Origin of the sequence: Saccharothrix sp. NPDC042600, from assembly GCF_040647305.1 — a bacterium.
GTDB classification, from domain to species: Bacteria; Actinomycetota; Actinomycetes; order Mycobacteriales; family Pseudonocardiaceae; genus Actinosynnema; species Actinosynnema mutabilis.
On record NZ_JBEZBW010000016.1, the window covers coordinates 1 to 54,794 of the forward strand.

Here is a 54,794-nt window from a genome sequence, read left to right on the forward strand (position 1 = left end):
GGGGCGGCCTGCTCGGCGGCGCGGCGGGGTGCGGCGTGCTCGGCGGGCAGGTCCGGGCGGGCGCGGCGGCCGGTCGTTTCCGGACCGAAGTGGCTCGGCGCGTCCTCCGGGGTGGGCCTGCGGCGGCGGCCGGTGTCCTCGGGGCGGGTCGGGGTGGCGGGAGCGAGGTCGTCCGGGAGGGTCCGGCGGCCGGTCGGCTCGGGTGCGACCCGCCGTCCGGTCTGCGGCGGCTCGGGCACCGCCCGCCGGCCGGTCACCCCGGCCTCGGGCACCGCCCGCCTGCCTGCCTCCGGCTCCGGCACGGCGCGGCGGCCGGTCGGTTCGTGCTCGGGTACCGCGCGGCGGCCGGTCGGTTCGTGCTCGGGTACCGCGCGGCGGCCGGTCGGTTCGTGCTCGGGCACCGCGCGCCTGCCCGTCGGTTCGGGCTGGGGTGCCGCGCGGCGGCCGGTGACGTCGGGCGCGACTGCCGCGCGCCGGCCGGTCACCTCGGGCTCGGGCATCGCGCGCCGGCCGGTGGACTCGGCCTCGGGCGCCGCCCGCCTGCCGGTCGACTCCGGTCTGCGGCCGTCGGTCGGCGGCACGGGGCGCGGGATGTTGGTGCGGCTGTGCTGCTCCAGCAGTTCGGAGACGCTCAGCCCCCCGCTGCCCTCCATCGACCGCCGTCGGCGGCCGGTCGGCTGGTCGTCGGGAACGGGCTGGTCACCACGAGGTCCGGGGCCGCCACGGCGGGGCTCGTCGGGCACCCGGTCTCCCTTCAGCAACAGCGGTCAATACGGGGTCGTCATCACGAGTTGACGACATCAAGGACACATTGGTTGCACCAACGGCGTGTCACTTGCCTTGGCGATACTACGGATGACCGCCAGTCCTGACGACCACTCCCGGTGATACAGGGGTCGTGGGTAGTCAGTTGCGCTCAGCAGGCTACGCCCGAACGGGTGAGCTGCCGCAAAGACTCAGTAACCGGCAACCCTCGGTTCGGCGATCCCGCGCCGCCCCGCCGCGGCCCCGGCCAGGCGCACCCGACCGCCCTCCCGGTAGGCGACCGCGTTCCGTCCTGACTGCTTGGCGGTGTAGAGCAGGCTGTCCGCCCGCAGCAGCTGTTGCTCCGGAGCGACCGGCGGACGTGTCGACGGGTCCCCCGCGGGAGGCTCATAAGCCAACCCGATGCTGACGGTCACTCGCAAACCGGGGGCCAGCGAAGCCCAGGCGTGACGCTCGACACGCATGCGCGCCGACTCCGCGATCTCCACGCCGGCGGCGGCGTCCACGCCCGGCAGCACGAGCACGAACTCCTCACCGCCGTACCGGGCGCAGAACCCGTCCTCGGGCAGCTCCTCCTGCAGCAGTTCGACCACGCGCTGCAACACCCGATCACCCAGAAGGTGACCAAATGTGTCATTCACCTGCTTGAACCAGTCGAGGTCGATCAACGCGATGGCGAGCCCGTCGGCGGTGGCCCGGTCCGTGACCATGCCGAGCAGGCGCTCGTCCAGGTACCGCCGGTTGTAGCTGTCGGTGAGGCTGTCTCTCAGGCTCTGCTCGCGGGCCTCCGCGTGCTCGCGGCGCAGCCGGTCCACCTCGCGGCGCAGTTGCTCGGGGACGTGCGGCTGCTCGTCCTGGTCGGCGTAGACCAGGTCGAACGCCGACCGCAGGTGCTGGTACGCCTGCCGCCACTGGCCGCGGGAGGCGAGCAGCGCGGCGATCGACTCGTGCAACTGCACCAGCCCGGTACCCTCCGAGGCGGCCCGGTCCTCCTCGGACCTGCCGTCGCTGTCGAAGTCGGCGACTTCGGGTCGCAGTGCGGTCATCGCGCTCACCTCCCTACTTGCCAAGGTGTCGTCTGTTGCAACGCGGTGCTTGAGCCGGCGGGACGCGTCACTGGAGGAATTCCCTCTACCGGTTGACCGTGCACTGCTCCGAACTGGTGACGTTCGGTGATCAACTACCCGGAACGTGTGCCCAGCGTGGTCACGCGGCGCAGGGCGCGAAGCCGTACGCCTTGCCGTTGAGCAGGACGATGTGCTGGGAGCCGATCTGGCTGCCGATCTCGGTGCCCTCCTGGAACGCGGTGAGCGTCACGGCGACCACCAGCACGACCCCGCGCGGGTGCTCGTCCTCGCCCGGCGGCGTCCAGTCGGGGTCCAGGCGCAGCGTGGACATGGTCGGCTGCACCTTGATGGTGCCCTTCGGCAACTCGCAGTCCTCGTCGCGGAAGTCCGGGTGCTGGGTGTCGGCGAGCAGTTCGTGCTGCTCGGACACGCCGCGCCCGGCGGCCTCGTTGAGCGCGGCGAAGTAGCTGGTCACCAGTTCGCGTTCCACGTCGGTGACGCGCAGCGGTCGGGGCGTCCCGGCCACGGTCGAGCCGCAGGCGGCCAGCAGCAGCGCGCAGGCGGCGAACAAGGCGGCCCGCGACGCCCGGTCACCCACCGGAGTGCATGTCTTCCGCTGCGGGGACCATGCCGTCCTCGGGGTCGTCCAGCCACCCCTCGGGCAGCACGACCTTCGCCGGCGACCCCTGCCGGCCGCGCGGACCCTCGGCGTCGAGCGTCACGGCGGTCGGGTCGAGCCGGCCGAGCAGGTCGTCCAGCTCGGCGGTGGTGGACACCATCGCGAGGCTGCGCCGCAGGTCCGCGCCGACCGGGAACCCCTTGAGGTACCAGGCCATGTGCTTGCGCAGGTCGCGGATGCCCTTGTCCTCGCCCAGGTGCGCGGCGAGCAGGCGGCCGTGGCGGGCGATGATCTCGGCGACCTTGCCCAGCCCGGGGGTGGCGGGGACCGGTTCGCCGTTCATCGCGGCCTGGAGCTCGCCGAACAGCCACGGGCGGCCCAGGCAGCCGCGGCCGACCACAACGCCGTCGCAGCCGGTCTTGGCGACCATGTCCAGGGCGTCCTGGGCGCTGAAGATGTCACCGTTGCCCAGGACGGGGATGCTGGTCACGGCCTCCTTGAGGCGCGCGATGGCGGTCCAGTCGGCCTGGCCGGAGTACCGCTGGGCGGCGGTCCGGGCGTGCAGCGCGACCGCTTGCGCGCCCTCGTCCTCGGCGATGCGGCCCGCGTCCAGGAACGTGTGGTGGTCGTCGTCGATGCCGATGCGGAACTTCACGGTGACCGGCACCCCGGCCGGCTCGGCGGCCCGCACCGCGGCCCGCACGATCTCCCGGAACAACCGCCGCTTGTACGGCAGCGCCGCCCCGCCGCCCTTGCGGGTGACCTTGGGCACCGGGCAGCCGAAGTTCATGTCGATGTGGTCCGCCCGGTCCTCACCGACGATGATCTTCGCGGCCTCGCTCATGGACGCCGGGTCCACCCCGTAGAGCTGCAACGACCGCGGGTGCTCGGCGGCCCCGAACGTGATCATCTCCATCGTCTTGGAGTCGCGTTCGACGATGGCGCGGGCCGTGATCATCTCGCAGACGTACAGCGACGTGGGGCTGCCGAACTCGCGGCAGAGCTGCCGGAACGCCACGTTGGTGATGCCGGCCATCGGCGCGAGCACGACGGCCGGATCGACCGCGTACGGGCCGATCCGGAGGTCTGTCGAGGTCTGGAGTGCGGTGGACATCCAGGCCATTGTCACCCAGCGGCGGGAGTGGCGGACGCCATACGCCCCGAATCCCGCACGTCGGCCCGGTCACGCCCGGTGACCCGGCTCAGGTCAGGGCACGCCTCAGGTGGTCGGCGGTCTCCTCGTCGAACGCCACCAGTTCGATGCGTTCCACCGACGTCGTCGCCGACCTCAGCGCCGCCACCGCCACCCGTGCCGCCTCGGCGGGCGGGTAGCCGTACACGCCCGTCGCGATCGCCGGGAACGCGATGGAGCGCACCCCCAGGCCGTCGGCGACCTCCAGGCAGCGCCGGTAGCAGGACGCCAGCACCTCTTCCTCGCCGAAGTCGCCGCCCTCCCACACCGGACCGACCGTGTGGATCACGTGGCGCACCGGCGGGTCCAGGTCGAAGGCGGGCGTGGCGACGGCGTCGCCCGGCTCGCACGGAGCGACCGCCGCACCGGCGCGGGCCAGCCTCGGCCCCGCCGCGCGGTGGATCGCCCCGTCCACCCCGCCGCCGCCCATCAGCGACTCGTTCGCCGCGGTCACGATCGCGTCCACCCGCGCTCGCGTGATGTCACCCACCACCACCTCGATCATGCACCGAGCGTGGCACGGTTCCCCGATCGGGCGGTGCTCGTTCCTCCCTGAGCGCAATCACAGCTCCAACCCCCAGTCGTTGCACCGCATGAAGCTCCCCGGCGGGTACTCGAACGACACCTCCCCGATCAGCGTGAACCCCACCTTCCGGCACACGGCGTTGGACGCCGCGTTGCCCACCGACGGGAACGCGTGCACCCACCGCGGCCCGCCGGCCGCCCGCACGCGCTCCACGACCGCCGCCGCGGCCGCCGCGGCCACTCCGCGCCCCTGGCACTCCGGCACGACGCTCCACCCCACCTCGTGGACCGTCGTCCCCCGCCACTCCTTCAGCCAGAACCCCGCCGCCCCCGCCGGGACCCCGTCGAGCACCACCCGGAACATGCCCGAACCCGGCGCCAGGTAGCGCCGGTGCCGGTCGGCCACGCGCTCGTCGGACTCCGGCCCGCCGAGGTGGGCCGTCATCTCCGGCGCGTTGAGCCGGTGCAGCAGGCCGAGGTCCTCTTCCGACCAGGCCTCCAGGTGGACGGTCATGGCGCAAGGGTGCCGGCGGGGTACGACAATCCCGCGATCGCCGCAGGTCAGGGCGCTTTCACAGAGGTTGGCCAAGCGCCCGCCGGACGATCGCTGTCCACGCTTCCGCGCACGTTCCCGCTGCGTTCACCACCCGCCCCTAGCGTCGATCCCCGGACCGGAACCGGTCTATACCTGTTACCAAGGAGGCAGGGTGCGAGGGAAACTCGCGTTGGCTCTGGCGCTGGCGGCCGCCGTGGTCGCGATCCCCACCGCGGACGCCGCTCCGAAGACGCCGAAGGTGCTGGTCATCGGCCTCGATGGAGCCCGGTACGACAAACTGCTCGCCGCCGACACCCCGAACGTCCACGCGCTCGCCCAGCGCGGCTACTCGTCGCGCAGCGCCCTCTACGGCACGGGCATGGCGCCCACCGTCAGCGGTCCGGGCTGGTCGACCATCCTGACCGGCGTCTGGCCGGACCGGCACAAGGTCAAGGACAACTCGTTCGCCGGCAACGCCCTGAGCGGCTTCCCGAGCTGGCTGGCCCGCGCCAACACCGCCAAGCCCGCGCTCGACACGTACGCCGCCGTCGACTGGAAGCCCATCTCCGACCACGTCCTGCGCACCGGTCAGGACCGCAAGTTCGTCCTCGACGGTGACGCGCTCGGCTACGAGGGCTCCGACGAGAAGGTCGCCGCCGACGCCGAGAAGCACCTCGCCCAGAACGCCGCCGACGCGTCGTTCGTCTACTTCGGCAAGACCGACATCGCGGGCCACAACCACGGCGCGGACTCCGCGCAGTACCAGGCGTCCCTGCGCGCGGACGACGCCCACATCGGCCGCTTGCTGCGTGCCGTGGAGAGCCGTCCCGACTACGCCAACGAGGACTGGCTCATCCTGCTCACCACCGACCACGGCCACACCCCGACCGGCGGCCACGGCGGTGACAGCCCCGAGGAGCGCATGACGTTCGTGATCGCGGCGGGCGGCGGCGTCCCGCTGGGCACCCCGGCCGTGCAGCCGAAGATCGTGGACGTCGCGGCCACGGCCCTGCGGCACCTGGGCGTCACCGCGTCCCTCGACGGCCACGCCCTGGGCGCCGCGCCCGCCGACCCGTTCGAGTCGGTGACCCTCAAGCCGCGCCAGGACGAGACGGGCGTGCCCGCGTCGGTCCTGGGGTGGACGCACGACGCCCCGGCGGGCTGGAGCGTCCGCACCACCGCGCCGCAGGGTGTCGCGGAGTGGCAGGGCTGGTCGTTCACCACGGACGACTTCTGGACGCGCACCGCGCCCGGCCAGCACCGCGAGGCCAACGTGCGGGCGCGCGGCGTGTTCGCCGTGGCCGACCCGGACGAGTGGGACGACAAGGGCGCGCCGTCCACGTTGGGGCGGTTCGACTCGACGCTGTCCTCGCCGGGGTACGACGTGGCGGGCGCGTCCTCGGTGACGGTGAAGTTCGGCTCCCACTACCGCCATGAGGACCCGCAGCGCGCATCGGTGACCGTGGCGTTCGACGGTGGCGCGGAGCGCACGGTGCTGTCTTACGGCTCCGGGACCGCCGATGTGATCGCCGGGACCGTGTCGCTGAACGTTGCCGTGCCGAGCGGTGCGCAGCGCATGGTCGTGTCGTGGCGCCTTTATGACGCCGGGAACAACTGGTACTGGGCCGTGGACGCGCCGAGCGTCACCCGCTAGCCGAGGTCGCGGCGGAGCAGGTCCTCTTCGGTCTCCGCCCGGACCAGGACGCGCGTCGTGCCGTCCCGCACGCCGACCAGTGCGGGGCGGCACACCTGGTTGTAGTTCGAGGCGAGCGAGTGGTGGTACGCGCCGGTGACCGGGACCGCGATCACGTCACCCGGGTGAACGTCCCTCGGGAGGTCCACGTCGCCGATGACGTCACCGGCCTCGCAGTGCCGGCCGACGAGCGTCACCCGCGTCGCCGGGCTGCCGTCGCGGAGGAGTCGTGGCTGGTAGCGAGCGCCGTAGAGGGCCGGGCGGGCGTTGTCGCTCATGCCACCGTCGACCGCCACGAACGGGTGCTTCACGGAAGTCACCCGGTAGAGGGTGATCCCGGCCTTGGCGACGATCGAGCGGCCGGGTTCGACGATCAGCCGGGGCGGCTCGACGCGGTGCCGGGCGCACTCGTAGCGGATGGCGCGGGTGACGCGGTCGGCGTACCCGACGAGGTCGAAGTCCGTTTCGCCGCTCGTGTAAGCCACCCCGAAGCCGCCGCCCAGGTCGAGTTCGCGGATCGGGCGACCGAGCCGGGCGATCAGTGCGACCATGCGGCGGGCGGCCTGCTCGTAGGTGGCGACGTGCCGGATCTGCGAGCCGATGTGGCAGTGCAGGCCGACCAGTTCGAGGTCCGGGCGCCCGTCGAGAACCTCCAGCGCTCGCCCGAGGTCGTGCTCGCTCAACCCGAACTTCTGCCCGGTGTCGCCGGTGGCGAGCGCGGGGTGCGTGTCGGCGGCGATCCCCGGCAGGACGCGCAGCAACACCTTGGCGTCGGCGATCCGCTCCAACTCGTCCACGGAATCGACCACGATCCGTCCGACCCCGTGTGCCGCCTTGAGGTCTTCGGGCGTCTTGGCGTTGCCGTGGAAAAGGATCTTGTCGTCCGGCACCCCGGCGGCCCGCGCCACGGCCAGCTCCCCGGCGGAACAGACGTCCAACCACAAGCCTTCTTCGTGAACCCACCGCAGAACCGCTTTGCAGGAAAGAGCTTTGCTCGCGTAGGCCACTCGAACCCCGCCCAACACCTCCCGAACCCGCCGGCACCGCCGACGCACTTCGTTCTCGTCGATCACGTAGGTGGGCGTGCCGAACGTGGCGGCGATCCACCGCAACAGCCGATCGTCCACCGAAGGCCACAGCCGTGGATCGGGCGCGGGGTGCAGTGAGTGGGCCAACGTGGGCAAGATGTCGGAAAGCGTCATACGGCAAGCAGACCGCCACCCGCCGGGTCGAGCCCGCCCCGGCGACGCCCCTTTGACACGATCCCGACGAATCCTGCCGCCCCCTTGACACCCCGATGACCCACACCACAACCCGGTGATCGACCGCCCGGGTGAACGTGGCTGATCACCGGCTCGCCGGCTGTTTCAATGGCTTGTGGTCCTGGTCCAGACGTCGGTGTCCGCGGAGGCTTGGTACGCGTCCGGCACGTTCTGGTCGATCGCCGCGGTGGTGGTCGCGGTGGTGGCGATCGTGGTGGGAGCGTGGGCGGCCTTCCGCTCGACCAGCCCGCGCCGTGTGCTGCACGTGGTGCTGGACTCGGTGGTGCCCCTGCGCGCCGCTCCGGGATGGGGCTACCCGATCGAGGTGCGCCTGCCCGACCGGGTGCTGGTCGATCCCCACGTCGTCGAGATCGGCCTGATCAGCCACGGCTCGCGGGACGTCCCGCAGGCGGCGTTCGACGGCCGCCCACTGGAGATCGACCTCCACACGCCGGTGATCGCCCTCCTCGACCAACAGGTCAAAGCCGGCCGCAACGGAGTCCCCAGACCGACCGTCATGATCAGCCCGACCGGCCTGCACATCGGCCCGGCCTTGCTGACCCGCGAGCACACGCTGCTCTACACCCTCCTGGTCGACGGCAGACCGCGCCTGAACGCATGGTCCCCGGTGGCCGACATGAACCTCCGCCACGACCCGTTGCCCAGCACCCTGCGACTGGTCCGCCTGATCCCGGTAGCGCTCCTCAACGTGTCCGCGATCGCCGGCCTGGTCGCCGCCGCACTGGCGCCGTGGTCGGTGTGGACGCGCGTGACGGTGGCCGCCATCTGCCTGGCGGCATCCACGATCACCGCCACACTGGCCGTCCCGGCACTACGCGCGTTGGCCGACCCGGACACCACCCGCCTGGCCTCCCTCCGAAACCCGACAGCCAAAGACCTGCGCCGCATCGCACCGCACCTGCCCGAGAGGTTCGACTGAATCGACCGTGGCTGCCAGGGATTCGAACCTCGGAAGAGGTTCACGCGAAGGGCGACCATCCGAGGTCGGCAGTGGACGTCTGCCCCTGCGCGGTCACTGACCCGGTATACGTGAAAGTCGAACCGAAGCACACCGACCAAGAGTTGGCCGCAACTCCTGACGGCGGACACGACCAAGTACCCAAGAGGGCATAAGAGCCGTTGTACAGCGTGTACATCGAGGCGGTGGCCTCAGTGACGTAGAGACCGGATCCGTTGTTGCGCACAATCACTGCCGTCTGTACGGATGCGCCACTGTGCGAACGAACGGCGCACACCTGGGCGGACACGCTCGCGGCGATCGTCGTGCTGCTTGAGCAGCGCCAGGTGCTGGTGCTGGAGGTGATGGGATTGGTGTTGCCGTAGGCGCGCCAGACACCGGCGTCAGCTACGGCGGAGCCCGCCCCTGCGAGACCGAGTCCGAGCACGGTGGCGACCATCGTGGTCAGCCCGGCGATCTTTCGCGTAATTCGCATGACCGTCCTTCCGAATGCATCTCCAACAGCGGAAATTGCCTCGGTCAAGATAGCAGAGGGTGTCGAATGTGTCAGCAACGTTGATCTGTGCGAACGAGCCGTGAAACCGGACCGACAATCATGCAAACAACAGGTTCTTCGGCGTCTCAGCAATTCCGCGTTCCCGCGATGCTCCTGGAGCGGCGGGCGAAGACCACAACCCGAAGGCCCACCTTTCCCAGCACGAGGGGCACGATCCGGGAGGCCGCGAACGCGCGGAACCGGGCCTGAGCGAGGGCTTCGATCTTGGGCGGAGCCCGGATACCCGGTCCCGGTTGGGGTTTGGTGGGCCGCCAGGGACTCGAACCCTGAACCCGAAGATTAAAAGTCTCCTGCTCTGCCAATTGAGCTAGCGGCCCGGGGGACAGCTTACCGAGGTCCTCGTGCGTGGTGGGGTGGGTGGGTGGGTCCGGGGTGTGGGTGGGGTCACTTGCGCACTACCTTGGGGGGATGCGGGTGGCCACGTGGAACGTCAACTCGGTCAAGCAGCGGGTGCCTCGGTTGTTGCCCTGGTTGGAGCAGCGGCGGCCCGATGTGGTGTGCCTGCAGGAGACCAAGCTCGCCGATGACGCCTTCGCCGAGTTGCTCGCCGAACCGCTGGCCGGGCTCGGGTACGAGTTCGCCGCGCACGGGGAAGGGCGGTGGAACGGGGTCGCCGTGTTGTCCCGGGTCGGGTTGGCCGACGTCGTCGCCGGGATGGCGGACGGGCCCGGGTTCCCGCAGCCGGAGGCTCGGGTGGTGGCCGCCACCTGCGGGGGTGTGCGGGTCTTCTCCGTCTACGTGCCCAACGGCCGTGAGCCCGACTCCGACCACTACCGCTACAAGCTGGAGTGGCTGGCCGCCCTGCGGGACGTGGTGCGTCGGTCCGGGGACCAGGTGATGGTCTGCGGCGACGTCAACATCGCGCCTGCGGACGAGGACGTGTTCGACCCCGCCGCCTACGTGGGGCACACCCACGTCACCGGCCCCGAACGCGAAGCGCTGCAGCAGCTCGAAGCGCTGGGGCTCAAGGACGTTGTGCGCGACCGGTGGCCCGGCCACCGCGTCTTCACCTACTGGGACTACCGGGCCGGCATGTTCCACCAGGACCTCGGCATGCGCATCGACCTCGTCCTCGCCTCCGAACCGGTCGCCGCCCGCACGAAGGCCGCCTGGGTGGACCGCCACGCCCGCAAGGGCACCGGGCCCAGCGACCACGCCCCGGTCATCGTGGACCTCGACACGGCGCCCGACGGGGACATCGGACCCGTCGTCCCGCCGCCCTCCGCGCCCCGGAAGACCAAGAAGCTCCCGCAGGCCAAGTAGCTTCAAAGGAACTTGGACTAGCCGGCCAGTTCGTCGGGTTCCAGGTCCGCGCTCCACGACGGAGCCGGGGCCAGGGCCAGGGCGACCCGCAGGGCCGTGTCGCGGACGGGCACGAGACGGCGGACCCGGGCCAGGCGGTTGAGCAGCAGGGAGCGCTTCACCAGGCGTTGCGTGGTCCGTCGCCGAACGCGGTCGTACTCGCGCAGGCCCGACGTGACGTCACCCGCGGCCAACGCCGTCGCCAGCGCCAGGCCGTCGATGATCGCCTGGCACGCCCCCTGCCCCAGGTCGGGCGTCATGGCGTGCGCCGCGTCGCCGATCAGCGCCACCCGGTCGCGCACGTACGTCCGCAGCGGCGGCAGGTAGTCGAGGCTGTGCCGCAGCACGTCGCGGCTCTCGGCGAGCACCCTCGGGATCGGGTCGTGCCACGCCGAGAACGCCGTCAGGTCACCGTCCGGCGCGGTCAGCGCGTACCAGTTCGTGCGGCCGTCGGCCTGGGGCGTCAGGCCGAACTTCACCCCGCGGCCCCACGTCTCGCCGCCCGCCGGCACCGCGAAGTCGACCGTCCCGCGCCACCCGACCGCGCCCGACGGCCTCGGTTCGACGCCGAACAACGACCGCCGCACCCCGCTGCCGATGCCGTCCGCCCCCACCACCAGGTCGTGGTCGCACTCCCGCCACGTCACGGCCGCGCCGAACCGGACCACCCCGGTCGGCAGGGCGTCCGCGAGCACCCCGAGCAGCGCCGGCCGGGTGAGCAGGTGCACGTCCGCGCCCAACCGGCCCAGCACGGTCCCGTCGGGCCGGCGCACGGTCCCCTCCGGCTGCCGGCGCCCCGCCCGCCGGGCCCGGTCGCCGACGCCGAGCCGGTCCAGCGCCGCCATCGCGTCCCGCCAGATCCCCAGCCCCGTCCCGGTCGCCGGCAGGCCGTCGGCCCGCTCGAACACGGTCACGTCCCAGCCCGCCCGGCGCAGCCCGATGGCCGCGGCCAGGCCGCCCACCCCTGCGCCGATCACCGCTGCTCTCATGCCGGCGACCGTACTACAGATGTAGTCCCGCTGACTACGGGTGTAGTGTCACGGCCCGTGACGAGACGGCAGCAGGTGCTGGACGCGGCCATCCGCGTGCTCGGCACCGCCGGTCCCCGCGCCCTCACCCACCGCGCCGTCGACGCCGAGGCCGGCCTGGCGGAGGGGTCCACCTCCAACCTCTTCCGCACCCGGGACGCGCTGGTCAGCGGGGTCGTCGAACGCCTCCTCGACCGCGAACGGGAGCTGTGGCAGGCCCTGTCCGGCGACGTCTCCACGCCGGAGAAGCTCGCCGACGCCCTCGGCCGCGTGGTCGAGGAACTGGCCGCCGAACGCGTCCTCACCCTCGCCCGGCACGCCGTCTTCGTGGACGCCGCGGTGCGCCCCGAGCTGGGCAGGCGGATCGCCGAGGCGCACCAGCGGATCGCCGAGTGGGCCGTGCCGATCATCGGCGCGGTCGGCTCGAAGGACCCCGCCGCCGACCTCGCGCTCCTGCTCGCCACGGTCGACGGCCTGCTCACCAACCAGTTGGCCAACCCGCGACCGGACTTCCGGCCCGCCCGCGCCTTCCACGTGGTGCTGCGCGGCATCGTGGCCTGACAGCGGGTCCCCGCAGCGACACCCCGCCCGCGAGCCGACATCATGTGCCGCGTGGACCTGACGCGGGCGTTCCTGGCCGACGAGAGCCTGCACGGGGTGATGGCGGACCTCGACCTGCCACCCGCCCTCGACGCCGTGTACGGCCACCGCCTGGCGCCCCGCCCGTTCTTGCTGGACCGCGCGGAAGCCGACCGCGTGACCGAGGACGTGCGCCGCTTCCACGACCTCCTGCTCTCGTTGCCGCGCAGGCTGTTCGGCGGCAGCCTGACCCGGTGCGCCGAAGCCCTGGGCGTGCCACCGGAAGAAGCCGCGCTCATGACCGCCGACCCGCCCCCGTTCCACGGCCGGGCCGACCTCTACCGGACGACCGACGGCTTCAAGCTGCTGGAGTTCAACTCCGGCAGCCAACTCGGCGGCACCGACCTCGGCGACATCGCCCGCGCCATCAAGGAAAGCCCGACCCTGCGGGACTTCGCGCGCGACCTGGACTACGTGCACCCCGTCGAGGAACTCCTGCGCGCCACAGGTCCCGGCACGACCGCGTTCCTGGAAGCGGGCGGCATGCTCGCCAAGTACGCCAAGGGTTTCGCGTCGCTCCAGGAGTCCTGCCGGCGACTGGGCCGGGAAATCCTGTTGGGAGAGCTGGAAGACCTCACCGAACGCAACGGCTACCTGTACCTGAACGGGACGAAGCTGGACGTGGTCGTCCGCTTCTTCAACCCGGAACAAGCCGTCGGCAAAGCGGAAACTTTCCTCAAGGGCACGAAGAGCCGGGTGTTCACACCGTTGTCGAGCTACCTCTACGGCTACAAGTCCACGCTGGCCCTGCTTTCCACCGCCGACCTCGACGGGGACGAACAGGCCCTGGTGGACCGGATCCTGCCGTGGACCCGCAAACTGGAGGACGTCGATCGGGACCACGTCCGGGCGAACCGCGCGAACCTCCTCCTCAAGGCGTCGGGCGAATTCGCCGGGACCGGCGTCCACGCCGGCTGGCTGCACGACGACCGCGAGTGGAACGCCCTGCTCGACGAGTGCGCGCACAAGCCGCACGTGGTGCAGGAACGGGTCCGGCCGGTCCTGGACCCGATGCCCGGCGACGACCGCGGCTGGCTCACCACGTGGGGCTGGTTCGTGACGGAACAGGGCTTCGCCGGCATGAGCATCCGCACCATGCCCCGCGAAGCCGGCGCGGTCGTCAGCTACGGCGGCAACCCCGACACGAGGGTTTCCGGTCTGCTGCTGGGATAAGTGCTGCGTATCCGTTCGAACGCGTTGCGTGATTCACCCTCCGTAGCCGCAATTGGCGGGATACAGTCCCGCCAACAGAGGGGGGTGCATGGGGGAGTTCTTCGCGGCCGCGCTCGCCTTCCCGACCGTCCTGCTCACCATCCTGCTCGCCGCCGTCGTGCTGTTCTGGGTGCTCGCCGCGTTCGGGGTGGACCTCGACGGCGGCGTGGAACTGGCCTACGGGCTGGGCGGCGTGCCGTCCAGCGTCGTGTTCTCCCTGCTGGTGCCGGTCGCGTGGTTCACCTGCCTCGCCGGCACGACCCTCGTGGACGGGTACGACGTGGCCGTCCTGCTCGGCTCGCTGGTGGTCGGGTTCGGGACCGCCCGGGTGGTGGTGATCCCGTTGCGCCGCCTGTTCCCGGTGCTGCCCGACGCGTCCCGCACCGACTTCGTGGGCCGGGTCTGCGTGATCCGGACCGGCACCGTGACCACCGCGTTCGGCCAGGCCGAGGTGACCGCCGCCGACGGTTCCTCGGCGATCGTCCAGGTGCGCCAGGCGGGCGCGGACGACCTGCGCGCGGGCATGTCCGCGCTGATCTTCGACTACGACCAGGACGGCGAGTTCTTCTGGGTCGCCCCGATCCCTACTTACCCGTTGGGGGAGCACTGATGGGAGTCATCACCACCGGCTTCGGCGTCCTCATCGCCGTCGCCCTGGTCGTCCTGATCGCGCTGCTGATCATGATCAGCCGCCTGTTCCGCAAGATCGACCAGGGCAAGGCGCTGATCATCTCCAAGGTGCGCAAGGTGGACGTGACGTTCACCGGCGCGGTCGTCCTGCCCGTGCTGCACCGCGCGGAGATCATGGACATCTCGGTGAAGACCATCGAGATCCGCCGCGCCGGCCACGAGGGCCTCATCTGCAAGGACAACATCCGCGCGGACATCCGGATCACGTTCTTCGTGCGGGTCAACAAGACCGTCGAGGACGTCATCAAGGTCGCCCAGGCCATCGGCACCGCCCGCGCCAGCGACGAGCAGACCCTCCAGGAGCTGTTCAACGCCAAGTTCTCCGAGGCGCTCAAGACCGTCGGCAAGCAGCTCGACTTCGTGGACCTCTACACCCACCGCAACGAGTTCCGCGACCGGATCATCGAGGTGATCGGCACCGACCTCAACGGCTACAGCCTGGAGGACGCGGCGATCGACTACCTCGAACAGACGCCGATGGAGCACCTCAACCCGAGCAACATCCTGGACGCGCAGGGCATCCGCAAGATCACCGAGCTGACCGCGATCGAGCACGTCCGCACCAACGAGTACCAGCGCGGCGAGGAGAAGGAGATCACGCGCCAGAACGTCGAGGCGCGCGAGGCGATCCTGGAGCTGGAGCGGCGCAAGGCCGACGCGGAGATCAAGCAGAAGCGCGAGGTCGAGACCATGCGCGCCCGCGAGGAGGCCGAGATCGCCAAGGTGCAGGCGGAGGAGCGGCTCAAGGCCAACACCGCCCACATCCGCACCGAGGAGCAGCTCGGCATCCAGAACGAGAACAAGGCGCGCGAGATCGCCGTCGCGGAGAAGAACCGCGAGCGCGTCATCGCCATCGAGAGCGAGCGCATCGAGAAGGACCGCCAGCTGGAGGTCATCGGCCGCGAGCGCGAGACCGAGCTGACCCGCATCGCCAAGGACAAGGAGCTCGAAGGCGAGAAGCGGGCCATCGCCGAGGTCGTCCGCGAGCGGATCGCCGTCGAGAAGACCGTGGCGGAGCAGGAAGAGAACATCAAGAAGCTGCGCGCCCTGGAAGAGGCCGAGCGGCTGCGCCAGACCACGATCATCGCCGCCGAGGCCGAGGCCCAGGAGAACCTGGTCAAGGACATCAAGGCGGCCGAGGCCGCGGAGACCGCCGCGAAGTTCAAGGCCCGCGAGGAGCTCCTGCTCGCCGAGGCGCGCCAGCAGGCCGCCGAGCTCGACACCCGCGCCATGATCCGGCTCGCCGAGGGCCGGCAGGCCGAGGCCGCCGCGACGGGCCTGGCCGACGTGCAGGTCAAGATGGCCGACGTGCAGGTCCGGGAGCGCGACGCCGAGGCGCTGGAGAAGGTCGGCCGCGCCGAGGCCGTGGTGGAGCGCGAGAAGGCCCTGGTGGCCGCCGAGGCGATCCGCGAGAAGCTCAAGGGCGAGGCCGAGGGCCTGGCGGACAAGGCGAACGCGATGGCCGCGCTGGACGGGGCCACCCGCGAGCACGAGGAGTACCGCCTGCGGCTGGAGACCGAGAAGGAGGTCCGGCTCGCCGGCATCGACGTGCAGCGCCAGATCGCCGAGTCGCAGGCCAAGGTGCTGGCCGCGGGCCTGGAGAAGGCCGACATCGACATCGTCGGCGGCGAGACCATGTTCTTCGACCGGGTGGTCGGCGCGGTCACGGCCGGCAAGAGCGTCGACGGGTTCGTGGAGCACTCCGACGTGGCCAGGACGCTGGGCGCGTCGTGGCTCAACGGGACGTCCGACTTCACCCAGGACATCGGCCGCGTCCTCGGCTCGTTCGGCACCGAGGACCTGAAGAACGTCACCGTGTCCGCCCTGCTGCTCAAGCTGATCAACTCGGGTGGTCCGGACGCCGCCGCGATGCGTGAGCTGCTGGCCACCGCCCAGCGCCTGGGCGTCGCGGAACGGCCGGTGGCCGCGCTCGCCGGCCAGTCGTGACCACGCCGGCTGTGACCGCGCCGGACGCGGCGCCGACCGCGACGCTGGACGCCGGCACGTACGAGGTGCTGCGGGCCCGGCTGGCCGACCAGGCCGCCGGGCTCGCCCGCCGGGCCGAGGCGCTCAACGCGCGCCGGCTGGAGGTGTTCGGCAGCGCCGAGCTGACCCTGCTGGGCACCGAGCGCGTCCGCACCGAGAACAACTGCGTGCCTCGCGACGTCGTGCAGGTGGCCGGGCTGATGTTGTTCGGCTACAACGTGTTCATCGGCCTCAAGCCGGAGACCACGATCGACGACGTGTTCTCGCTGCACCGGTTCACCCGCGACGGCGACGCGTTCCGGTTCGAGGACGCCGCCCGCGCCGAGCTGCCCGGCCTGCTCGACGACCCGCAGTTCGAACGCGACTTCGCCGAGCTGTACCGGTACTACCGCGACACCCGGCTCATGCAGCTGCGGCGGGTCGAGGGCAAGCTGCTCGCCGTCTTCCAGACCGGCGCCCGCACCGAGGACATCCGGGTGCTGCGCTGGCGGGTCGCCACCGACGGCACGGTGAAGTACCTGGACAACCGGGGCGAGCGCGACCACGTCTTTCCGCCGTCGCACGACTTCGAGTGGACGCCCACCGCGCGCGAGCACCACGTGCTGGGCCGACACCCGCACATCTCCATCGAGGACGAGGTCTTCGTGGAGACCGTCGGCGGCGACCTCACCATCAAGGTGGAGAACAACACCGAGACCGGCGAGGGGATCTACCGCGAGCCGGTGGACGAGCCGCTGCAGTCGCTGGCCGACGCGGACGTCGAGTACGCCCGGGTCGGGCCGCTGGTCCTGCTGCGGGTGCGCCCGTACAAGGAGAGCGGGTGGCGGCACCTGGTCTTCAACACCCGCACCAAGACCGTGGTGCGGCTGGACGGGATCGGCCAGGCGTGCCAACGGCTCCCCGAGGACCAGGGCCTGATCTTCCCCGGCGGCTACTACCTCGCCACCGGCGTCAGCAAGACGTTCGACACCGACGTGGACGAGCTGGAGTTCGAACGGGTCATCCGGTCCACCAACGGCGAGGACGTGCTCTACGTCTTCCACGCCCGCCGCGAGGGCCGCTCGCTGCTGCTGCCCTACAACGTGATCCGCAAGGAAGTGGCGAACCCGTTGCCGTGCCACGGGTACTCGCTGTTCGACGACGGCACGCTGGTCGTCTTCCGGGCGTCGAGCGAGGAACCGACCCGCGTGCACCCGATGCAGGTGTGGCAGACGCCGTACCTGTCCGACACCTACGCCGCCGCGCAGCCGGCCGGCACCGGACCGCTGGAGCGGGTCGGCAACGCGGACCTGGTGCGCGGCATCTCCGACTGCCTGTCGGTGAGCCGGATGGTCGGCGAGATGGCGCCGTCGGTGGCGGTGTTCGAGGACCTGATCGCCTCCTGCACCAGGGTGTTCGACTCCTACCACTGGCTGGGCGACCCCGACCTGGGCGACCTGCGCACGCCGTTGACCGAGGTCCGGGCGACCGCCGAGCAGGTGCTGGACGAGTTCGAGACCGTGCAGGCGCTGACCGACCAGGCCGCGGCGGCGCTGGCCGAGGCCGCCGACGACGTCGCGTCGATGGTCCGGCGCACCCGCGGCGAGGTGCCCGTGAGCGCGGACGCGTGGGTGCGCCGGCTCGCCGACCTGCGCGGCGCGCAGGGCCACCTGGTGACCCTCAAAGAGCTGCGGTACGTCGATCTCCGGCGGATCGAGGAGCTGTCCGCGCAACTGGACGAGGAACTGGGGTCCACCGCCCAGCGCGCGGTCGAGCACCTGCGCCGCGACGACGCGTTCACCGGCTATCACGAGCAGGTCGAGGAGCTGGTGGGCAAGGCGGAGGCGGTGCGGACGGTCGCCGAGGCCAAGCCGGTCACCGATGAACTGGCGGAGCGCCGGCGCGGGCTGGAGGTGCTGACCGAGGTCTTCGGATCGCTGGAGATCGCCGACGCCACGGTCCGGACCTCGATCCTGGGACGCATCGGCGAGGTGCTCGGCGGGCTGAACCGCGCGCGGGCCACCGTGGACGGGCGTCGGCGCGAACTGCTGGCCACCGAGGGCCGGGCGGAGTTCGCGGCCGAGTTCGCGCTGCTCGGGCAGGCCATCACCGGCGCGCTGGCGGTCGCGGACACGCCCGCCGCCTGCGACGAGCAACTGGGCCGGCTGCTGCTGCAACTGGAGAACCTGGAGACGCGGTTCGGCGAGTTCGACGACTTCCTGGCCCAGCTGGGCGCCAAGCGGACCGACGTCTACGAGGCGTTCTCCTCGCGCAAGCAGGCGCTGCTGGACGAGCGGTCCCGGCGCGCCGACCGGCTGGCCGACTCCGCGGAGCGCATCCTGACCGGTGTCGCGCGCCGGGTGGCCGGGCTCGGGTCGCTGGACGAGGTCAACACCTACTTCGCGTCCGACCCGATGGTGGCCAAGATCCGGTCCATCGCGGCGGAGCTGCGCGACCTGGGCGACACCGTCCGCGCCGAGGAGCTGGACGGGCGGGTGCTCGCCGCGCGGCAGGAGGCGGGGCGCGCGCTGCGCGACCGGCTCGACCTGTTCGACGGCGAGACGATCAGGCTGGGCCGGCACCGGTTCGCGGTGAACACCCAGCCGGTGGACCTGACCCTGGTGCCCAAGGACGGCGCGCTGTCGTTCGCCATCACCGGCACCGACTACCGCGCCCCGGTGCGCGACGAGTCCTTCGCGGCCACGAGACCGTTCTGGGACCAGCTCCTGGTCTCCGAGACGGCCGAGGTCTACCGCGGCGAGCACCTGGCCGCGTCGATCCTCGCCGAGCACCCGGTCGACGGCCTGCACGCCGCCGTCACCGACGGCCGCCTGCTCGACCTGGTCCGCGAGGTCGCCGAGACCCGGCTGGACGAGGGCTACGAGCGCGGCGTGCACGACCACGACGCCGCCAGGATCCTCGACGCGGTGCTGCGCCTGCACGCCGGCGCGGGGGTGCTGCGCTACCCGCCGTCCGCCCGTGCGGCGGCCCAGCTGTACTGGGCGGCGGCCGACGAGGAGTCCCGGAACCGGTGGACGCGGCGGGCGTCGTCGCTCGGCCGCGCGCGGTCGGTGTTCGGGCACACGTCCGCGATCGACGAGCTGTGCGCGGAACTGGCTGCCCGGATCGGTGGTGGACAGCCCGGCGACCCGCTGGCCGGCGAGTACCTGTTCGAGGAGCTGTGCAGCGCGCCGTTCGGGTTCGCCACCAGCGCCGGCGCGCGGGCGTTGACCGAGGCGTTCCACCGGGCGTTGGGCACCCGCAAGGAGTTCGAGGACGACCTGCGCGCCCTCACCGACCCGGCGGACCGGAAAGCGCTGGTCGAGGGCTGGTACGAGGCGTTCCTGGCGGGCCGGGACGAGCCCGACCTGCCCGAGGCGGTCGCCCTGGAGCTGTGCCGGGACCTGCCGCGCCACGAGTCGTCCGCCCAGCTCAAGTCCACTGTGGACGGACTGCTCGGCACGCACCCGCGGATCGTGGACCGCGAGCTGCACTTCCGGCTGGACGAGCTGCTGGCCCGGACCCGCCGGTTCCGCGCCGAGCGCGTGCCCGCGTTCCGCGCCTACCAGCGGCGCCGCAACGAGGTCGTGGCGGCGGAGAAGCGGCGGCTGCGGCTGGAGGAGTACCAGCCGAAGGTGATGAGCGCGTTCGTCCGCAACCGCCTGCTGGACGAGGTCTACCTGCCGCTGATCGGCGACAACCTGGCCAAGCAGCTCGGCGCGGCGGGCGAGGACAAGCGCACCGACCAGATGGGCCTGCTGCTGCTCATCTCCCCGCCCGGCTACGGCAAGACGACCCTGATGGAGTACGTGGCCAACCGGCTGGGCCTGGTCTTCGTCAAGGTCAACGGCCCGTCCCTGGGCCACGACGTGACCAGCGTGGACCCCGCCGACGCCCCGAACGCGACCGCCCGGCAGGAGGTCGAGAAGATCTCCTTCGCGCTGGAGGCGGGCAACAACGTGCTGCTGTACCTGGACGACATCCAGCACACGTCCCCCGAGCTGCTGCAGAAGTTCATCTCGCTGTGCGACGCCCAGCGGCGGATGGAAGGCGTGTGGGACGGCCGGACGCGCACGTACGACCTGCGCGGCAAGCGGTTCGCGGTGTGCATGGCCGGCAACCCGTACACCGAGTCGGGGCAGCGGTTCCGCATCCCGGACATGCTCGCGAACCGGGCGGACGTGTGGAACCTGGGCGACGTGCTGTCCGGGCGCGAGGACCTGTTCGCGTTGAGCTACATCGAGAACGCGCTGACCTCCAACGCCGTGCTGGCCCCGCTGTCCACCAGGGACCGCGGGGACGTGGACCTGCTGGTCCGGATGGCGCGCGGCGAAGAGGTCCGGTCGGACCAGCTCGGCCACCCGTACACCGCGGTCGAGCTGGAGCAGGTGTTGTCCGTGCTGCGCAAGCTGTTGCGCGTGCAGGAGGTGGTGTTGGCCAACAACCAGGCCTACATCGCCTCGGCGGCGCAGTCGGACGCCTCACGGGTCGAGCCCCCCTTCCAGCTCCAGGGGTCATACCGCAACATGAACAAGCTGGCGGAGAAGGTCGTCCCGGTGATGAACGACGCCGAGCTGATGGCCGTGATCGACGACCACTACCTGGGCGAGGCGCAGACCCTGACCTCGGGGGCCGAGGCCAACCTGCTCAAGCTCGCCGAGCTGCGCGGGACCCTGACCGCCGAGCAGGCCCGGCGGTGGGCGGAGGTCAAGTCCGCCTACCTGCGGGCGCGGGCCCTGGGCGGCGCGGACGACGACCCGATGAGCCGCGCGGTCGGCGCCGTCGGCCTGCTCGCGGACCGGGTGGGCGGGGCGATCGACCGGCTGGCGGACCGCGACCACCAGGCCGCGGGTTAGCGGCCCACGCGCAGTCCGCGACCGGTGGGCCAGTCCTCGCCCCACTCGCAGGCGACGCCGTCGAGGTCGAGGTCGAGGTGGTGCCGGTCGCGCCCCTTGACCTCGATCTTCGTCAACCCCTGCGCGCGCAGCCACTCGCAGGCCGCGCGGGGGTCCAGCGGGAAGAACCACGGCACGCACGGGCCGTCGGTCAGGTACGAGCGGTCGCAGTTGTTGCGGTGCGGCGGCTGCTTGCCCGGCGGGTGCTGCCCCGGCGGCTTCCGGCCCGGCGGCGTCGGCCGGGTGGTGCCGCCGGGCGTCTCCGGGACGGGCGTGGCGGTCACCGGGACCGCCGGCCTCGGCTCGACCGGACCGGTGGTCGGTTCCCGGCGGTCCGGCGGGTGCACGGCGAGCGTGGTCGTGTGGGTCGCGCTGAGTTCGCCCGGTTGCACGGGGCTCAGGTCCACCCGGCGGACGTCCACCGGGCGCGGCTGGTCCACGGTGATCGCCAGGGTCAACAGCGCGCCGGACGCCAGGACGCCCATCGCGCCGGCGAAGACCAGTCGTCTGCTCATCCCAGTACCCGCTCCAGACGGCACTCGACGGTGCCGCGTGGAATCGCTCTTGTGGCCCACCGCGTTACGGGTGGGACGCGCGTGTCACCCGGTGCGGTCGGGGCCGGCCCGGTCGATCGCCACCCGGACCACCACCCGCCGCTCGCGCACCATCGCCGCGCGGTAGTCGTCCCAATCCGGGTGCTCGCCGGAGATCCGCCGGTACAGGTCCACCAGCGGCTCCATCGCCTCGGGCAGCGACACGACCTCCGCCTTCCCCTCCACCTGGAGCCAGTCGCCGAAGAACCCCTCGGTGAAGAAGCACAGCGCGACCCTGGGGTCCTGGCGGAGCCGGCGCACCTTGTAGGCGGTCTCCCGGGTGCTGATGACCACCCGGCCCTCCGCGTCCACGGTGGCCAGGACCGGGGACATCTGCGGCGAGCCGTCGGCGCGGCGGGTCGTCATCACCGCGCGGGCGTTGTGGCGGATGAACTCACGGGCTCGATCGAGATCCATGACCACCATCTTGGCCCTCGGCGACGGGCGCCGGCTGTGACACGATCGGTGCCATGCCGGTGGACGTCGGGATCCTCGGGCCGGGCACGGTGACGTGGCAGCTGCACGCCGACCCGGCGATGTGGGTCGCGGGCATCTCCAGCCTCTACCTCCAGGCCCTGCACCCGCGCGCGGTCGCCGGGGTCGTGCAGAACTCCAACTTCCGCGAGGACCCGTTGGGCCGCCTGGTGCGGACGGCGAACTTCGTCGGCACCGTCAGCTACGGCACCACGGAGGAAGTCGAGGAGGCCGCCGCGAAGGTGCGCATGGTGCACCGGATGCTGCGCGGCGAGGACGAGTCCGGCCGGCGGTTCCGCATCGACGACCCCGAACTGCTGCTGTGGGTGCACTGCGCGGAGGTCCACTCGTTCGTCACCGTCGTGCGCCGCGCGGGTTACCGGCTCACCGACGCCCAGGTCGACAAGTACTACGACGAGCAGCGCCGCACCGCCGAACTGGTCGGGCTGCACGCGGACGAGGTCCCCGGCACCGCCGCAGACATGGCCGACTACTTCGCCGCGACCCTCCCGGAGCTGCGCCGGACCGAGGACTCCGAGGTGGTCTACCGGTTCCTGCACCGCCCGCCGGTCAACGGCCTGCTCCGCCTCGGCCTCGACGCCTACGAGCCGCTGCTGGGCCACCTCGCGTACTCCGTGCTGCCGCCGTGGGCGATCGCCCTGCACGGCCACCGCCCGTACCCCGAACCCGTCGCCACGGCCGTGCTCCGCGCCGCCCGGACCGCCGCCCTGCTGGTGCCACCGCCGATCCGCTGGGGCGTCCCGGACGGCCACGTGAACCGGGCCGTGCGACGCCTCGGGCTGGGCGCGGTGCCGCGCCGTTCCCTGCTGCCATAGGGATTTGTTCGACGTCACACCAATTCGTGCTCCGAACGGTCCAGCGGATTGGGCTGATGAGACCTTCATCGCATCGGGATTTTGAATAGCGGTGCTTAGCATGAACAACGTCTGGTGCGTAGATCCGCACCGCGTACCCGAGCACCGGAAGGTTCGCAGCCCATGCTGTTCCGACGACTGCTGCCCGCGACCGCGGCGGCGGCCGCCCTCCTCCTCACGTCCGCCTGCGGCGGCGCGAGCGACGACACGCTCAAGGGCAAGGCCGAGGACGGCACGCTCACCATCGGCATCCGGTTCGACCAGCCGGGCCTCGGGCAGCGCCGCCTGGACGGCAAGTTCGTCGGCTTCGACGTCGAGGTCGCCAAGTACGTGGCCGGGAAGCTCGGCGTGCCCGAGTCCGGCATCACCTGGAAGGAAGCCCGCTCCGCCGACCGCGAGAAGCTGATCGCCGACGGCGCGGTGGACTTCGTCGTCGCGACCTACTCGATCACCGACAAGCGCAAGGAGAAGGTGTCCTTCGCGGGCCCGTACTTCCAGACCGGCCAGGGCGTCCTGGTGCGCTACACCGAGGACGACATCACCGGCCCGGAGACGCTCAACGGCAAGCGGCTGTGCTCGGTGACCGGGTCCACGTCGGCGCAGAAGGTCGCCTCGGAGTTCGCCCAGGACGTGGAGCTGGTGGAGTACGGCCAGTACTCGGACTGCGTGACCGCGCTGCTCGCGGGCAACGTCGACGCCGTCACCACCGACGAGGTCATCCTCGCCGGGTACGTCGCCGAGAACCCCGAGCTGCTCAAGCTGGTCGGCGACACCTTCACCACCGAGCGCTACGGCGTCGGCCTGGCCAAGGACGACGCCGCCGGCCGCGCCGCGGTCAGCTCGGCGATCGAGCAGATGGTCGGCAGCGGCGAGTGGCGCAAGGCGTTGGAGCGCAACATCGGCCAGGCCGGCGTGGAGCTGCCCGATCCCCCGCAGGTCACCGAGAAGTAGCTCCTCGTTCAGTGGTAGTGCTGCGGGTGGTCAACCGATACGCTCGCGTGCGCAGGCCGTGGTTTCTGTGTTCGTGTCACACGCTCGCGGAACGACACGCGGGCGTGCCGTCCCCGCCGCAGGCGGTGGGGGGACGCCCCGGGACGGCCGGGGTTGCACGGTGCAGCCCCAAGCTTTCCTGCGATGGAGGCAGGTACATGGCACTGGGCACGGTCAAGTGGTTCAACGCCGAGAAGGGCTTCGGGTTCATCGCCCAGGAGAACGGCGGTCCCGACGTCTTCGTGCACTACTCGGAGATCCAGGGCGGCGGCTTCCGCACCCTGGAGGAGAACCAGCGCGTCGAGTTCGAGATCGGCCAGGGCACGAAGGGTCCGCAGGCCCAGAACGTCCGCAAGGTCTGATCGCTTTCACACGAGAGGCCCCCGACCGGCTGCGGTCGGGGGCCTCTCGGCGTCGATCGGGGTGGTCAGAAGCCGCGCTGGCGGGCTTCCCACTCCAGGCGCTGCATGACCCACTCGGTGGCCAACGCCTGCGGGGACGTCTGCCGCTCGGCGGCCAGCTCCTTGAGCTGCTCGTTGGCCATGAGCTGGAGGCGGAGCTGGTAGACCTGCGCGTTGCCGAAGCTGCCGCCCGAGGCGGTGGTCTCCGCGTCGGTGTCGGGGGCCAGCGCCGCGAGGTACGAGGTCAGCTCCTCGTCCGGCAGGATCTCCTCCTGCTCCTTCTGCGGAGGGCGATGCCGACCTGACTTCGAGCGTCCTAGGGATCCAAGAGGCACCGCGCCACGATAACGGTTGAGTTGCGGAACGCCGCAAAGTGTGGCATGGGTCACAGTCGTGTGCATGGAGAGGCCCCCGCGCCAGGGGGAGGAACGCGGGGGCCGGAGGGGATCTCCACAGGCGCTGACCGGGGGTGTGTCAGCAATTCGGATTGTTGCACGTGCACCGTGGCCTGGGGAGTGGGTTGGGCCAGAATCTTCAGCTAGTCGATGCACGCCAACCCGCCACGACTCCGTGCGGTAGTCCGGAAAATCCCCCACGACGGGGTACCGGTTTCAGCCGACGAGCGCGTACCCGGCCTCGGTGACCGCGGCCTCCACCTCGTCGCGGCTGAGCTCGCGGGTGCTGGTCACGGTGACCGCGCCGGTGGCGAGCTGGACGTCCACACCGGTCACGCCCTCCACGGCGGTCAGCTCCTCGGTGACGGAGCTGACGCAGTGGCCGCAGGTCATGCCGCTGACGGTGTAGGTGGTGACGGACATGGTTCCCATCCTCTCGACCGGGGTGCTCGGTCCGAGGATATACCCCTAGGGGGTAGCGGTGTCGTCGGGCGGGTTCTCCAGGCCGGTGATCTCGCTCTCCAGCTTGACGACCAGCTCTTCGAGGCCGGCGAGCATGCCGTCCAGCTCGGACATCTTGTCGCTCATCATCGCCTCGATGTCGGCCTCGATGGCGGCGAGGTCGAGGCTGCCGAAGAGGAGCTGCGGATCGACCGCGGGCCCGGCGCTGACGTCCTCGGTGACCGTGGCGTCAATGGTGGGCGCTTCGGGCTCAGCCGCGGCGACGGGCTCGGCGGCGGCGGGCTCGGACCCGGCGGCGGGCTCGGTGCCGGCAGCGGCTTCGGTGCCGGCCTGCTGGGCGGCGGCTTCTGCCCGCGTCGGTTCGGCGGCTTCGCTCGCGGCGGGCGGAGCCGCGGTCTCGGCGGCCCCGGTGGGCTCCGGCGCGGGCTCCGGTGTGGTCTCGGGGTCGGTCGGCCGCGGGTTCGGCTCGGTCATGGGTCCACCCTCTCGCTTGTTCGCGCCAAGCACATCACGGCCCGCTTGACACCAAGTGGTTTACACGGAAAGTGACCCTCCGTTGCCTTGGAATCACTCTGCGGGGGGCTGCGGTGGTTCGACGGGCTCGCTTAGCCTCGCGCCAACCTCAAGTCGGGGAGGCGTCATGAGCGGGTCCCTAGAAGTGCGTCAGTTCCTGTGGAACCAGGACGACATCATGTCGAGGCCGGGCGGTGGGGTGCCCGCGCAGCGGACCGGTGAACCCTCGCGGATCTCGGACGAGCAGGTCCACCGGGCGCGGTTGTCGGTGGCACGAGGCGCGACCAGCGCCGAGGACTGCCGACTGCTGCTCGACATGCTCGGGCTGTCACCGGGCGAGGACGGCGGCCCGCCGCCCGTTCAGCGGTGAGCCGAGCGGCCCACCCGAGACGCGCACCCCCCGGAAGCGCGTCTCGGGTGGGCCGCTTCGAAACATACCGAGCGGTCTATTTCGGGGCAATCCGCGCCGCCCGCTGCTTGCGCCCGCCGCACGCGCGCCCGAGGCTGTGCACGCACCGCACCGCACCGACCCACTCGGAGCCCGTGATGTCCCCGCAGCACCGTGCGCTGGCCACCCGGGAGGCCATCCTCCGCGCGGCGGCCGAGGAGTTCGACCGCCTCGGCTACGACGCGGCGCCGTTGAGCGCCATCCTGGAGCGCAGCGGCGTCACCAAAGGCGCGTTCTACTTCCACTTCCCGTCCAAAGAGGCCCTGGCGTCCGCGATCGTCCAGGTCCAGGACGACACCTGGCCGCGCCTGGCCGGCCAGTGGCGCGACCGCGGCCTCGACCCCCTGCGCACGCTGATCGGGCTGTTCGACGAGGCCGTGTCGCTGCTGTCCCGGGACGTCGTGCTGCGCGCGGGCGTCCGGCTCGCCGCCGACCGGGACGTCGGCTACCCCGGCCTGTCCTCGGCGCACCTGCGGTGGGAGAAGGTCCTGGGCGACATGCTGCTCGCCGCGCGGGACGCGGGCCAGCTGCGGCCCGGGGCCGATCCGGAGGCCGCCGCCCGCGCCCTCACCTCCGCCGCCCTCGGCGCCCGCCTGATCTCCAGCGCCACGTGCCGTTGCGCCGACTTCCCCGAGCGGATGCGGGAGGTGTGGCGGTTGGTCCTGCCCGGTCTCGCCGCGGACGAGTGGTGCCCGCCCGCCCTGGAGGTGCTCGCCGACCCGCGAGAGCCGTGACGTCCTCGGCCGGCGGGCGGTGGATTCGCAGGTCAACGACTTGTCGGACCCCCGTTTTGGAGTAGATGGGACTCGTGCCCTATGCTTACGATGCTTCCACCGGACAGCGTGGAGGGCCTGGGAAGAAGGTGGCCCAAGGGCTGCCGGAGGAACTGGGTCCCCATCGTCTAGCGGCCTAGGACCCCGCCCTTTCAAGGCGGTAGCGCGGGTTCGAATCCCGTTGGGGGCACGTAGTACAGTAGGAAAAGCAAGGCCCAGTGGCGCAGTTGGTTAGCGCGTCGCCCTGTCACGGCGAAGGTCGCGGGTTCAAGTCCCGTCTGGGTCGCAAGGCTGTTCGGCTGTTCGGCCGAGCCGCATACCTGGCCAGGTAGCTCAGTTGGTACGAGCGACCGCCTGAAAAGCGGTAGGTCGGCGGTTCGACCCCGCCCCTGGCCACCATTCGCGAAAAACCCACTCGATCCCGAGTGGGTTTTTCGCTTTTCAGAACCGGACCACCGCCAGCGCCTGGTCGTCGTGCACTTTCGAGCGACGCCACCGGGTGCGTTCCGGATCACCCGCCTCCGCCGCGCGGATCTCGTCCAGGACCGCTTCCGGTCCTTTCGCGAGGGTGATGTCCAACACTTCCCGCCAATCGGCGAACAAGCCGTAGTCGTCCACTCCACAAGAGACCCCGTCGGTCGCGAGCAGAACGGTGTGCGCCTCGTCACGCCGCCAGGTCCGCCGCACCGCCCGGTAGGCCGCCGCCGGATCGGCTTCGGCGACCCAGAAACCGCCTTCGCGATTGCGCCAGTCCGTGATCCGGCTCACCTTTCCGCGCAAATCGCGCAGCCGGTGGTCGGCGACCACGTCCGTGCGTGCGCCGAAGGCCACCACCGGGCTGTCCGCCAGCACCAGCGCGTCCACGGTCTCGTCGGTCCAGCGGGCGATGGCGACCGTGCTGGACGGCGAGTCGCCGGGCACCAGGCCGTACCGGTCGGCCAAGCGCCCGATCGCCCGCGCCAGGTCGTCGGCCAGGTCACCGTCCAACGAGGTCAGTTCCGCGGCCAGGGCGCGGGAGTGCCAGCCGCCGTCGCGCTCGGCCGGCGCGGGCGAGGTGGCCCCGTCCAGCACCACCACGGCGTTGGGCAGCACGACGATCCGGTCCTCGGTGGGGCGCGGCCGGCCGTCCAGCCCCACGCCGGCTCGTTCGGCGGTGATGATCTCGGGCATCACCACCGAGCCTAGTGTCAACCTTGGTTGACAACCGGCCGACTGTCAACCAAGGTTGACACCATGACGGAGGCAACGGACCTCGCCTCGGCGGCCGGCGACCAGGACCCGCGGGTCGGGCTGCGGGCGGTCAGCGCACTGCGCCGGCTGCTCGAACAGCTCGAAGCCGTCCAGGTGCGCAACGCCCGCAACCGGGGCTGGTCGTGGCAGGAGATCGCGGCCGAGCTCGGCGTCAGCCGGCAGGCCGTCCACAAGAAGCACGGGGGCGGGCGATGATCGGGGAACGGTTCACCAGGGACGCCCGGCAGGCGGTGCACGACGCCGTCAAAGAGGCCGAACGGGCCTCCGCCGACGCCATCGGGCCCGAGCACCTGCTGCTCGCGCTCCTCGACACGCCGGTGCTCGCGTCGTTCGACGTGCCGCGCGGCGAGGTCGAGGCCGCGCTGCGGGACGCCCGGCGCAAGGGCGGGCTCAGCGACGCCGACGCCGCGGCCCTGCGCGGCCTGGGCATCGACGTCGACCAGGTGGTGGCGTCGGTCGAGCGGTCGCTGGGCGAGGGGGCGCTGGCGGCCGGCCCGCCCCGGCGCAGGCGGTGGTTCCGCGGCCACCTGCCGTTCGCGCCGGCGGCCAAGGGCACGCTCGTGCGCAGCCTCGCCGAGGCCCGCGACCTCGGCCACGGGACCCTCGGCAAGGAGCACCTGGTGCTGGCGCTGCTGTCCGGCAAGGGCCTCGTGGCCGAGGTGTTGAACGCGAAGGGCGTCAGCTACACCGAGGTGCGCAAGCGGGTCGTCAGCGCACCGCGGTGACCTTCGGCTCGACCCACGTGACCAGCGGCAGGAACAGCTGGGTCAGCGGGCCGATGGTCACCGCGTACAGGACGGTGCCCAGGCCGACGGTGCCGCCGAGCAGCCAGCCGGCGCCCAGGACGGCCACCTCCACCACCGTCCGCACCAGGCGCAGCGACGCCCCGGTCCGCCGGCAGAACCCGGTGGTCACGCCGTCGCGCGGACCCGGCCCCAGCCGCGCCCCGATGTAGACGGCGGCGGCCAGGCCGTTCAGCACGATGCCCGCGACCAGGAACACGGCCCGGACCACCAGGTCCGACGGGGTCGGCAGGAGCCACAGGGTGACGTCCACCGCGACGCCGATCAGCACCACGTTGCTCACCGTGCCGACCCCGGGCCGCTGCCGCAGCGGGATCCACGCGAGCAGCACCAGCGCGCCGACGACCATGGTCACCGTGCCGAACGACAGGCCGGTGCGCTTGGCCAGGCCGTCGTGCAGCACGTCCCACGGGTCGAGGCCGAGGGTCGCGCGGATCTGGAGCGCCATGCTCGCCCCGTAGAGCCAAAGGCCCGCGAAGAGCTGGGGGACGCGGCGAAGAGGAGCGACGGTTACGGGGACCGGAGTAAGGGCGGCGAGCATGTGGCCATCCTGAGCTTGGATTGGCCTTGCCTTCCAGAGCCAATGACCAATAATTGGCCTTATGAACCACGACGTCCCACCGGGTGGACGTATATCCGGCTTTCGACTGGCCCGGCTGCTCGGGGAGTGGCGGCGCCGCGGCGCGCGCCAGGGGTCCGCCGACCTCGCGGCGGCCATCCGGATGCTCGTCCTCGACGGTCGGCTGCCCGCCGGCACCCGGCTGCCCGCCGAACGCGAGCTGGCCGAGGCGCTCCCGGTCAGCCGCACCATGATCACCGCGGCGCTCGACCAGCTGCGCGAGGAGGGCCTGGTCGCCAGCAGGCGCGGGGCCGGGTCGTGGATCAGCCTGCCCACGGCCACCGGCTCGCTGGGCATCGTCCCGGACACCCCACTGCTCGGGCACAGCATGGTCGACTTCGCCCGGGCCGCGCCGCCCGCGATCCCGGGCCTGCTCGCCGCGTTCGACTCGGTCCGGCTGCGGCTGCCCGAGCAGCTCGCCGACCACGGCTACTACGAGCACGGCCTGCCCGACCTGCGCCGCGCCATCGCCGACCGGTACGCCGCCCGCGGCCTGCCCACCTCGCCGGACCAGATCATCGTCACCAGCGGCGCGCAGCACGCGTTCGCGCTGGCGTTGCGCCTGCTCACCGGGCCGGGTGACCGGGTGCTGGTCGAGCAGCCCAGCTACCCCAACGCGCTGGACGCGATCAAGTCGGTGTCCGCGATCCCCGTGCCGGTGGCGATGACCTCGACCGGCTGGGACCTGCCCGGCATCGCCGCGGCCCTGCGCCAGGCCGCGCCGCGCATGGCGTACCTGGTGCTGGACTTCCAGAACCCGACCGCGCACCGGCTCGACGCCGAGGGCCGCGCGGAGCTGGCCGACATCGCCCGCCGCGCCCGCACCCCGCTGGTGATCGACGAGACCGTGGTCGAACTGGACCTCGACGGCGACCCGCTGGCCGGCCCGCCGCCGATGGCCGCCTACGCCGAGGACCTGGTGATCACGCTGGGGTCGGCGAGCAAGGCGTTCTGGGGCGGTCTGCGGGTCGGCTGGATCCGGGCGTCACCCGAGGTCGTGCACCGGCTCGTGTCCACCCGCACCGCGCTGGACCTGGGGTCCGCGGTGGTCGAGCAGATGGTGCTGGCCGAGTTGCTGGCGGCCCCGGACCAGGTGCTGGCGCAGCGCCGCGCGCTGCTCGCGACCCAGCGGGACGTGCTGATGGCCGGTCTGCGCGAGCACTGCCCGCGGTGGCGGTTCCGGCGGCCGTCGGGCGGGCTCAGCGTGTGGTGTGAGCTGGACGCCCCGATCAGCACGCGCGTCGCGGTGGTGGCGCAGAACCACGGGATCCGGCTCGCCCCGGGCTCGCGGTTCGGCGCGCACGGCGGGTTCGAGCGGTGGCTGCGGCTGCCGTACGTGCAACCGGCCGACGTGCTGCGGGAGTCCGTGCGGCGGCTGGGCCTGGTCGCGGCGTCCGTCGCGGGGACGAGCGTGGCCGGGGAGGCCGACGCCACCATGCCCGTCGCCTGACCGCTGGGGTGTCGTGCCACCCGGCTCGTGCCGCCCGGCGTGTCGCCCGGTTCGCGTTCTCCGGGTGTGTCGCCCGGTCCGCGTCGCCTGGGTCGCGTCGCCTGGGTCGCGTCGCCTGGGTCGTGTCGCCGCCGTGGGGGGGGGGGGGGCCCCCCCCCGGCCCCGCCGGGGCCCCCGGGGGGGGGGGGGGCCCCCCCCCCCCCCCGGCGGTGGGTGGTCAGGCGCTCATGCGCCAGTGCACGACGTAGCCGGCGGCTTCGGCGGCGATCAGGGCGTCCAGCTTGGCCAGGTTCGTCCGGCGCGACATGCGGAAGGCCCGGCCCCGGCGCGCGTCCAGCAGCAGCGGTGTCGCGCCCGGCAGGGTCCGGTCGATGGTGCGTTGCAGGATGCGCAGGCCCACGTTCGCCGCCTCCTGCGTCATCGGCCGTTCCTTCACGTACACCAGCACCGCGGCGGTCGAGTCGTCCGGTAGGCGCAGGCCCAGGTGCGGCTTCACGCGCAGCGTGAGGTCGCCCGCCTCCCACCTCGTCGCCGCCACCGGGACGCCCGTCGCCCGCGTCGAGCGCAGCCACGGCAGGAAACCCTCCCGCAGCTCCTCGAACGCCCTCGGCTGACCGTTGCGCGACGCCGCGCGCACGGCCGCGTCCAGTTCCGCGTCCGGGTCGATCGAGTTCGCCGCCCGCCGCATGGCGTCCCTCATCGGGTTGTAGAACCCGCACACCCACGGGTCGGCGCCCAGGTACACGCTGCGCTGCTCGGACACGATGCTGATGCGCCCGCGCTGACCGCTCATGACGTACTCGGTGAACGACAACGCGGTCACGCTGACCGGCTCCACCACGGCAGGCTCCCCTCTTCGAACTCGTGTTCGAATTCTACCGCCGGGGTACGACAATCCCGGGTGGCGAACGGGTGGCCTACGCGCGCACCCTCGACAGCAGCGGGCCCAGGTCCGGGTCCGCCCCGACCTCCTCGAAGATCGCCGTCAACGTCTCCTCGAAGAACGGGGCCGCGGTCTCGTACACCGCCCGGCCCTCCGCGGTGATCTTGCTGTAGACCCCGCGCCGGTCGGTCTCGCACACCTCGCGCGCGGTCAGGCCGGACTGCTCCAACCGGGCGACCAAGCGGCTCACCGAACTCTGGTTCAGCCCGACCACCTCGGTCAGCTCCTGCATCCGCAGCTCCCCGTCGGGCGCCTCGTGCAGCGCGGACAGCGCGGTGAACTCCGACATCCCGAAGTGGAACTTCCGCTGCAGGGCGCGCTCCAGGCTGGCGTTGATCCGGTGGTGCAGCGCGTGCAGGCCGGACCAGGCGGCGCGGACGGACAACTCGGACCCCCGGGAGCGCAGGTGTGGGCCTACATCCTATGCCCGCGCCACGGGGTCGCCGGTGCGCGAGCGGGCCGCGGGCCGACGCCGCCGCGCTCACCCGATCGGCTCAAGGCGCGGGGTCGAACGGACCTGTTCGGAAGGCGAGCGCAGAATGGCGGGATCCGACTTCTCGTGAGGAGCCTGTGGCGTGGGGGAACAGCAGGAGATCGACCTGACCAGACCCAGCGCCGCCCGGGTCTACGACTACTACCTCGGCGGTGCGCACAACTTCGCGGTGGACCGGGAGATGGCGCGCAAGGCCATCGAGATGTGGCCCGAGCTGCCGCTGATCATGCAGGCCAACCGGGCGTTCCTGCGCCGCGCGGTGGAGTTCTGCGTGGCGAGCGGCGTGCGCCAGTTCCTCGACCTGGGTTCGGGCATCCCCACGGCGGGCAACGTCCACGAGGTGGCGCGGTCCGCCGACCCGGGCGCGCGCGTGGTGTACGTCGACAACGACCCGGTCGCGGTCACCTACAGCCGCACGATCCTGGGCGACGACCCGCGGACCTCGGTGCTGCGGGCGGACCTGCGCGACCCGCGCGACGTGCTCGCGCAAGCCCGGACGCTCCTGGACTTCTCGCGCCCCGTGGCCGTGATGATGGTGGCGGTGCTGCACTTCGTCGGCGACGCGGACCGCCCGGCCGACGTCGTGGCGGCCTACCGCGACGCCGTCCAGCCCGGCAGCCTCCTGGTCGTCTCCCACGCCACGCAGGACGGCCAGAACGGCCAGGCGGACGAACACGAGGACCTGTACCGCAGGCGGACGGCGACCCCGATGACCATGCGCTCGAAGGCTCAGGTGGCGGAGTTCTTCGCGGGCTACGACCTGGTGGACCCGGGGGTCGTGCACCTGCCCCTGTGGCGCCCGACGTCGCCGGACGAGGTGGACGGGCGACCGGAGCGCTTCGCGGGCCTGGCGGCGGTGGGCCGCAAGCGCTGAGCCGCGAGCGCTGAGTCGCGAGTGCTGAGCCGCCGATGCTGGGAACGTGGCGTTCCGGATAAGCGTTGTGTCACCGTTTTCGCGACTGATCCGCCATCCCGGTGAACGTCGTTCCGGGCTCTTCCGATGTGCGTTTCCTTCGCTATGGTCGGACTCGGCAGTATTCTGTCCGGGGGGACGGCAAGGGGGGCATCATTTCAGTGGGCACCGTGTTGCCCTGGCTTCGGCGTGCATCTCAAGCAGTCACCTCTGCATTGTGCTGCCTGGATCGTTCGTCCGACCAGGGAGGAATGCGATGAAGAAATTGTTGGCTGCGGCTGCGCTGGTGGTGAGCGTGGTCGTGCCCACCCAATTCGCCGGTGCGGCGTCGGCCGCGCAGGAAAGCGGCGTCGCCGCACCCGCGGGGGAGGTTCCGGCGTTCGTCATCGACGACGCGACCCCGGTTCCGCCCGCCGTGGACCAGGCGCGCGAGCGGATCAGAGCCGGGAAGCCCGCGGACGGGCGGAAGGGCGAGGTCAGCGCCTCGGGCATCGACTACGAGGGCTACTTCATCAACGGCAACGGCAACTGCCTCGACGTCTACAACAACACCGGGCCGCAGTTGATCCACTGGTCCTGCCACTGGGGTGGCAACCAGTACTGGCGGCTGACCAAGGACCCGAACTACAACCAGTGGGAGATCAAGCCCTGGCAGTGGGTCACGGAATGCGCCGACGTCGAGGGTGTCGTCGGGCCGAATGTCATCAAGTTCCCGTGCACGCTGAGCTCGAACCAGCTCTGGTACGCCGCGGACACCGGTAACCGGACCGCTTTCTTCCAGTCCTACGCGGATTTCGGGAAGTGCCTCGACGCCTCGGGCACGGACAGCCGCGCGCTGAGCTGGCCGTGCAACTGGCAGGCGAACCAGCAGTGGTACCTCTACATCCCGTGAAACACCTGATTCCTGGTTAGGGAGGTGGAGCCGGGCATTGTCCGGCTCCACCTCCGGCCAATCGCGCGAGCGGGCCCTAGGACCGCTCGACCAGGTGGCACGGGAGTTCGAAGAACCAGCCCGACGGTTCGTGCGCGAACCGGCCCACCGGGCGGGTGCCGGCCGAGCACTCCGCGCGGGCGGAAGCCACGCTGTCGGTCCACTCCGGACCGGTCAGGACGCCCGCCCGGTCCCGGACGTGCTCGACCACGGCGGCCAGCAGGACGCAGGTGACGACCGTCCGCGCCGTGATCACCAGCCAACGGCCGCGCGCGGGCGTGGCGTCCAGGCCCACGGCCACGGCGGTGAACAGCAGCAGGCACGGCAGGACGCTGTAGCGCTGGGACGTCATCACCACCCCCGGCTGTTGCACCTGCAGCGCCACGGTCCAGTTGGCCACCAGCGACACCACGATGATCCCCGCGCCGTACCCGACGCCGAGCACGGCCAGGAACCGCGCCGGCCGGTCCCGCCACACCAGGCCCGCCACGACCGGCACGGCGAGCAGCACGACCGCCGACAGCACCGGCACGTTGCCGAACCGCGGGTACAGGTCCGGCACCTGCTCGGACCCGGTGAACCCGGCCAGCGGCACCCGCAGCAGGGCCGCCAGCACCACCTGCACCGGGTCCACGGCGTCGTGCGAGGTCGGGGTCCGCTCGGCGACCACCACCACGCCACCCTGCACCGCCGCGGCCACCAGGAAGGCGGTCGGCAGCACCCGGTCGCGGAACAGCCCGAGCACCGCCAGTGGCGCCAGGACGAACGCGATCGGGCTGGACAGGGCCGCCAGGACCACGAACACCAGCGCGGGCACGCGCGGCGCGTCCCGCCACAGCAGCACCCAGAACAGGCCGTACAGCAGGAACCAGTGCAGGTTGCTGACGTTGCCCAACGGCTCCGAACTGCCCACCGGCAGGACGACGACCAGCGCCGCCAACCCGACGCGCAGCGCCGTCGAGCGCACGTAACCGCCCGACGCCGCGAACGTGATGAGGGCCACCAGGGCACGCAGGACGGCGGCCGACAGCGCGAACCCGACGGCCGCCCACTCCAGCGGCAGCAGCGACACCAGTTCGGCGCACATCCGGGGGATGACGTGCAGGTACCCGCCGTACGGCGCGACCAGGTTCGCGAGGAACGACCCCTCGACGCCGTCCAGCAGGAACCGCGCGCCGTCCTCCGCCCACACGTGCGTCAGGTGCGACCGGCCGGCCGGCGTGAGCAGTTGGAACGCCACCGCCGCGACGAACCCGGCCAGGTGGAACGTCCACGGCCGGCGCGCCTCCCGGTGGTCGGGCACCAGCCCGTGCAGCCGTTCACCCAGCACCGTCATCCGGACTCCCCCCTCGCAAGGCGAGCGAATGATGGCCGTCCGGGCAGCCCGACTTCAACCGGGGAGGGTCAGGCCGGCTCGGGGAAGAAGCGGTCGCGGATGGCGGCGATGGTGCGCAGGTCGTCGGCGGTCACGTCGTCCAGGGACAGCTCGGTCTCCAGTTCCGCCTCGATCAGGTAGAGCAGCTCCACGAAGTGCATGGAGTTCAGCACGCCCTTGTCGACCAGGTCCTCGTGCTCGCCGATGGGCCCGCTGTCCGGGCACTTGGCGCTCAGGAACGTGGTGATGAACGCGGGCACGGTCATGGCGTCTCCTTGACTGGCGTGATCTTGGTGCGCGGCGCGGCGGCGCAGGCGTGGACGGCCACCCGGCCGCCGACGGCGAGGCCGGTGGGCACGAGCCGGTTCGTGCGCAGCGCCACGGCCGGGTCGGTGAGCAGCGGGTTCGCGCCCGGGACCAGATCGGCCAGCAGCGCGAAGACCGGGTCGACGACCTTGGTGACGCCGTCGTCGTCCACCACCTCGACCCACGCGTGGACCAGGTCGAGCATGCCGAGCACCCAGCCGATGCGGGTCTCGGCGAGGTAGCCGGCGGCGCGGAACCGCCGGGACAGGTACAGGCTCGCGGACTCGCACGTCGCCACGCGGTGCGCGGTCACCAGGCCGACGTCCTCGCGCAGCGCGTCGGGCAGCTTGACCCATCGGACGCCGAGGTCGGCGAAGGCCTGCACCTCGTCGCGCAGGACCGGTGACCGCAGCGGCAGCAGGGACCCGACCGTGCGGACGGTGGCGGTGAGGTCGCGGGTGGGCACGAGGTCGTTGTCGTCGTCCGCGGCCAGGCCGGTCACTGCGCCGCCGTGGGCTTCGGTGCGCGGGCGGGCGAGGGCGACGGCGGTGCAGGAGCAGTCGAGCGTCAGCGAGAAGCGGGACGTGCGGGGCTCCAGCAGGGCCTCCGCCGGCGAGCGCATCCACCGCAGGGTGAACGCGAACGCCTGCTCCGGCACCGTCCGGCCGCCGCCCGCGCGCAGCGCGAAGTTGAACAGGTCGCGCGAGTCGAAGCGGTCGCCGGGGCCGACCGGGAGCCCGTCGCGCACCAACGCGTCCAGCGCGTCCTCGCCGCCGAGCATCTCGATCGCGGCGGCGCGGGACGTGTCGTCCGAGCGGTGCGCCAAGGGGATCGTGAAGGCCGTCATGACGCCACCGGGCAGTCGCGCCACATGGTCCGCACGACCTTGCCGTTGCGCAGCACGTAGTGGTCGCGCGAGGTCCAGCCGAGCATCTCGTTGATGCGGACCTGCTCGTCACCCGCCGACGTTTCCAGGTATCCCGGCAGGCCAAGGGAATCCGCCCGCTTCTGGCCGGCGCGCAGCAGCACGTAGCCGACGCCGGGGGAGTCGTCGCGGCGGCCGAGCACGGCGTACCAGACGTGCGGCTCGCGCGGCTTGAGGCGGTCGAGGTCGTTGGACAGCCGCACCCCCTGCACGACCGCCCGCGGCCCGGCCACCATGCACGCGATCGAGCGCAGCGCCCAACCCCACCACGGGGTGGGCCGCTCGCCGTGCCGGTAGCAGACCAGGACGCCGTCCAGCCGCCGCCCGCGCGTCGCCGCGAGCACGAAACCGTTCTCCCAGCGGCAGATCACCAGTTCCGCCAAGTACAGCAGGGTCAGGGCGACCTGCTTGCGCCACGGCGGGATGCGCGCGATCGAATCCCAGATCACGCCTTCGCGGTACGCCTGCGCCAACAGCCGTGCCGCCCGCCACGTGTCGCGCCACGGCAGGTCGCGAACGTCGAGCCGGGTCGTCATGGTCACCCCAATCTCCTGTGCTGCCAGGGGGAAGTGAAGCAAGCGCGGGTAACCCGGGGGTAAGTGCGCGCTTTCGCCGGACGTACCACCCCGGTGCGACCGGGGCGCGAGACGCGCGGCCGATACTCGCGGCAAAGCGTGGAAAGGAGCGCACGATGTCCGTAGTCGAGTCACGCACGGTACTGCTCGCGGCGCCGCGCGCGTTCTGCGCCGGTGTGGAGCGTGCCATCGAGATCGTCGAGCGGGCGCTCGCCGGCCGCGAGCACCCGGTGTACGTGCGGAAGCAGATCGTCCACAACGCACACGTCGTCGCCGACCTGGAGGCGCGCGGGGCGGTGTTCGTGGAGGAGCTGGCCGAGGTGCCGGTCGGGGCGACCGTCGTCTTCTCCGCGCACGGGGTGTCGCCCGCGGTGCGCGCCGAGGCGGAGCGGATGGGCCTGGAGGTGTTCGACGCGACGTGCCCGCTGGTGGCCAAGGTGCACTCCGAGGCGCGCCGGTTCGCCGAGCGCGGGGACACCGTGCTGCTGATCGGCCACGACAACCACGAGGAGACCGAGGGCACGCTGGGGGAGGCGCCCGGGTCGATGGTCCTGGTGCAGTCGGTGCAGGACGCGCTCGCGGTGGCGGTGGCCGACCCCGGGAAGGTGTCGTACCTGACCCAGACCACGCTGGCCGTGGACGAGACCGCCGACGTGCTGGCGGTGCTGCGCGAGCGCTTCCCCGCGCTGCGCGGGCCCGGCTCGGCGGACATCTGCTACGCCTCCACCAACCGCCAGGCCGCGCTGCGGATGATCACCGCCGAGTCGGACGTGGTGCTGGTCGTCGGGTCGGCGAACTCCGCCAACACGCAGCGCCTGGTCGAGATCGCGCGCCGCGAGGGTCGTCCGGCTTACCTGGTCGAGGACGCCGGAGCCATCCGGCCGGAGTGGCTGGACGGCGCGTCGCGCGTCGGTGTCACGGCCGGTGCGTCCGCGCCGCCGCACCTGGTGTCGGAGGTCGTGGACGCGTTGCGCGCGCGGGGCCCGGTGATGGTCGTCGAGCGCGAGGCGACCCGCGAGACCATCCAGTTCACCGTGCCGGGCGCGGTGAGGTCGCTGTGAAGCGCTTCGCGGTGGACCTGGCGGGGCTGGACGCGGCGGAGCTGGACGGGCTGGCCGCCGACATCCGGGCGTTCCTGGTGGACAAGGTGTCGTCGGTGGGTGGGCACCTGGGGTCCAACCTGGGGGTGGTCGAGCTGACGATCGCGCTGCACCGGGTGTTCCGGTCGCCGCGGGACGTGCTGCTGTTCGACACCGGGCACCAGAGTTACGTGCACAAGCTGCTGACCGGGCGCGCGGCCGGGTTCGACGGGTTGCGGCAGGCCGGGGGGATGTCCGGGTACCCGGCGCGGGCGGAGTCCGTGCACGACGTGATCGAGAACTCGCACGCGTCGACGGCGTTGTCCTACGCGGATGGCGTGGCGCGTGCGTTCCGCGTGCGCGGGGAGGACGCGCGGCGGGTTGTCGCGGTGGTCGGCGATGGGGCCCTGACCGGTGGCATGTGCTGGGAGGCCATGAACAACCTGGGCGCGTCGCCGGAGTTGCCGGTCGTGGTGGTGCTCAACGACAACGGACGGTCCTACGCTCCGACGGTCGGTGGCCTGGCGGCGCACTTGGAGGGTCTGCGGGAGTCTACTGTGGACTCGTCAGTCTTCAGGAACATGGGCCTGGCTTACATCGGTCCGGTGGACGGCCATGACGTCTCGGCGTTGGAGAGCGCTTTCCAGATGGCGTCGGCCCTTGGCCGGCCCACGGTTGTGCATTGCGTGACGCGCAAGGGGAAGGGTTACCTGCCGGCCGAGCTGGACGACGAGTGCATGCACGCGGTCGGGGCGCTCGACCCGGCGACCGGTCGTCCGGTGGGGCGCGGCGCGGAGAGTTGGACGTCGGTGTTCGGGGCGGAGATCGCGGCGATCGGCGCGGAACGCCCGGACGTGGTGTGCCTGACCGCGGCCATGCCCGGTCCCACGGGGCTGGGACGGTTCGCGGCCCGTTTCCCGGACCGGTTCTTCGACGTGGGGATCGCGGAGCAACACGCGGTGACCGCGGCGGCGGGGATGGCGATGACCGGGCTGCACCCGGTGGTGGCGGTGTACTCGACGTTCTTGACGCGGGCGTTCGACCAGTTGCTGATGGACGTGGCGCTGCACGGGTTGCCGGTGACCTTCGTGCTGGACCGGGCGGGCATCACCGGGCCGGACGGCGCGAGCCACCACGGCATGTGGGACGCGTCCCTGCTGCCGGTGGTGCCCGGGATACGCGTCGGCGCGCCGCGTGATGCGGAGGTGCTGCGCGCGCTGTTGCGGGAGGCGGTCGACTTCGCCGGGCCGTCCGTGGTGCGGTACCCGAAGGCGGCGGTCGGTCCGGCGATCCCCGCGGTGCGGCAGGTGGCCGGGGTGGACGTGCTGCGGTACGCGCCTGACGCCCGGGTTCTGCTGGTGGGGGTGGGCGCTCTGGCCGGCGAGTGCTTGTCGGCGGCCGACGCGTTGGCGGCTCGTGGCGTGCCGGTGACGGTGGTGGACCCGAGGTGGGTCGCGCCGCTCGGTCCGACTCTGGTGGAGATGGCCGCCGAGTACCGGTTGGTCCTGGCGGTCGAGGACACCGCGTCGGCGGGGTCCTTGGGTGGCCGGTTGGCGCAAGCGCTTGCGGCTGCGGGGAGCGACACGTGCGCGGGGACGTGCGCTCTGCCGACGGCTTTTGTGCCGCATGGTGGTCGGGAGCAGTTGCTGAGCGGGTACGGGCTGGACGCGGACGGTATCGCGGCGGCCGTGTTGGAGCGCTTGGACTTGCTGGGCGAACGGGTGGGCCTGCGGCCGGTGGCCTGACGGCTGCGGGAGGTGGCCCGGCCCCCACCTCCCTGGCCGTTGCTCCGGGCGGTCGGAATTGTCGTACCCGCGTGGGAGAATGGATACCGGGGGCCGGCGGCCACGCCCGCGCACAGCGCCTTCCACGATCGGCTGACCTCGTTGCGGCTCGCGACCCGGCGCTCGGTCCCGCGCTGCCGAGGCTGGGCACCTGTTGTTGACGCCGCTGGCCCCGCGGGTGGAAGACACGCTTACCTAGCCGACTCAGCCACCCCTGCGTCCGCCGCGCCCAAGCCGCCCATGCTCCCCCCCGCGCTACGACTGCCGCGAGCCCTTGACCGCTGCCTGCCCTTGTGGCCGCCCGGCGATCTCGCTGGTAGCGACTACGTCGGTCGATGAGGTGGCCCAAGTCGGGGCTGCCGCTGCTTGAGTCAAGGCGCTTGCTGCCACGGCCTGAGCGGATTTCGGCTGTTCGCCGCGCTTGCCGCGGGTGGCTGTCGCGTGGCGATGTGCGGCCTCCGGCCCCCGCTTCCATTGTCCCACGGCGGTACGACACTTCCGGGCTCGGGGCGGGCGGGCTCGGGGCGGCGGGCTCCGGGCGGGCCGGCGGGTCAGTCGTCGAACGGGTCGTCGACCGGTGCGCCGATTTCCTGTTCCGACAGCGGCACCGCTCGGGACGGGTCGATCACCGAGAACACCGAACCGGTGTGGTCCGCCACCACCGTCACGCGTCCGTACGGGGTGTCGTACGGCTCCACCGTGATGCGTCCGCCCAGCTCAAGCACCCTGGAGGCGACCGAGTCGGTGCCGATCTCCGGTGCGGCGGTGAAGTACACCATCCAGTGCGCGGGCGTGTCGGACGGGAACGCTCGGCCCATCCGCTGCCGGCCCAGGACGGTGTGCCCCTCGACGCCCCAGATCGTGTAGTCCACCGCGTGGCCGTCACCGATCTGGGTGATTTCGAAGCCGCACAGCTCGCGGAAGAACTCGTCCGCCACCGCGCCGTCCCACGTGTTCAGCTCGGCCCACGCGTACGCGCCGTGCCCGTCGGTGCCGAACAGCCAGTCCTGCGGGACGTGCCGGAACCCGACAACACCGCCGGTCGGGTCCGCGACCAGCGTGGACACGTCGTCCGGCTCGCGCAGGACGTGCCCGCCCAGCGCGTGCACCTTCTCCGCCGTGGCACGGGCGTGCGGGCTGTTGAGGTACAGCGTCCACCCGAACCCGCCGTCGGCCGGCACCAGCTCGGCCACGGGCAGCCCGGCCACCACGGCGATCGTGCGACCCTGCACGTCGGCGTAGGTCCAGCCGAACAGCCCGGTGTAGAAGTCGATGGCGGCCTGCTCGTCGACCACGGGCAGCTCCACCCAGCAGGGCGCGCCGTGGTGCAGCTCGGCCAAGGCGGGGGAGTTCGGGACGATCGACACCGGCTACCTCCTGCGAAGGGCCTCGGGATGATCACGCTACGGCTCTACAGTCGTCCCGTGAAGGGATTCGTCCGCGCCGCGTTGGCCGCCGTCCGCCCGGCCACGGTCCTGCCCAGCCCGAACATCTGGCACTGGCCCGACGTGTACGAGGTGGAGAACCGCGCACAGGACGTGACCGGCGCCATCTGGCAGGTGTTGCGCGAGGCCTGCGACTGGACCGGCGGGGACGTGGTGGACGTGGGTTGCGGCGACGGATTCCACCTCGCCGAGTTCGCCAAACACGCGCGTTCGGTGATCGGCGTCGAACCCCATCCGCCGCTGGTCGAACGGGCCGCCAAGCGCGTCGCGGGGATCCCCGGCGCCTCCGTCGTCGCCGGTCCCGCGCAACGGCTGCCGCTGCCCGACGCGAGCGCGGACCTCGTGCACGCCCGCACGGCGTACTTCTTCGGACCCGGCTGCGAACCGGGCCTGCGCGAGGCGGACCGGGTGCTGCGGCCCGGCGGCACGCTCGCGATCGTGGACCTGGACGGCACGGCCGAGCCGTACGGCCCGTGGCTGTGCGCCGACGAACCCCGCTACAACCCGGCCGACGTCGAGGAGTTCTTCGCCGCGCAGGGCTTCGAGCTGCGCCGGGTGCGGGCGCTGTGGCGGTTCGAGCGGCGCGCGGACCTGGAGGCCGTGCTGCGCATCGAGTTCTCCGCGAAGGTCGCCGCCCGGGCCATCGCGCAGACGCCGGGGTTGTCGTTCGAGGTCGGCTACCGGGTCCACACCCGACGGAGGCCGACCGGTCTCGTGCTCGGATGAGAGCGTTCACATAGGATCGGGGCGTGGAGAACCGGAACGCGGTCAGGTTGGGACGCCGGGTCGGCGTGGTGGGTCTCGGGTGCTGGCAGCTCGGCGCCGACTGGGGCCAGGTGGACGAGAAGGACGCGCTGGCGGTGCTGCACGCCGCCGCCGACACGGGCGTGAACTTCTTCGACACCGCCGACGTCTACGGCGACGGGCGCAGCGAGACGCTCGTCGGCCGCTTCCTGCGGGAACGCGGGGACGACGGCATCACCGTGGCCACCAAGATGGGCCGCCGCGTCGAGCAGGTCCCGGAGAACTACTCCCGCGAGAACTTCCTGGCCTGGAACGACCGGTCCCGCGCGAACCTCGGCGTGGACACCCTCGACCTGGTCCAGCTGCACTGCCCGCCGACGCCGGTGTACTCCACCGACGAGGTGTTCGACGCGCTGGACGAGATGGTCGAGGCCAAGCGGATCGCCGCGTACGGCGTGTCCGTGGAGACCGTGGAGGAGGCGCTGACCGCCATCGCCCGACCGGGTGTGGCCAGCGTGCAGATCATCCTCAACGCGTTCCGGCTCAAGCCCCTGGAGCGCGTCCTGCCGGCCGCCGCCGAGGCGGGGGTGGCGATCATCGCCCGCGTGCCGCTGGCGTCCGGTCTGCTGTCGGGCAAGTACACCCGGGACACGCGGTTCGGCGAGGACGACCACCGCAACTACAACCGGCACGGCGACGCGTTCGACGTGGGCGAGACGTTCTCCGGCGTGCCGTTCGAGGTGGGCCTGGAGGCCGTGGAACGGCTGCGCCCGCTGGTGCCGGCCGGTGCGACGCTCGCGCAGTTCGCGCTGCGCTGGATCATCGACCAGCCGGGCGTGACCGTGGTGATCCCGGGCGCCCGCAACCCGGAGCAGGCGCGGGCGAACTCGGCGGCGGCGGACCTCGCCCCGTTGACCGTGCGGGACGAGGTCCGCGCCGTCTACGACGAGCTGGTGCGGCCGTTGGTGCACGACCGCTGGTAGGTCAGTCCTCGTCTTCCTCGACGTCGAGTTCGCCGAGGATCGCGTACAGCTTGCGCCGGGCCTCGTTGAGGACCTCCACGGCGCGGGTCTTCTGCTCACGCGTGCCCGCGTGGGCCATCTGGTGCATCGCCGCGCCCAAGTGCCGCGCGGCGGTGCGCAGCTTGGCCGCGCCCGCGTCCTGGTCGTCGGTCACCTGCTGCCACGGCGGGGTGTCCCCGAGCTTGGCCGCCTCGGCGCTGCCCGCCTCGGTGAGCGAGAACAGCTTCTTGCCGCCCGCCTCCTCGGTGGACGTGACCAGGCCTTCGTCGGCGAGCAGCTGCAGCGTCGGGTAGACCGAGCCGGGGCTGGGTCGCCACAGGCCGTCGGTGCGCTGCCCGATCTCCTGGATCATCTCGTAGCCGTGCATGGGCCGTTCGGCCAGCAGGCTCAACACCGCCGCGCGCACGTTGCCCTTGCGCTGCCGGCCGCGTCCGCCGCCGCGGCGGAAGAAGTCCGGCGGACCCGGTGGGACCGGGGGACCGCCGAACCCGAAACCACCGCCGAAGCCGCGCCGCGGGTCGCCGAAACCATGGTCCCGCTGGTGGCGTTCGTGGAGCCGGTGTCCTGGGTGGTGGGGGTGCATACGCATGTCGTTGCTCCTTCATCGATCGGTTCTGACACATCAACGATATATCGGAACCTGTCGCGATGCAACGGTCGGCGTTGTCGTGCGGTCGTGGGACACTGGAGGGTGCTATGACTGCCCTTCCCCTCGTGTTCGACGCGCCCAAGCGCGGCCTGCCGCCGCGCCACCTCGCCGACCTCACCGCCGACCAGCGGAAAGAGGCCGTGGCGGCGCTGGGTGAGAAGCCCTTCCGGGCCGCTCAGCTCTCGCACCACTACTTCAGCCGGCTCACCGTCGACCCGGCGGAGATGACCGACATCCCGGCCGCGTCGCGCGAACGACTGGTGACCGACCTCATGCCGCCGCTGTGGACCGAGCTGCGGTCGGTCGAGGCCGACGGCGGCACGACCCGCAAGACGCTGCTGCGCGCGCACGACGGGACGCTGGTCGAGTCGGTGCTGATGCGCTACCCGGACCGGGCGACGCTGTGCATCTCGTCGCAGGCGGGGTGCGGCATGGCGTGCCCGTTCTGCGCCACCGGCCAGGGCGGTCTCACCCGCAACCTGTCGACGGCGGAGATCGTGGACCAGGTGCGCCGGGGTGCGGCGGCCATGCGCGACGGCGAGCTGCCCGGCGGACCGGGGCGGCTGTCGAACATCGTGTTCATGGGCATGGGCGAGCCGTTGGCCAACTACAAGCGCGTGATCGAGGCCGTGCACCGGATCTGCGACCCGGCCCCGTCCGGGCTGGGGATCTCGCAGCGGTCGGTCACGGTGTCCACGGTCGGCCTGGTGCCCGCGATCCGGAAGCTGACCGAGGAGAACCTGCAGGTCCGGCTGGCCGTGTCGCTGCACACGCCGGACGACGAGCTGCGCGACACGCTGGTGCCGGTGAACACGCGGTGGAAGGTCGCCGAGGTGCTGGAGGCCGCGCGCGGGTACGCGGACCGGACCGGGCGGCGGGTGTCCATCGAGTACGCGCTGATCCGCGACATCAACGACCAGGGCTGGCGGGCGGACATGCTGGGCAAGGTGCTGCGCAAGCACCTGGGCCAACTGGTGCACGTGAACGTGATCCCGCTGAACCCGACCCCGGGCTCGAAGTGGGACGCGTCGCCGAAGCCGGTCGAGCGGGAGTTCGTGCGCCGGGTCAAGGAGCAGGGCGTGGAGTGCACCGTGCGCGACACGCGTGGCCAGGAGATCGCCGCCGCCTGCGGCCAGCTCGCCGCCGAGGGCTGACCCGGCGGGTCGGGCGCGACCGGATAGCATCCCCGCGACCGACGAGGGGGGTTCGGTGGAGTCGAAGCTGGTCGCGGGGCGTTATGCGACTGTCCGCGAACTCGGGCGTGGCGGCATGGGTGTGGTGTGGCTCGCCGAGGACAGGATCATCGGGCGGCGGGTCGCGCTCAAGGAGTTGCGCACGTCCTCGCCCACCGAGTTGGACCGGGTGCTGCGGGAGGCGCGCACCGCCGGGCGGTTGAACAGCCCGGCCGTCGTGACGGTGCACGACGTGCTGTCCGAGCACGGCACCACGTACATCGTGATGGAACTGGTCGAGGCGCCGACCCTGGCCGACCTGATGCGCGGCGGCCCGCTGCCCGCCGACCGCGTCGCGTCCATCGGGCTCGAAGTGCTCAAGGCGCTGGAGACCGCCCACGCGGCCGGCGTCGTGCACCGGGACGTCAAGCCGAGCAACATCATGGTGCTGCCCGACGGCGGCGTGAAGCTCGCCGACTTCGGCATCGCCCGTGCGATGGACGACCCCGGCCTCACCGCCACCGGCGGCGTGATGGGCTCGCCCGGGTACATGGCGCCCGAGCTGTTCCACGGTCGCCCGCCGTCGCCCGCGTCCGACCTCTGGGCGCTGGGTGCCACGCTCTTCCACGCCGCCGAGGGGCGTTCGCCGTTCCAGCGCGAGACGACCGCCGCCACGATGCACGCGATCATGTACGAAGCGCCGGTCCTGCGGCGCACGACGGGCGCGTTGGCCCAGGTCATCACCGGTCTCCTGACGCAAGCCGCCGAGGGGCGCGCGACCGCGGCGCAGGTCCGGGCGCTGCTGACCGAGCGGACCCGGCCGGTGGCCGCGCGCGAGCCGGACACGGTGATCATCGAAGCGCCGACCTCGTACGTCACCACCCCGCCGCCCTCGGACACCCGTCCCGGCTGGGGTGACGCCTGGGAGGACGAGCCGCCCAAGCCGAAACGGCGGGTCGCCGTGCTCGCCGGGGCCGCTCTCGTCGTGACGGCGCTGGCGTTGACGGCCGTGTTCGTCCTGGGACCGGACACCGAGACCGGGCGCGCGTCCGGCGCGCAGGGGACCGACCCGTCGTCGTCGGCCGCGGCCGCCACCTCCACCTCCACCTCGGCCGCGGCGTCGAGCTCGGAGGCGCCCAGCTCGACGGCCCCGTCGAGCGGTCCGGCGGCGACCTCCACGACGACCACCGCCGCGCCCGCCGCCACGACCACCCTGAAGGACACCCCGCCCCCGCAGGCGACCACCCCGGCCAAGCCGCCACGCCAGGTGACCGCGCTCACCCGCTACCGCAGCGGCGACGGCTGGCACTACAGCGGCTCGACCCAGCTCGGCGTGCCCGCCGGGTACACCGCCGAGGGACCGCTGGGCAAGCTCGCCGTGAACGCCGAGCCCGGCACCCGGCCGCTGTACTCGTGCGTCATCAACAACAGCAGCGACCGCATGACGTCGGTGTCGGCCAACTGCGAGAACCAGCAGGTCTACGGTCTGCTCGGGCACATCTTCACCCAGCAGCCCGCCGACGCCCGCGCCCAGCAGCTGTACCGGTGCAACATGGGCGGCCACCACTTCGAGTCGCTCAGCCCGACCTGCGAGGGCAAGACGGTCGAGTTCCCGCTGGGGTGGGTGCTGGCCACCTGAGCCGGGTCAGCCGCCGGGGACGACCTCGGTGAGCCTGCCCGTGGCCACGTCGAACACGAAGCCGCGCACCGAGTCCCGCACCGGCACGTACGGGCTGGTGCGGATGCGGGCGATGGACTGGCGCACGTCCTCCTCCAGGTCGGGGAACGCCTCGGCCGCCCACGGCGGCTTCACGCCCACCTCGTCCTGGATCGAGCGGCGGAACTCGTCGTCGGTGAAGGTCAGCATGCCGCAGTCGGTGTGGTGGATGAGGATGATCTCGCGCGTCCCCAGCAGCCGCTGGCTGATCGCCAACGACCGGATCTCGTCGTCGGTCACCACGCCCCCGGCGTTGCGGATCACGTGGGCCTCGCCCTCGTTCAGCCCGAGCACCCGGTAGACGTCCAGGCGGGCGTCCATGCACGCCACCACCGCCACATGCTTGGACGGCGGGAGCGGGAGCGGGCCTGCGAACTGCTCGGCGTAGGCGGCGTTGTTGGCCAGGAGCTGGTCGGTGACGGACATGGCGGGCGTCCTCTCACGGAGAGCGAGTGGTTGAGTGCGCTGCGCGACCTTGAGCCAACTGTCGTATGCGCGGGCGTGCAACCGAGCCCAACCAGTGGGACGTCAGGCGATCGCCACAACCACCGCGGTGGCGTTGTCGTTGCCGCCGGCCGCCTCCGAGTCGGCCAGCAGGGCCCGCACCGCGGCTTCCGGCGAGGACGTGCGCAGGATCTCCAGGATGCGGTGGTACGGGACCTGTTCGGCCACGCCGTCCGTGCACAGCAGGTAGACGTCGCCGGCGTGCGGCTGGACGTGGAGCAGGTCCGGGTCCGGGTGGGACGGGTGACCCACGTACCGGGTGAGTTGGTAGCGCGCCGAGTGGGCTTGCGGGGAGTCGTGGGGCCACCAGCCGTGGACCGCGCCCAACCACGCCATCGTGTGATCGACGGTCAGCAGTTCGAGCAGGCCGGAGCGCAGGCGGTACGCGCGGGAGTCGCCCAGTTGGGCGATCCACAGCCCGTCCGGGGTCTCGACCAGTGCCGTGAGGGTGCAGCCGGCCAAGGTCGAGGACTGGCGGCCGAAGTCGGCCACGACGCGGTGTGCCTCGGCCAGGGCCGGGCGGATGCCGGCGATGCCCGAAGCGCGGACGTGGGAGACGACCAGGTCCACTGCCGTGCGGCCGGCCATGGCGCTGCCCGGACCGTCGCCCATGCCGTCCGCCACGACCGCCAGCAGCGGCTCGGTGGACAGGTGGGCGACGTCGAAGTTGGCGTGGTAGCGGCGGCCGGTGTCGGTGCCCGACGCGGCGGTGGGCACCGCCGTCAGCGGCGCCAGGAGGTGCGGCTGCGGACCTGCTCCCAGATCAGCAGGATCGCCATGCCGGCGCCGAACGCGACCACCCAGATGTCCTCGGTGCGGCCGTGGTGGTTGCCGATGAGCAGCGAGAACGTCGCCAGCACGGACAGCCACCCGGCGATGCGGATGCCCTTGGGGAAGGTGCCGTGCCAACCCCACTCGGCCGACGGCTCGTCGTGGGTGTCGACCGCCGGACGCTTGTCCAGTTCAGAGGACGAAGACACAGCCGCACGACCTTCCTGCCCGATCAAGTTCACGTACGGCGTCATCGTCGCACATCATGAGCACGGGGGAGACGTGAGGTGCGCGGCACTGCCCCGCCGTCTAACGTCACGCGCTGTGCCAGAGGTGACCAGTTGACCGACCAGCCCGGCTTCCACCCGGTCGAGGAGCCCACGCCGGACACGTTCGCCCCCGTCGAGGTCGGCCTGTACGGGGTCACCAAGCGGTTCGCCGACCAGACCGCCGTGGACGACCTCTCGCTGCGGGTCCACGAAGGCGAGTTCTTCTCCGTGCTCGGCCCGTCCGGGTGCGGCAAGACGACGCTGTTGCGCATGATCGCCGGGTTCGAGCACCCGGACGCGGGCCGCATCGAGCTGGACGGCGTGGACATGGTCGGCGTGCCGCCCTACCGCCGGGACGTCAACACCGTCTTCCAGTCCTACGCCCTGTTCCCGCACATGTCGGTGTGGGACAACGTGGCGTACGGCGTCAAGCGCAAGGGCGTCCGCGGCGACGCCCTGGAGAAGACCGTCGGCGAGCACCTCGAACTGGTGCGGCTGAGCCAGTACGCCAAGCGCCGCCCGGCGCAGCTGTCCGGCGGGCAGCAGCAACGGGTGGCGATCGCCCGCGCGCTGGCCGCCGGGCCCCGGTTGCTCCTCCTGGACGAACCGCTGGGCGCGCTGGACGCAGTGCTGCGCAAGGAACTCCAGATGGAGCTGATGCGCATCCAACGCGAGGTCGGCACGACGTTCCTGTACGTCACGCACGACCAGGAGGAAGCGCTGGTGCTGTCGCACCGCGTGGCCGTGATGAACGCCGGACGGGTCGAGCAGGTCGGCTACCCCGAGGACGTCTACGAGCGCCCCGCGACCCGGTTCGTGGCCGGGTTCATCGGCACGTCCAACATCCTCGACGCCAAGGTGTCCGGTGTGGACGGTCGCTGGGTCGAGCTGGACGCCGCGGGTGCCACCCGGCTGCGCGCGCCCCTGAACGGCGAGGTCCGCCACGGGCAGCGGGTCGCCGCGACCGTGCGGCCGGAGAAGGTCCACCTCTACGACGACGACGCCGAGCCGCCGACGGGCTGGTGCGTGGTCGCCGGCACCGTCCGCGACGTCGTCTACACCGGGGTGTCCACCCAGTTCGTGGTGGACGTGCCCGGTGGCGGCGAACTCGTCGCGTTCGTGCAGAACACCCGCCGCATCGACGACGCGGGCGCGCCCGGCCAGCCCGTCCGGATGGGCTGGGACCCCGACTTCACCGTGCTGTTGGAGAACGCCGATGACTGACCGAGACCTCCGGATCGCCCGCCTGTGGGACGCCGGGGTGAGCCGCCGCACGATGCTGCGCTCCAGCGCGTTCTTCGCGCTCGCCGCGACCGGCGCGTGCGGCGTGGGCGAAGCGCCGTCGAACACCGCCGCGCCCACGTCGAAGGCCAAGGCGGTCAACGCCAAGGACGAGCCGAAGCTCAACTTCTACAACTGGACCGACTACATCGCGCCCGACACGTTGTCCGGCTTCAAGACCGCGACCGGCATCGACGTCACCTACGACAACTTCAGCACCAACGACGAGATGGAAGCCAAGATCGCCTCCGGCGCGGCGGGCTACGACCTCGTCGTGCCCAGCGACAACTTCCTGCGCCGGTTCCTGCGCGCGGGCCTGCTCTCGCCGCTGGACCACGACCTGCTGCCCAACCTCAAGAACCTGGAGAAGCGGTTCACCGAGGCCGACTACGACCCGGGCAACGCCCACTCGGTGCCGTGGGCGTGGGGCACGACGGGCCTGGCGTACGCGACGTCCCAGCTCGGCGACGTGTCGGGGTTCTCCGCCTACGACCTGGCCGCCGCGCAGGGCCGCAGCACGATCCTGGACGAGGCCCGCGACGGCCTCGCGCTGGGCCTGCTCAAGGCGGGCCACGACCCGAACACCACCGACCCGAAGCACCTGGACGACGCGGTCAAGCTGCTGCTGGAGCTGAAGAAGAAGATCGGCCAGATCACCTCCGACGTCATCGAGCCGCTGACCGGCGGCCAGGTGCCGCTGGCGCAGGCCTACTCCGGTGACGCGTTCCAGGCGCGCGACGCCAACCCGGACATCGCCTACGCCATCCCGGCGGAGGGCGGCCTGTCCTATGTGGACCTGCTGTGCATCCCGAAGGACGCCCCGCACGCCGCCAACGCGCACCGGTTCATCGACTACGTCCTGGGTCCGGAGGTGGGCGCGGCCCTGGCGAACGCCGTCCGCTACGGCAGCCCGAACGCCGCCGCCAAGCCGCTGATCGACAAGGAGCTGCTGGACGACCCGCTGGTGTACCCGTCCGACGAGCAGTTGGCGAAGCTGCCGTTCACCAAGGACCTCGGCGGCGAGGTCGAGGCCCGCTACGCGGACGCGTGGACCAAGGTCAAGACCGGCTGACCGGGAACGCCGGGAGGGTCCGTGGTCGGGCACAATCACGGCTCGTGTCCTCGACCCGGCGCGGGTGGCTCGTCGCCACCGGCCTCCTCACCCCCACCGGCCTGTGGCTGGGCGTCTTCCTGATCGCACCGCTGGTGCTGGTGGTCCAGTTCAGCTTCGCCACGCGGGACACCGGCGTGGCGCGGGCCGTGCTGCCGTGGACGACCCAGGCGTACCGGACCGCGCTGGACCCGGCGTTCCTGCCGATCTTCGGGCGGACCCTGGCCTACGCCGGGACCACGACGGCGCTGTGCCTGCTGCTCGGGTTCCCGCTGGCGTGGTTCATCGCGCGGCACGGCGGGCGGTACCGGACGGCGCTGCTGGCGGCGGTGCTGGTGCCGTTCTGGTCGTCGTACCTGGCGCGGATCTACGCGTGGAAGGCGCTGCTGGACGGGGAAGGCCTGGTCAACCGGGTGCTGGAGCCGGTGGGGCTGGACCGCGAAGGCGGGTTCCTGCTCACCGACGGCGCGGTGGTGCTGGGCCTGACCTACGGGTTCCTGCCGTTCATGGTGCTGCCGCTGTACGTGGCGTGCGAGCGGTTCGACCACCGGTTGGTGGAGGCCTCCCACGACCTCGGGCACGGGCGGGTCTCGACGTTCTTCCGGGTGGTGCTGCCCGGGGTGTTCCCGGGCGTGCTGGCGGGGTCGTTGCTGGTCCTGGTGCCGGCGGCGGGCGACTTCGTGACGCCGCGGCTGCTGGGCGGGGTGGACCAGTCGACGTTCGGCAGCGTGATCGACGACCAGTTCCGCGGCGGCAACAACTGGCCGCTGGGCTCGGCGATGGCGGTCCTGCTGCTGGTCCTGGTGGTCGTGGTGCTGGTGCTGCGCGGGCGGCGCGGGGAGGACGTGCTGTGAACCGGCGGCCGTGGGCGTTGGGCGCGGTGGCGGCGCTGGTCTTCGCGTTCCTGTACCTGCCGATCCTGTGGTTGGCGCTGGTGTCGTTCAACGAGTCGCGGTCGCTGAGCCGGATCACGGGGTTGTCCGGACGTTGGTACGCGGAGTTGTTCAACGACGCGCGCGTGCTGGAGTCGCTGGGGTTGACCCTGCGGCTCGCCGGGGCCAGCGCGGTCGTGTCCACCGTCATCGGGACGTTGGCGGCGTTCGGGCTGCGGCGGGCGTTCCCGGGGCGCGGGTTGTGGACGGTGCTGTTGAGCCTGCCGCTGGTCGTGCCCGAAGTGGTGTTGGGCGTGGCGCTGCTGGGGTTCTGCGTGAAGCTCGCCGGCATCCCGCTCGGGTTCGGGGCGTTGCTGGCGGCGCACGTGGCGTTCTCGCTGAGCTTCGTCGTCGTGGTGGTGCGGGCCCGGGTCGCGGGGATGGACGCGCGGCTCGAAGAAGCCGCCGCGGACCTCGGGGCCGGGCCGTGGGTGGCGTTCCGCACGGTCACGTTGCCGCTGGTGGCGCCGGCCGTCGCGGCGGGCGCGGCGTTCGCGTTCCTGCTGTCGTTCGACGACGTGGTGACCTCCAGCTACCTGACCGGGGTCGGCTCGACGACGTTGCCGGTGTTCGTCTACGCGCAGGCGAGCAAGCGCGGGGTGTCGCCGGAGATCGTGGCGCTGTCCACGCTGCTGGTGGCCACGAGCGCGGCGCTGCTCGTCGCCGGGGTGCTGGTCGCCGCGAAACGTGCGCGGGCGTCAACTTTCGTCGGCTCGATCAGCGACGAATGAACGCCGTGGCGCGCCGGGGGAGTGTTTACCGTTGTCCGTTGTGACGTCTGTCGTTCAGCGCCTGCGGCCCGAGGCGGCGGCCCTGAAGGCCGCCCCGCGGGAGTTCCTCCGCACGCACGCCGAGCGGCTGCGCGCGGTCACCGCGTGGCGGGTCGGCCGCGAACTGCTGGCGATCGCCGTGCTCGTGGTGCTGGACGTGTACCCGGGGTTCATCGCGGGCGAGAAGCCGTTCCAGGGCTGGTCGGTGGTGCTGGTCGGCCTCGGGTACGTGGGGCTGTACGTGCTGCGCCTGGGGTTCCCGGCGCTCGCGCTGCTGGCCGCCACCTGGGTCGTGTTCACCCTGGAGCACGGCGGGGTCGCCACGATCATCATGCTGTCCTACGCGGCCGGCTACCGGATCGCGTCGTGGCAGCGCTCGCTGGTCACCGCCGCGCTGGGCCTGGCCGTCTACATGGTCGCCTGGGACCTCTCCGCGCCCACGCTCAACGGGCCGCTCGGGTCGTGGATCGTCCTCACCGTCTACGGCATGGTCGTGGTCCTGCCGTTCCTCGTCGGCCGCTACACCGCGCAGCGCAACGCCCTGGTGGCGGCGTTGCAGGAGCGTGAGGAGCGGGTCGTGCGGGAACGGCGCATGGTGTCGCGGCAGGTCCGGCTGCGCGAGCGCAACCGCATCGCCCAGGACATGCACGACAGCCTCGGCCACCGGCTGAGCCTGATCTCGGTGCACGCGGGCGCGTTGTCGCTGGACTCGGAGCTGGGCGAGAAGCAGCGCGAGGCCGTCCAGGTGCTGCGCAGCGCGGCGTTGACGGCGATGGAGGAGCTGCGCGGCGTCATCGGCGTGCTGCGCCGCGACGAGCCCGACGAGGAGCAGGTCCGGCGCACCGTGGACGCCATCGACGAGCTGGTCGAGGGCGCGCGGCGGGCCGGGGTGCGGGTGAGCCTGGTGCGCGGCGGCCAGCCGTGCCCGCTGCCCGCGAAGGTCAGCCACGCGGCGTACCGGATCGCGCAGGAGGGCCTGACCAACGCCAGCAAGCACGCGCCGGGCGCGAGCGTGCAGGTGACCGTGAAGTACGAGCCGGACGCGCTGGTCGTGGAGGTCCGCAACAACCCGCCGCGGGTCAAGCCGCGCGACGGGGCCGGGTTCGGGCTGGTCGGCCTGGGCGAGCGGGTGCGCCTGGCGGGCGGCATGCTGCACGTCGGCGAGCTGCCGTCCGGCGGGTTCCGGATCGCGGCCGTCCTGCCCTACGAGGACACGGCGGCGGCCGACGACGAGCCGTCCGACGACGGCATCCCGGTGGAGCAGAGCAAGCCCGCGACCGGCATCCGCAAGTGGGCCGGCGTCGGGTCGATCGTGCTGGCCGGGATGGTGGTGCTGGTCGTGGTCGCCGGGTACGTGTGGCTGGGCAGCCGGCCGTTGACCAAGGTCGTGCCGACGCAGCTGTACGAGCGGGCGTCGGTCGGGGACGACGAGTCGGCGTTGCGGGCCGCGTTCCCCGGCGGGTCGTCGCCGGTCCTGGGCGACATCACGCAGGGCGCCGACCCCGAGCCGGAGGGCGCGGCCTGCGAGTACTTCGTGACCGACGACCAGAGCTACACGTCGGGCGGGGTGAAGGTCGTGCGCTTCTGCTTCGCGGACGGCAAGCTCGTCGAGAAGAAGATCCACCTGCACCATGGGGCGTGAACGTTGATCCGGGTCCTGATCGCCGACGACGAGCCGTTGATGCGCGCGGGCATCAAGGCCATCCTCGGCACCGCCGACGACATCGAGCTGGTCGCCGAGGCCGGTGACGGGCGGGAGGCGGTGCGGATCGCCCGCGAACGGCGCGTGGACGTGGCCGTGCTGGACATCCGCATGCCCCGCCTGGACGGCTTGTCGGCGGCCCGCGAGCTGCGGTCGGTGGCGCCGTCGGTGCGGGTGGTGATGCTGACCACGTTCGGTGAGGACGACAACATCGTGCGCGCGCTGTCCGACGGCGCGGCGGGGTTCCTGCTGAAGGACTCCGCGCCGGAGGAGCTGCTGCGGGCCGTCCGGGCGGTGCACGCGGGGGAGGCGTACCTGTCACCCATGGTGACCAGCCGGGTGGTGGGGATGGTCGCCCAGGTGGGCCAACCGCGACGGCAGGAGGCCATCCGGCAGGTCGAGGGGCTGAC

Annotated in this window: 56 protein-coding genes, 4 tRNA genes and 1 pseudogene (1 of these 61 running past the window's edge); 33 read left to right on the forward strand and 28 right to left on the reverse strand. The window is 71.9% G+C overall.

Annotated features, from left to right (window positions below; all coding sequences use genetic code 11):
• The 6 genes and pseudogenes from AB0A74_RS13590 to AB0A74_RS13615 all read right to left on the reverse strand — a co-directional run.
• A pseudogene (locus AB0A74_RS13590) lies at nt 1–743 on the reverse strand (hypothetical protein); the annotation flags it as partial.
• 213 nt (nt 744–956) lie between these two features.
• On the reverse strand, nt 957–1,811 hold the full coding sequence (locus AB0A74_RS13595) for a GGDEF domain-containing protein (RefSeq protein ID WP_358249170.1): 855 nt from the start codon (nt 1,809–1,811) through the stop codon (nt 957–959).
• Nucleotides 1,812–1,971: 160 nt separating this feature from the next.
• Complete coding sequence (locus AB0A74_RS13600; RefSeq protein WP_358249172.1) at nt 1,972–2,430, reverse strand: hypothetical protein; 459 nt, start codon at nt 2,428–2,430, stop codon at nt 1,972–1,974.
• On the reverse strand, nt 2,423–3,565 hold the full coding sequence (gene dusB, locus AB0A74_RS13605) for a tRNA dihydrouridine synthase DusB (protein ID WP_358249174.1): 1,143 nt from the start codon (nt 3,563–3,565) through the stop codon (nt 2,423–2,425). Before dusB ends, AB0A74_RS13600 begins: the two co-directional genes overlap by 8 nt.
• 88 nt (nt 3,566–3,653) lie before the next feature.
• On the reverse strand, nt 3,654–4,148 hold the full coding sequence (locus AB0A74_RS13610; protein ID WP_358249176.1) for a macro domain-containing protein: 495 nt from the start codon (nt 4,146–4,148) through the stop codon (nt 3,654–3,656).
• 57 nt (nt 4,149–4,205) lie between these two features.
• On the reverse strand, nt 4,206–4,682 hold the full coding sequence (locus AB0A74_RS13615; protein ID WP_358249178.1) for a GNAT family N-acetyltransferase: 477 nt from the start codon (nt 4,680–4,682) through the stop codon (nt 4,206–4,208).
• 193 nt (nt 4,683–4,875) lie between these two features.
• On the opposite strand from AB0A74_RS13615, the gene AB0A74_RS13620 reads away from it, so the two are divergent.
• A complete protein-coding gene (locus AB0A74_RS13620) occupies nt 4,876–6,357 on the forward strand; it encodes an alkaline phosphatase family protein (RefSeq protein ID WP_358249180.1) in 1,482 nt (493 codons plus the stop codon).
• Here AB0A74_RS13620 and lysA read toward each other — a convergent pair.
• A complete protein-coding gene (gene lysA, locus AB0A74_RS13625) occupies nt 6,354–7,598 on the reverse strand; it encodes a diaminopimelate decarboxylase (protein WP_358249181.1) in 1,245 nt (414 codons plus the stop codon). The two genes, AB0A74_RS13620 and lysA, sit on opposite strands and share 4 nt — an antisense overlap.
• Nucleotides 7,599–7,773: 175 nt before the next feature.
• On the opposite strand from lysA, the gene AB0A74_RS13630 reads away from it, so the two are divergent.
• Nucleotides 7,774–8,598: a hypothetical protein gene (locus tag AB0A74_RS13630; protein WP_358249183.1), complete on the forward strand. Its 825-nt coding sequence runs from the start codon at nt 7,774–7,776 to the stop codon at nt 8,596–8,598.
• A 40-nt stretch (nt 8,599–8,638) separates the two neighbouring features.
• Here the strand turns inward: AB0A74_RS13630 and AB0A74_RS13635 are convergent, their stop codons facing one another.
• Together AB0A74_RS13635 and AB0A74_RS13640 are read right to left on the reverse strand one after the other, a co-directional pair.
• On the reverse strand, nt 8,639–9,160 hold the full coding sequence (locus AB0A74_RS13635) for a hypothetical protein (protein ID WP_358249185.1): 522 nt from the start codon (nt 9,158–9,160) through the stop codon (nt 8,639–8,641).
• A 274-nt stretch (nt 9,161–9,434) separates the two neighbouring features.
• Nucleotides 9,435–9,510: transfer RNA gene (locus AB0A74_RS13640), tRNA-Lys, on the reverse strand.
• A gap of 91 nt (nt 9,511–9,601) precedes the next feature.
• Here AB0A74_RS13640 and AB0A74_RS13645 point away from each other — a divergent pair.
• Entirely contained in the window at nt 9,602–10,456 is an 855-nt protein-coding gene (locus tag AB0A74_RS13645; protein ID WP_358249186.1) for an exodeoxyribonuclease III, read from the forward strand.
• Between the two features lie 17 nt (nt 10,457–10,473).
• Here the strand turns inward: AB0A74_RS13645 and AB0A74_RS13650 are convergent, their stop codons facing one another.
• The gene (locus tag AB0A74_RS13650; protein WP_358249188.1) at nt 10,474–11,484 is read right to left on the reverse strand and encodes an FAD-dependent monooxygenase; all 1,011 of its coding nucleotides are present in this window, start codon (nt 11,482–11,484) and stop codon (nt 10,474–10,476) included.
• A 57-nt stretch (nt 11,485–11,541) separates the two neighbouring features.
• On the opposite strand from AB0A74_RS13650, the gene AB0A74_RS13655 reads away from it, so the two are divergent.
• From AB0A74_RS13655 to AB0A74_RS13675, 5 genes are all read left to right on the forward strand, one after another.
• Nucleotides 11,542–12,084 carry a TetR/AcrR family transcriptional regulator gene (locus AB0A74_RS13655; protein WP_358249190.1) on the forward strand — a complete coding sequence of 181 codons (543 nt, stop codon included), beginning with the start codon at nt 11,542–11,544 and terminating at the stop codon, nt 12,082–12,084.
• A 51-nt stretch (nt 12,085–12,135) separates the two neighbouring features.
• A complete protein-coding gene (locus tag AB0A74_RS13660) occupies nt 12,136–13,335 on the forward strand; it encodes a hypothetical protein (protein WP_358249191.1) in 1,200 nt (399 codons plus the stop codon).
• A gap of 88 nt (nt 13,336–13,423) precedes the next feature.
• Entirely contained in the window at nt 13,424–13,984 is a 561-nt protein-coding gene (locus AB0A74_RS13665; protein WP_358249193.1) for a hypothetical protein, read from the forward strand.
• Complete coding sequence (locus AB0A74_RS13670) at nt 13,984–16,011, forward strand: flotillin family protein (protein ID WP_358249195.1); 2,028 nt, start codon at nt 13,984–13,986, stop codon at nt 16,009–16,011. The genes AB0A74_RS13665 and AB0A74_RS13670 overlap by 1 nt, the downstream gene beginning before the upstream one ends.
• Nucleotides 16,008–20,885, forward strand: coding sequence for a DNA repair ATPase (locus AB0A74_RS13675; protein ID WP_358249196.1), 4,878 nt, complete (start codon nt 16,008–16,010; stop codon nt 20,883–20,885). The genes AB0A74_RS13670 and AB0A74_RS13675 overlap by 4 nt, the downstream gene beginning before the upstream one ends.
• On the opposite strand, the gene AB0A74_RS13680 is transcribed toward AB0A74_RS13675, so the two are convergent.
• Both AB0A74_RS13680 and AB0A74_RS13685 read right to left on the reverse strand, forming a co-directional pair.
• The gene (locus AB0A74_RS13680; protein ID WP_358249198.1) at nt 20,882–21,439 is read right to left on the reverse strand and encodes a hypothetical protein; all 558 of its coding nucleotides are present in this window, start codon (nt 21,437–21,439) and stop codon (nt 20,882–20,884) included. The genes AB0A74_RS13675 and AB0A74_RS13680 overlap by 4 nt on opposite strands.
• A gap of 84 nt (nt 21,440–21,523) precedes the next feature.
• Nucleotides 21,524–21,934, reverse strand: a complete 411-nt coding sequence (locus AB0A74_RS13685; RefSeq protein ID WP_358249200.1) for a TIGR03618 family F420-dependent PPOX class oxidoreductase — start codon at nt 21,932–21,934, stop codon at nt 21,524–21,526.
• Between the two features lie 53 nt (nt 21,935–21,987).
• Here AB0A74_RS13685 and AB0A74_RS13690 point away from each other — a divergent pair, with 53 nt between their 5' ends.
• The 3 genes from AB0A74_RS13690 to AB0A74_RS13700 all read left to right on the forward strand — a co-directional run bounded on the left by AB0A74_RS13690 (nt 21,988) and on the right by AB0A74_RS13700 (nt 24,218).
• The gene (locus AB0A74_RS13690; RefSeq protein ID WP_358249201.1) at nt 21,988–22,827 is read left to right on the forward strand and encodes an oxygenase MpaB family protein; all 840 of its coding nucleotides are present in this window, start codon (nt 21,988–21,990) and stop codon (nt 22,825–22,827) included.
• 162 nt (nt 22,828–22,989) lie between these two features.
• Entirely contained in the window at nt 22,990–23,817 is an 828-nt protein-coding gene (locus AB0A74_RS13695) for a glutamate ABC transporter substrate-binding protein (RefSeq protein WP_358249203.1), read from the forward strand.
• A 197-nt stretch (nt 23,818–24,014) separates the two neighbouring features.
• Nucleotides 24,015–24,218, forward strand: coding sequence for a cold-shock protein (locus AB0A74_RS13700; protein ID WP_121224525.1), 204 nt, complete (start codon nt 24,015–24,017; stop codon nt 24,216–24,218).
• A gap of 65 nt (nt 24,219–24,283) precedes the next feature.
• Here AB0A74_RS13700 and AB0A74_RS13705 read toward each other — a convergent pair whose 3' ends face one another.
• From AB0A74_RS13705 to AB0A74_RS13715, 3 genes are all read right to left on the reverse strand, one after another.
• A complete protein-coding gene (locus AB0A74_RS13705) occupies nt 24,284–24,592 on the reverse strand; it encodes a hypothetical protein (RefSeq protein WP_343934122.1) in 309 nt (102 codons plus the stop codon).
• 276 nt (nt 24,593–24,868) lie between these two features.
• Nucleotides 24,869–25,075: a heavy-metal-associated domain-containing protein gene (locus tag AB0A74_RS13710; RefSeq protein WP_343934123.1), complete on the reverse strand. Its 207-nt coding sequence runs from the start codon at nt 25,073–25,075 to the stop codon at nt 24,869–24,871.
• Nucleotides 25,076–25,120: 45 nt separating this feature from the next.
• A complete protein-coding gene (locus AB0A74_RS13715; RefSeq protein WP_358249205.1) occupies nt 25,121–25,588 on the reverse strand; it encodes a hypothetical protein in 468 nt (155 codons plus the stop codon).
• Nucleotides 25,589–25,754: 166 nt separating this feature from the next.
• Here AB0A74_RS13715 and AB0A74_RS13720 point away from each other — a divergent pair, with 166 nt between their 5' ends.
• The 5 genes from AB0A74_RS13720 (at nt 25,755) to AB0A74_RS13740 (ending at nt 27,247) form a co-directional block, all read left to right on the forward strand.
• The gene (locus AB0A74_RS13720) at nt 25,755–25,997 is read left to right on the forward strand and encodes a hypothetical protein (protein ID WP_121224536.1); all 243 of its coding nucleotides are present in this window, start codon (nt 25,755–25,757) and stop codon (nt 25,995–25,997) included.
• A 176-nt stretch (nt 25,998–26,173) separates the two neighbouring features.
• A complete protein-coding gene (locus tag AB0A74_RS13725) occupies nt 26,174–26,809 on the forward strand; it encodes a ScbR family autoregulator-binding transcription factor (protein ID WP_358249207.1) in 636 nt (211 codons plus the stop codon).
• A gap of 156 nt (nt 26,810–26,965) precedes the next feature.
• A tRNA-Glu gene (locus AB0A74_RS13730) sits at nt 26,966–27,038 on the forward strand.
• A gap of 22 nt (nt 27,039–27,060) precedes the next feature.
• A tRNA-Asp gene (locus tag AB0A74_RS13735) sits at nt 27,061–27,134 on the forward strand.
• A gap of 36 nt (nt 27,135–27,170) precedes the next feature.
• Nucleotides 27,171–27,247 (forward strand) — tRNA-Phe (locus AB0A74_RS13740).
• Nucleotides 27,248–27,289: 42 nt separating this feature from the next.
• On the opposite strand, the gene AB0A74_RS13745 is transcribed toward AB0A74_RS13740, so the two are convergent.
• Nucleotides 27,290–28,018, reverse strand: a complete 729-nt coding sequence (locus tag AB0A74_RS13745; protein WP_358249209.1) for a hypothetical protein — start codon at nt 28,016–28,018, stop codon at nt 27,290–27,292.
• A 63-nt stretch (nt 28,019–28,081) separates the two neighbouring features.
• Between AB0A74_RS13745 and AB0A74_RS13750 the strand changes: the two genes are divergently transcribed.
• A complete protein-coding gene (locus AB0A74_RS13750) occupies nt 28,082–28,294 on the forward strand; it encodes a helix-turn-helix domain-containing protein (protein ID WP_343934128.1) in 213 nt (70 codons plus the stop codon).
• Entirely contained in the window at nt 28,291–28,824 is a 534-nt protein-coding gene (locus AB0A74_RS13755; RefSeq protein WP_358249211.1) for a Clp protease N-terminal domain-containing protein, read from the forward strand. Before AB0A74_RS13750 ends, AB0A74_RS13755 begins: the two co-directional genes overlap by 4 nt.
• On the opposite strand, the gene AB0A74_RS13760 is transcribed toward AB0A74_RS13755, so the two are convergent.
• Nucleotides 28,808–29,443: a hypothetical protein gene (locus AB0A74_RS13760; protein ID WP_358249213.1), complete on the reverse strand. Its 636-nt coding sequence runs from the start codon at nt 29,441–29,443 to the stop codon at nt 28,808–28,810. The two genes, AB0A74_RS13755 and AB0A74_RS13760, sit on opposite strands and share 17 nt — an antisense overlap.
• A 61-nt stretch (nt 29,444–29,504) precedes the next feature.
• Between AB0A74_RS13760 and AB0A74_RS13765 the strand changes: the two genes are divergently transcribed.
• On the forward strand, nt 29,505–30,971 hold the full coding sequence (locus AB0A74_RS13765; RefSeq protein ID WP_358249215.1) for a PLP-dependent aminotransferase family protein: 1,467 nt from the start codon (nt 29,505–29,507) through the stop codon (nt 30,969–30,971).
• Between the two features lie 217 nt (nt 30,972–31,188).
• Here the strand turns inward: AB0A74_RS13765 and AB0A74_RS13770 are convergent, their stop codons facing one another.
• Nucleotides 31,189–31,812, reverse strand: a complete 624-nt coding sequence (locus AB0A74_RS13770) for a hypothetical protein (RefSeq protein WP_358249217.1) — start codon at nt 31,810–31,812, stop codon at nt 31,189–31,191.
• Between the two features lie 76 nt (nt 31,813–31,888).
• The gene (locus AB0A74_RS13775) at nt 31,889–32,299 is read right to left on the reverse strand and encodes a MarR family transcriptional regulator (RefSeq protein ID WP_358249218.1); all 411 of its coding nucleotides are present in this window, start codon (nt 32,297–32,299) and stop codon (nt 31,889–31,891) included.
• Nucleotides 32,300–32,489: 190 nt separating this feature from the next.
• Here AB0A74_RS13775 and AB0A74_RS13780 point away from each other — a divergent pair, with 190 nt between their 5' ends.
• Both AB0A74_RS13780 and AB0A74_RS13785 read left to right on the forward strand, forming a co-directional pair.
• On the forward strand, nt 32,490–33,281 hold the full coding sequence (locus AB0A74_RS13780) for an SAM-dependent methyltransferase (protein ID WP_358249220.1): 792 nt from the start codon (nt 32,490–32,492) through the stop codon (nt 33,279–33,281).
• A gap of 295 nt (nt 33,282–33,576) precedes the next feature.
• Nucleotides 33,577–34,212, forward strand: coding sequence for an RICIN domain-containing protein (locus tag AB0A74_RS13785; protein ID WP_358249222.1), 636 nt, complete (start codon nt 33,577–33,579; stop codon nt 34,210–34,212).
• Nucleotides 34,213–34,288: 76 nt separating this feature from the next.
• On the opposite strand, the gene AB0A74_RS13790 is transcribed toward AB0A74_RS13785, so the two are convergent.
• The 4 genes from AB0A74_RS13790 to AB0A74_RS13805 all read right to left on the reverse strand — a co-directional run bounded on the left by AB0A74_RS13790 (nt 34,289) and on the right by AB0A74_RS13805 (nt 37,399).
• The gene (locus AB0A74_RS13790) at nt 34,289–35,587 is read right to left on the reverse strand and encodes a hypothetical protein (RefSeq protein ID WP_358249224.1); all 1,299 of its coding nucleotides are present in this window, start codon (nt 35,585–35,587) and stop codon (nt 34,289–34,291) included.
• Nucleotides 35,588–35,655: 68 nt separating this feature from the next.
• Complete coding sequence (locus AB0A74_RS13795; RefSeq protein WP_343937588.1) at nt 35,656–35,892, reverse strand: hypothetical protein; 237 nt, start codon at nt 35,890–35,892, stop codon at nt 35,656–35,658.
• The gene (locus AB0A74_RS13800) at nt 35,889–36,779 is read right to left on the reverse strand and encodes a hypothetical protein (RefSeq protein WP_358249226.1); all 891 of its coding nucleotides are present in this window, start codon (nt 36,777–36,779) and stop codon (nt 35,889–35,891) included. Before AB0A74_RS13800 ends, AB0A74_RS13795 begins: the two co-directional genes overlap by 4 nt.
• A complete protein-coding gene (locus AB0A74_RS13805) occupies nt 36,776–37,399 on the reverse strand; it encodes a hypothetical protein (RefSeq protein ID WP_358249228.1) in 624 nt (207 codons plus the stop codon). The genes AB0A74_RS13800 and AB0A74_RS13805 overlap by 4 nt, the downstream gene beginning before the upstream one ends.
• A gap of 149 nt (nt 37,400–37,548) precedes the next feature.
• Between AB0A74_RS13805 and ispH the strand changes: the two genes are divergently transcribed.
• Together ispH and AB0A74_RS13815 are read left to right on the forward strand one after the other, a co-directional pair.
• Nucleotides 37,549–38,493 carry a 4-hydroxy-3-methylbut-2-enyl diphosphate reductase gene (gene ispH, locus AB0A74_RS13810; RefSeq protein WP_358249230.1) on the forward strand — a complete coding sequence of 315 codons (945 nt, stop codon included), beginning with the start codon at nt 37,549–37,551 and terminating at the stop codon, nt 38,491–38,493.
• Nucleotides 38,490–40,256, forward strand: coding sequence for a 1-deoxy-D-xylulose-5-phosphate synthase (locus tag AB0A74_RS13815; protein WP_358249232.1), 1,767 nt, complete (start codon nt 38,490–38,492; stop codon nt 40,254–40,256). Before ispH ends, AB0A74_RS13815 begins: the two co-directional genes overlap by 4 nt.
• Nucleotides 40,257–40,846: 590 nt before the next feature.
• On the opposite strand, the gene AB0A74_RS13820 is transcribed toward AB0A74_RS13815, so the two are convergent.
• Nucleotides 40,847–41,662, reverse strand: a complete 816-nt coding sequence (locus AB0A74_RS13820) for a VOC family protein (protein ID WP_358249234.1) — start codon at nt 41,660–41,662, stop codon at nt 40,847–40,849.
• A gap of 57 nt (nt 41,663–41,719) precedes the next feature.
• Here AB0A74_RS13820 and AB0A74_RS13825 point away from each other — a divergent pair, with 57 nt between their 5' ends.
• Nucleotides 41,720–42,466 carry a class I SAM-dependent methyltransferase gene (locus AB0A74_RS13825; RefSeq protein WP_358249236.1) on the forward strand — a complete coding sequence of 249 codons (747 nt, stop codon included), beginning with the start codon at nt 41,720–41,722 and terminating at the stop codon, nt 42,464–42,466.
• 23 nt (nt 42,467–42,489) lie between these two features.
• The gene (locus AB0A74_RS13830; RefSeq protein WP_358249238.1) at nt 42,490–43,467 is read left to right on the forward strand and encodes an aldo/keto reductase; all 978 of its coding nucleotides are present in this window, start codon (nt 42,490–42,492) and stop codon (nt 43,465–43,467) included.
• A 1-nt stretch (nt 43,468) separates the two neighbouring features.
• On the opposite strand, the gene AB0A74_RS13835 is transcribed toward AB0A74_RS13830, so the two are convergent.
• Nucleotides 43,469–44,095: a PadR family transcriptional regulator gene (locus AB0A74_RS13835; protein WP_358249240.1), complete on the reverse strand. Its 627-nt coding sequence runs from the start codon at nt 44,093–44,095 to the stop codon at nt 43,469–43,471.
• A 107-nt stretch (nt 44,096–44,202) separates the two neighbouring features.
• On the opposite strand from AB0A74_RS13835, the gene rlmN reads away from it, so the two are divergent.
• Together rlmN and AB0A74_RS13845 are read left to right on the forward strand one after the other, a co-directional pair.
• Nucleotides 44,203–45,309, forward strand: coding sequence for a 23S rRNA (adenine(2503)-C(2))-methyltransferase RlmN (rlmN, locus tag AB0A74_RS13840; protein WP_358249242.1), 1,107 nt, complete (start codon nt 44,203–44,205; stop codon nt 45,307–45,309).
• A 55-nt stretch (nt 45,310–45,364) separates the two neighbouring features.
• Nucleotides 45,365–46,966, forward strand: a complete 1,602-nt coding sequence (locus AB0A74_RS13845; RefSeq protein ID WP_358249243.1) for a serine/threonine-protein kinase — start codon at nt 45,365–45,367, stop codon at nt 46,964–46,966.
• 6 nt (nt 46,967–46,972) lie between these two features.
• Here AB0A74_RS13845 and AB0A74_RS13850 read toward each other — a convergent pair whose 3' ends face one another.
• The 3 genes from AB0A74_RS13850 to AB0A74_RS13860 form a co-directional block, all read right to left on the reverse strand.
• Nucleotides 46,973–47,470 (reverse strand): carbonic anhydrase, encoded by a 498-nt coding sequence (locus AB0A74_RS13850; protein ID WP_358249245.1) that lies wholly within the window; start codon nt 47,468–47,470, stop codon nt 46,973–46,975.
• Nucleotides 47,471–47,572: 102 nt separating this feature from the next.
• Nucleotides 47,573–48,265: a protein phosphatase 2C domain-containing protein gene (locus tag AB0A74_RS13855; RefSeq protein WP_358249247.1), complete on the reverse strand. Its 693-nt coding sequence runs from the start codon at nt 48,263–48,265 to the stop codon at nt 47,573–47,575.
• Between the two features lie 5 nt (nt 48,266–48,270).
• Nucleotides 48,271–48,528 carry a DUF2631 domain-containing protein gene (locus tag AB0A74_RS13860; RefSeq protein ID WP_343932356.1) on the reverse strand — a complete coding sequence of 86 codons (258 nt, stop codon included), beginning with the start codon at nt 48,526–48,528 and terminating at the stop codon, nt 48,271–48,273.
• A 132-nt stretch (nt 48,529–48,660) separates the two neighbouring features.
• On the opposite strand from AB0A74_RS13860, the gene AB0A74_RS13865 reads away from it, so the two are divergent.
• The 6 genes in view from AB0A74_RS13865 to AB0A74_RS13890 are tightly spaced (at most 44 nt apart) and all read left to right on the forward strand, a layout consistent with a single transcriptional unit that may run on beyond the window.
• Complete coding sequence (locus tag AB0A74_RS13865) at nt 48,661–49,812, forward strand: ABC transporter ATP-binding protein (protein WP_358249249.1); 1,152 nt, start codon at nt 48,661–48,663, stop codon at nt 49,810–49,812.
• Nucleotides 49,805–50,941 (forward strand): spermidine/putrescine ABC transporter substrate-binding protein, encoded by a 1,137-nt coding sequence (locus AB0A74_RS13870; protein ID WP_358249251.1) that lies wholly within the window; start codon nt 49,805–49,807, stop codon nt 50,939–50,941. Before AB0A74_RS13865 ends, AB0A74_RS13870 begins: the two co-directional genes overlap by 8 nt.
• Nucleotides 50,942–50,985: 44 nt before the next feature.
• On the forward strand, nt 50,986–51,834 hold the full coding sequence (locus AB0A74_RS13875) for an ABC transporter permease (protein ID WP_358249253.1): 849 nt from the start codon (nt 50,986–50,988) through the stop codon (nt 51,832–51,834).
• Nucleotides 51,831–52,643 (forward strand): ABC transporter permease, encoded by an 813-nt coding sequence (locus AB0A74_RS13880; RefSeq protein WP_358249255.1) that lies wholly within the window; start codon nt 51,831–51,833, stop codon nt 52,641–52,643. The genes AB0A74_RS13875 and AB0A74_RS13880 overlap by 4 nt, the downstream gene beginning before the upstream one ends.
• A 40-nt stretch (nt 52,644–52,683) precedes the next feature.
• Nucleotides 52,684–54,324 carry a histidine kinase gene (locus AB0A74_RS13885; protein WP_358249257.1) on the forward strand — a complete coding sequence of 547 codons (1,641 nt, stop codon included), beginning with the start codon at nt 52,684–52,686 and terminating at the stop codon, nt 54,322–54,324.
• A 3-nt stretch (nt 54,325–54,327) separates the two neighbouring features.
• Nucleotides 54,328–54,794: the 5' portion of a response regulator transcription factor gene (locus AB0A74_RS13890; protein WP_358249259.1), read on the forward strand. It continues 184 nt past the right edge of the window; only the first 467 of its 651 coding nucleotides appear in the window; its start codon is at nt 54,328–54,330; its stop codon lies off the right edge, out of view.

What these genes read in the sequence shown, in the direction of transcription:
- AB0A74_RS13595 (WP_358249170.1), bottom strand. Translation starts at nt 1,811, where the DNA reads ATGACCGCACTGCGACCCGAAGTCGCCGACTTCGACAGCGACGGCAGG.
- dusB (WP_358249174.1), bottom strand. Translation starts at nt 3,565, where the DNA reads ATGTCCACCGCACTCCAGACCTCGACAGACCTCCGGATCGGCCCGTAC.
- AB0A74_RS13610 (WP_358249176.1), bottom strand. Translation starts at nt 4,148, where the DNA reads ATGATCGAGGTGGTGGTGGGTGACATCACGCGAGCGCGGGTGGACGCG.
- AB0A74_RS13615 (WP_358249178.1), bottom strand. Translation starts at nt 4,682, where the DNA reads ATGACCGTCCACCTGGAGGCCTGGTCGGAAGAGGACCTCGGCCTGCTG.
- lysA (WP_358249181.1), bottom strand. Translation starts at nt 7,598, where the DNA reads ATGACGCTTTCCGACATCTTGCCCACGTTGGCCCACTCACTGCACCCC.
- AB0A74_RS13645 (WP_358249186.1), top strand. Translation starts at nt 9,602, where the DNA reads ATGCGGGTGGCCACGTGGAACGTCAACTCGGTCAAGCAGCGGGTGCCT.
- AB0A74_RS13650 (WP_358249188.1), bottom strand. Translation starts at nt 11,484, where the DNA reads ATGAGAGCAGCGGTGATCGGCGCAGGGGTGGGCGGCCTGGCCGCGGCC.
- AB0A74_RS13665 (WP_358249193.1), top strand. Translation starts at nt 13,424, where the DNA reads ATGGGGGAGTTCTTCGCGGCCGCGCTCGCCTTCCCGACCGTCCTGCTC.
- AB0A74_RS13670 (WP_358249195.1), top strand. Translation starts at nt 13,984, where the DNA reads ATGGGAGTCATCACCACCGGCTTCGGCGTCCTCATCGCCGTCGCCCTG.
- AB0A74_RS13680 (WP_358249198.1), bottom strand. Translation starts at nt 21,439, where the DNA reads ATGAGCAGACGACTGGTCTTCGCCGGCGCGATGGGCGTCCTGGCGTCC.
- AB0A74_RS13685 (WP_358249200.1), bottom strand. Translation starts at nt 21,934, where the DNA reads ATGGATCTCGATCGAGCCCGTGAGTTCATCCGCCACAACGCCCGCGCG.
- AB0A74_RS13690 (WP_358249201.1), top strand. Translation starts at nt 21,988, where the DNA reads ATGCCGGTGGACGTCGGGATCCTCGGGCCGGGCACGGTGACGTGGCAG.
- AB0A74_RS13695 (WP_358249203.1), top strand. Translation starts at nt 22,990, where the DNA reads ATGCTGTTCCGACGACTGCTGCCCGCGACCGCGGCGGCGGCCGCCCTC.
- AB0A74_RS13700 (WP_121224525.1), top strand. Translation starts at nt 24,015, where the DNA reads ATGGCACTGGGCACGGTCAAGTGGTTCAACGCCGAGAAGGGCTTCGGG.
- AB0A74_RS13710 (WP_343934123.1), bottom strand. Translation starts at nt 25,075, where the DNA reads ATGTCCGTCACCACCTACACCGTCAGCGGCATGACCTGCGGCCACTGC.
- AB0A74_RS13715 (WP_358249205.1), bottom strand. Translation starts at nt 25,588, where the DNA reads ATGACCGAGCCGAACCCGCGGCCGACCGACCCCGAGACCACACCGGAG.
- AB0A74_RS13720 (WP_121224536.1), top strand. Translation starts at nt 25,755, where the DNA reads ATGAGCGGGTCCCTAGAAGTGCGTCAGTTCCTGTGGAACCAGGACGAC.
- AB0A74_RS13725 (WP_358249207.1), top strand. Translation starts at nt 26,174, where the DNA reads ATGTCCCCGCAGCACCGTGCGCTGGCCACCCGGGAGGCCATCCTCCGC.
- AB0A74_RS13745 (WP_358249209.1), bottom strand. Translation starts at nt 28,018, where the DNA reads ATGCCCGAGATCATCACCGCCGAACGAGCCGGCGTGGGGCTGGACGGC.
- AB0A74_RS13750 (WP_343934128.1), top strand. Translation starts at nt 28,082, where the DNA reads ATGACGGAGGCAACGGACCTCGCCTCGGCGGCCGGCGACCAGGACCCG.
- AB0A74_RS13755 (WP_358249211.1), top strand. Translation starts at nt 28,291, where the DNA reads ATGATCGGGGAACGGTTCACCAGGGACGCCCGGCAGGCGGTGCACGAC.
- AB0A74_RS13760 (WP_358249213.1), bottom strand. Translation starts at nt 29,443, where the DNA reads ATGCTCGCCGCCCTTACTCCGGTCCCCGTAACCGTCGCTCCTCTTCGC.
- AB0A74_RS13765 (WP_358249215.1), top strand. Translation starts at nt 29,505, where the DNA reads ATGAACCACGACGTCCCACCGGGTGGACGTATATCCGGCTTTCGACTG.
- AB0A74_RS13785 (WP_358249222.1), top strand. Translation starts at nt 33,577, where the DNA reads ATGAAGAAATTGTTGGCTGCGGCTGCGCTGGTGGTGAGCGTGGTCGTG.
- AB0A74_RS13790 (WP_358249224.1), bottom strand. Translation starts at nt 35,587, where the DNA reads ATGACGGTGCTGGGTGAACGGCTGCACGGGCTGGTGCCCGACCACCGG.
- AB0A74_RS13795 (WP_343937588.1), bottom strand. Translation starts at nt 35,892, where the DNA reads ATGACCGTGCCCGCGTTCATCACCACGTTCCTGAGCGCCAAGTGCCCG.
- AB0A74_RS13800 (WP_358249226.1), bottom strand. Translation starts at nt 36,779, where the DNA reads ATGACGGCCTTCACGATCCCCTTGGCGCACCGCTCGGACGACACGTCC.
- ispH (WP_358249230.1), top strand. Translation starts at nt 37,549, where the DNA reads ATGTCCGTAGTCGAGTCACGCACGGTACTGCTCGCGGCGCCGCGCGCG.
- AB0A74_RS13835 (WP_358249240.1), bottom strand. Translation starts at nt 44,095, where the DNA reads ATGCGTATGCACCCCCACCACCCAGGACACCGGCTCCACGAACGCCAC.
- rlmN (WP_358249242.1), top strand. Translation starts at nt 44,203, where the DNA reads ATGACTGCCCTTCCCCTCGTGTTCGACGCGCCCAAGCGCGGCCTGCCG.
- AB0A74_RS13850 (WP_358249245.1), bottom strand. Translation starts at nt 47,470, where the DNA reads ATGTCCGTCACCGACCAGCTCCTGGCCAACAACGCCGCCTACGCCGAG.
- AB0A74_RS13870 (WP_358249251.1), top strand. Translation starts at nt 49,805, where the DNA reads ATGACTGACCGAGACCTCCGGATCGCCCGCCTGTGGGACGCCGGGGTG.